This is a genomic window from Actinobacillus pleuropneumoniae, from assembly GCF_003290385.1.
In the GTDB taxonomy this organism is placed as follows: Bacteria; Pseudomonadota; Gammaproteobacteria; order Enterobacterales; family Pasteurellaceae; genus Actinobacillus; species Actinobacillus lignieresii.
The window spans coordinates 1,787,811-1,845,481 of sequence record NZ_CP030753.1; the positions used below are offsets into that span (position 1 = coordinate 1,787,811).

Sequence of the window (57,671 nt, forward strand, 5' to 3'; positions counted from 1 at the left end):
AAACCGGTCGGGTGATATTGCACGAATTCCATATCACGTAATGCTACGCCGTGACGATACGCCATTGATAAACCGTCACCGGTTACGATACCGCCGTTGGTATTGAAACGATAAGTACGGCAGCCGCCGCCCGTTGCGATAACCACCGCATTCGCATTGATTTGAACAAGCGTGCCTTCCATCATATTCATCGCCACACAACCTCGCGCTTCGCCGTTGTCGGTCAGAATATCTAACACGAAATGTTCGTCAAAACGGACAATGTTAGGATATTTGATAGAAGTTTGGAAAAGGGTGTGTAATAAGTGGAAACCGGTTTTATCCGCCGCAAACCACGTACGTTCGATTTTCATCCCGCCGAAACGACGCACGTTTACTTCACCGTCTTCGCGACGTGACCAAGGACAACCCCAACGTTCTAATTGGGTCATTTCAATCGGTGAATGTTCCACGAAATATTCTACGATATCTTGTTCGCATAACCAGTCGCCGCCGCCAACGGTATCGTTAAAGTGGTTATCGAAAGAGTCTGTATCTTTAATGACTGCCGCTGAACCGCCTTCTGCCGCCACGGTATGGCTACGCATCGGGTAAACTTTTGAAATTAAAGCAATTTTAAGATTTGGATTTGCTTCCGCTGCTGCGATAGCTGCACGTAAACCGCCGCCGCCAGCACCGATAATCGCGACATCAAAATTAACACTTTGCATAATGCACTCCAAAAATAATAGATATTAATCAATATAACTCACTTTTATTGTGCCACTATTTTTTATGCAAGATAAGCATATTTTGTATTTTTAAGGGGACAAAAATTTCGTTTTGTGATCTACCTCAAAAAAGGTAAACCGGCTTACCGTCGTATTGATAATTACTCGTAATTATAGATAAGAATATATCTCATTTAGCGGTTAAATTTGCTTAAAAATTAACAAACTATGCAACAAAAATTTTATGGAAAACGATATGAAATTTCTTGTAGCGAAAATTAGCTTTCGCAAAATAAAGCAAATCTCGTTAAAATAAATTTTTTATGTCTAAAAAGCATTTTTATGAACGAATTAACTTTGGAAAATATCGAGTGGAAACCGACCGCTTCCATTCAGAACCTGATCAAACGCAGCAAAATTATGGCGGAAATTCGCCAGTTTTTTAAAGATCGCGGCGTATTAGAAGTGGAAACCCCGGCATTAAGCGAGTTTTCCGTAACGGACGTGCATCTTTCTACCTTCAGCACCCAATTTCTCTCGCCATTTTCCAGCGAAGCGAAAACATTGCATCTGATGACTAGCCCCGAATACCATATGAAACGCTTATTGGCGGCGGGTAGCGGTGCAATTTTCCAATTATGTCGCGTATTTCGTAATGAAGAAGCCGGTAAACGTCATAATCCGGAATTTACTATGCTGGAATGGTATCGCCCGCACTTTGATATGTATCGTTTAATCAATGAAGTGGATGACTTATTACAGCAAATTTTGGATTGCGAACCGGCGGAATCTTATAGCTATCAGTTCGTGTTCCAAACTTACGTCGGTTTAGATCCGCTTTCGGCAACTCGAGCGCAATTGGTTGAAAAAGCCCGTAAACACGGCTTCCCGTGTGAAGATGACGAGAATCGAGATACTTTGTTGCAATTCCTGTTCAGTGAAATTGTGGAAGCGAATATCGGTAAAGAGCGCCCGACTGCGGTCTATCATTTCCCGTCGTCGCAAGCGGCACTGGCGCAAATCAGCTCGGAAGATCACCGTGTTGCGGAACGCTTCGAGGTTTATTACCAAGGCTTAGAGTTGGCAAACGGTTTTCATGAACTTAGTGATACGAAAGAGCAAATGCGCCGTTTTGAGCAAGACAACGTACAGCGTGCGCAAATGGGCTTACCGGCGCAACAGTTGGACTCTCGTTTTCTTGCCGCATTAAAAGCGGGCATTCCGAATTGTTCCGGCGTGGCGTTAGGTGTAGATCGCTTAATGATGATTGCGATGAATGCCGAGAAAATCGATGAAGTAATGGCATTCGGTGTGGAAAACGCTTAGGGGCGATTAGCCATAAATAACAAGCGGTCAAATTCTTGCAAAATTTTGCAGAAATTTGACCGCTTACTTTTAGCTAAAAACTTAAAGTTTAATAAACCCGTCATAAATATGAGTCGCATCGCCGGTCATATATAACGGATGCCCAACACCCTCCCACTCAATTTGGAGCGAACCGCCGGGCAAATCTACCTGTACATTGTTGTCTAATACGCCTTGCATAATGCCTACCGCCACCGCACCGCACGCACCGCTACCGCATGCCTGCGTTTCACCGGCACCGCGCTCAAATACGCGTAATTTGATATGGTTGCGATTCACCACTTGCATAAAACCGATATTTGCGCGCTCGGGGAATCGTTCGTGATTCTCTAATAAAGGCCCGAGTTCATTTACCGGTGTAAGATTAATATCTTCAACTTGCAACACGCAATGCGGATTACCCATGGAAACCACGCCGCATAACACCGTTTGCAAATCGGTTCTTAAAATATAGTTTTTTTCAAATTTATTTGCCGTAAACGGAACCTGTGCCGGCTCCCAAATCGGCTCGCCCATATTCACGCGAACTTTTTCTTCATCTTTTAAAGTTAATACCATTTTACCTTTAGCGGTACTCACGTGAATATCTTGCTTATTGGTTAAACCTTTAAGCGTAACAAAGCGAGCAAAACAGCGTGCGCCGTTACCGCATTGCGCCACTTCACTACCGTCCGCATTAAAGATACGATAATGGAAATCAAGCTCCGGATCATAAGGCGGCTCAACCAATAACAGCTGATCAAAGCCGACGCCACGATGACGATCAGCGAGTTTACGAATCACCTCTTCGGTTAAATAGACGTTCTGAGTAACACCGTCAATCACCATAAAATCATTGCCAAGTCCGTGCATTTTTGAAAATTGCATATTATTTCCTATCATAAAAAAATTTAATTCTGAAATCTTATAGAGATTAGTTTTATTTATTGCTATATTACAGTTCCTTTTCAAAGCATTCGTTCCGCTTGAGAAGGTTTCTAATTTCTGAAAAGGTTTTGCCTCAAGTATGATGGCTTTTTTGATGAATTACAATGGAGTAATTAAATTATGTCCGCAATGTTTCTTTTGCAATTTGCCATAGTTTTACTATGTATTTTAATCGGTGCCCGGGTGGGTGGTATCGGTTTGGGTGTATTCGGTGGTTTAGGTCTTGCAATTCTTTCTTTCGGCTTCGGTTTAAAACCGGCGGGTCTGCCGATCGACGTAATGTTTATGATTATGGCGGTCGTATCTGCAGCGGCGGCAATGCAAGCTGCCGGCGGTTTAGACTATATGATTAAAATCGCTACTAACATTTTACGTCGTAATCCGAAATATATTACTTTTATCGCTCCGCTCGTTACTTGGACATTCACCGTGTTAGCCGGTACCGGTCACGTAGCATACTCGGTATTACCGGTTATCGCTGAAGTAAGCCGTCACAACGGCATTCGTCCTGAACGTCCGCTTTCAATGGCGGTAATCGCTTCACAATTCGCTATCGTTGCCAGCCCTATCGCCGCAGCGGTGGTTGCAGTAGTAGCCTTCTTAGAACCGCAAGGCATTACATTAGGTAACGTACTTTCGGTCACCATGCCTGCGACATTACTCGGTTTAATGCTTGCCTGCGTATTCGTTAATAAAATGGGTAAAGAATTAAAAGACGATCCGCATTACCAAAAATTATTACAAGATCCGGAATATGTAAAAGCAAATAACACAAATACCAATCTTGCGGATATCGTAATCAAACCGACGGCAAAACTTTCCGTTAGCTTATTCTTATTCGGTGCATTGTTAGTCGTATTAATGGGTGCGGTGCCTTCATTACGCCCGGTATTCGACGGAAAACCGATGGGTATGGCGCATACGATTGAAATCGTTATGCTTACAATCGGTGCGTTAATCATCTTCTTCTGTAAACCGGACGGTAACGAGATTACAAAAGGTTCGGTATTCCATGCCGGTATGCGTGCGGTAATCGCCATCTTCGGTATCGCATGGTTAGGCGATACCTTAATGCAAGGTCATATGACAGAAGTGAAAGGTATGGTATCAGGTTTAGTAGAAACTGCGCCATGGGCATTTGCTTTCGCACTGTTTATTCTATCCGTATTAGTAAACAGCCAAGGGGCAACCGTAGCGACACTTTTCCCATTAGCTATCGCATTACAAATCGATCCGACAGTACTTATTGCGGTATTCGTAGCAGTAAACGGTTATTTCTTTATTCCTAACTATGGTCCGATTATCGCTTCAATCGACTTCGATACGACCGGTACCACTCGAATCGGTAAATATATCTTTAACCACAGCTTTATGTTACCGGGCTTATTAAGCATGGCGTTTAGTATTGCCTTCGGTTTATTATTAGCCAATATTCTACTTTAATTCGCTGATGATTTAAGAAAATACAAATGCCCTCCAACGTTAAGTTGCGAGGGCATTTTTTTGCAAAAAATTTAGGAAATCCGACCGCTTGTAAAAAGGCGTACTAACAAGATTCCCATCACCGTACATAAGATTCCGCCGATTAAATGCAAGCCGATTACGCTCAATGCTTGCCAATACTTCTCCGCCAATAACTTTTCACTTACTTCTAACGAAAAACTCGAAAAAGTGGTAAAACTGCCTAAAAAACCGGTAATAAACAGCAACTTCTGCCCGTCATTCAAATGCAATCCGATGGCAATCCCAATTAAGAAGCAGCCGAGCAAATTGGCTAATAATGTACCAAAGGCAAACTGGCTGAGAAAACCGTTAAACCATACGCCTAATTGCCAGCGAGAAATTGCGCCTAACACCGCACCGAGAGAAATCCAAAGAATAGTCATAGCTACACCAAAAACAAATGAGGAATTAAATTCATCACCACTACCGTCGCAATCGAAAGCAACAGACGTGATGCACCGAAAATAAAGCCTCGATTGGCACCGTTATCAAATTTCACTAACAAATTCGCCATTGCCGTCAGCGCATACACTTCAATCACAGTAAAAATCACTAAATAGGCATAAGCACTAAACAGCGAAATATAATGCAAGGTAATAAACCACGGCACAATGATACCAATCGCTAACAGCGGTGCGACCCACAAGGTTTGCTTCGCAGTGAGATTAATTTTGCGCGAGAAGTAACTTTGTAGCGATACCGTCATCAAGCCGTTCACAAATAATGCAATCGGACTATGTTCCGGTGCGGCTAATTTGTTATCAAATAAAAACGGAAAAATCACAAAAAACGAAGTGGCAAGTGAGAGCGGAATAAACAGCATCAGATGCACAAATAAAAATTCTTTGGTAATAATTTTTCGAATTTGCCCGAAGCGGAATTTCACCAAACTTTGTAACGTTTGAATCTGATAAAACGGCTTGACCATCAGCGCAAATAGCACCGCCTCCATCGCAAAACAAACCCAAATTAATAACTCAATTTGCTCAAATTTAATAAACGGAATCACCAATAACGGCGCAAACATTGAAGACATACTGGTCACTTTCAGATACTTGCCCTGCAAACGGGTTTTCTCGCTATATTCATCGCCCGCCAATGCTAATAAACACGCCTTCGCATTGGTACCAAACAAACAACTCCCCAACCCGAAGCAAGTGGTGGCTAACAATAATAGTCCGTAATTATCTGCTGAGAGGAAAAAAATATAAGCCAAAACATCTAGCAGACAGCCCAACAACATCATCTTTGCCAAACCGTAACGATCGCCCCAAATACCGGCTAAAATCGCTAACGCTTGGTTACAAAAGAATAATAAGGACAACGAAAAAGCGATTTCGCTATTGCTTAAACCTTTTTTCTGTAAATAAATAAAAAACACGGTTTGCATTGAGAAAAATGCAAGAGTGGAGAAAAATCGTCGAATCAATAAAAGTTTTTGAAGGTTCATAAAGCGATAAATTTGTAAAAATCAGCCGAGATCTTACCGCTTTTATGCCGGATATTCGATATAATTCAACAAATTTTCCTTTTATCTCACTTTTATGACTAAAAACCTCTACCTCGGCGTGATGTCCGGCACCAGCCTTGACGGCGTGGATTTATGTGTGATGGATTTTGCAAAAAATCCGCCAAAATTGACCGCTTGCGGCTTTACCCCAATGCCGGAAGATTTACGCACCGATTTATCGCACTTACTCAAAAGCAGAGAAACTTCCTTACAAAAGTTAGGTGAAATCGATCACCGTTTAGGCCTGCTGTATGCCGAAAGTATCAAGCGCTTTTTAGCCGAACATCATCTCACTGCAAGTGATATTCAAGCTATCGGTTGTCACGGACAAACTGTATGGCATTCTCCAAACGGCAACTTCCCGTTTACTATGCAAATCGGCGATATGAATTTGGTTGCCGCTCATACCGGCATTACTACTATTGCGGATTTCCGTCGCAAAGATATGGCGGTCGGCGGACAAGGCGCACCATTAGTGCCTGCTTTTCACGAAGGGATTTTTGCCTCGCAGGAACGCTTAACCGTAGTGCTGAACATCGGCGGTATTTCCAATATTTCGGTACTTGCGCCACAGCAGCCGACAATCGGCTACGATGTCAGTGTCGGTAATGCACTGATGGATTCGTGGATAGAGCTGCACCAAGCTAAACGCTATGACAAAAATGCCGAATGGGCAAAAACCGGAACACTGATTCCGGCATTGCTCGACAGTCTGCTTGACGAGCCTTTTTTCAAATTACCTGCCCCGAAAAGCACCGGACGAGAATTATTTAATCTCGAATGGCTTGCAAAAAAATCGGCAAATTTAACCGCTTATCGTCCTGAAGACGTACAGCGTACATTGGCGGAATTTACCGTACAAAGTGTAGTAAACGAACTAAAAACCTTAGAAAGTGAAAAGCAATGCTTGTTACTTGCTTGTGGTGGTGGCGCACGCAACCCATTGTTAATGCAGAGATTTTCAGAATTACTGCCAAAATGGCAGGTGGCTACCACCGATGAGTACGGATTGGATATTGATTATGTCGAAGCAGCTGCTTTTGCCTGGCTGGCTTATCAACGAGTGCATAATTTAACGAACAACTTACCAAGCGTAACCGGAGCAAAAGAGCCGGTGAGTTTAGGGGTAATTTATCCTAAGTAATCACTTCCTCACTTGTATAACACACCGAAAGTAAAAGGTGGTTGGAGATAAAAATGTCAGAAAAAAATTTATTAACCGCGTTGTCAAAAATGATTACCGAACAACGCAATCCTAACTCAATGAATATCGATCAACTCTCTGCACTTGAGCTAGTGAAAGTGATCAATCAAGAGGATAAACAAGTCCCGCTTGCGGTGGAAAAATGTTTAGCGCGAATCGCTCAAGCGGTCGAAAAAATCGTGCAAGCGTTCCAAAACGGCGGACGTTTAGTCTATATCGGTGCCGGTACGAGTGGGCGCTTAGGCGTATTAGATGCTTCGGAATGTCCACCGACTTATGGCGTTCCGCCGGAGATAGTGGTCGGCATTATTGCCGGCGGTGAACGGGCGTTACGCCACCCGATTGAAGGAGCGGAAGATAATACGGAACGAGGCAAAGCCGATTTACAAGCGGTCAATTTTTCACAAAAAGACGTATTGGTCGGCATTGCAGCAAGCGGACGTACCCCTTATGTCATCGGTGCGTTAGAATATGCTAAATCTTTAGGGGCAACCACCGTTTCAATTGCCAGCAACCCAAATTCGGCGATGGCACAAATTGCAGAGATTGCAATTGATACGGTTGTAGGGCCGGAAGTACTAACTGGCTCAAGCCGTATGAAATCCGGCACGGCACAAAAGCTGGTGTTGAATATGCTGACCACCGCTTCCATGGTGATGATCGGCAAATGTTATTCCAATTTAATGGTTGATGTACAAGCGAGCAACGAAAAACTTAAAGCTCGTGCGATAAAAATCGTGATGGAAGCCACCGAATGTGATCGAACGGTTGCCGAGAATACGCTAAAAATTGCCGAAAACAACGCCAAATTAGCGATTATGATGATATTAAGCGATTCGGATAAAACCACTGCCGAACAGTTACTTTCCAAACATCATGGAAAACTACGTCAAGCTCTCGTAAACTAGGGCATAAAAAAGCGGTCGGATTTTGCAAATTTTCTACAAAATCCGACCGCTTTTTATTACGTTAAACTATTTCTTCACGCCGGTAATACGACACCACTCTTCTTTTTCTACCACCGGATCAAGATTGAAGTCCGGTGCATAGGCTTCGCAAACCGATTCCGCTTGCGTTGCTAAAATACCGGATAAACCTAAATCGCCTTGCGGTTTCACCAACGTAATAATATTTGGTGCAAGCTCTTTCAGTGGACCGGCAAGAATATTCGCCACCACTACATCGGCTTGTAGATCTTGCGGTTGATCTTTCGCTAAGAATAACTGTAAACGATCCGCCACACCGTTAGCTTCCGCATTATTACCCGAAGCTAAAATCGCCTGTGGGTCGATATCAATCCCGATCGCTTGTTTTGCACCGAGTTTAAGTGCTGCAATCGCCAAAATACCGGAGCCGCAACCGAAATCGATTACCGTTTTACCGGTTAAATCTAAGCTATCCAACCATTGCAAACAAAGTGCGGTCGTCGGGTGCGTACCGGTACCGAAAGCAAGACCAGGGTCAAGCATCACGTTCACCGCATTCGAATCCGGCACTTCACGCCAGCTTGGGCAAATCCATAAGCGTTTACCGAATTGCATCGGGTGGAAGTTATCCATCCATTCACGTTCCCAGTCTTTATCTTCAATTTGCTCAATCTTATGTGCAAAATCCGCTTCGACTAAACGGCTGGCAATTAATGCTTCAACAATCGTTTTCATATCGGTTTCCGCATCAAATAAACCCACTACGTCCGTATTACCCCATAAACGGGTTTCTCCCGGTAACGGCTCAAAAATCGGCGTATCCTGACTGTCCATAAAAGTTACCGACACCGCCCCAATTTCTTCTAAAAAATCACTGATTTGCTCAGCCTGTTTATCCGTACTATTTAAACGAATTTGTACCCATGCCATATTATTTTTTCCTTGTTTTTATCCGCTTTCCTCAAACGAAAACCGATAATTTGTAAAATATCAGTCAAAAACGACCGCTTGTTTAGAGTTTTAACATTAATACCATCTCATCAATGGGTGAACATGAAAAACCATACTTTAAATAAAATTGTTTTGCTTGCGGGTTTAACGCATGAACAAGCAATGCTTTTATCCCGATTTGGTTCGCCACCGTCTTCGATTTTAAGACCGCATCTTTTAACATTGATACGCCTAACTGCTTACCCTGTGCCGAACAATCGACCGCTAATCTACCTAAAATAATCACGGGAATCGGATCGGGCATATTACGTCTTAAGGCACCTGCAACAAACTGATGGCTCACCGAACCGGCAGATAAACAATAAAATCCCATCACCTGTTTATTTTCATCACACACAACAAAGGTTTTACTGGCATTATTTTGCTGATTTTTCAATGCAGTACGTTGTAGCCATTGGTCTAGCACGACCTCACCACATTGAAAATATCGCACAATATGTTGCTCGGAAAGCAGTTCCGGTGCGTGCATTTTCTACTCCCACACCGCTTTGGTATTTAACAGTTTATCTAACCCCGGATTATCTGCTGTTGGCTGTTCTAGCAATCGGTTAAATTGCTCGAAAGCCTGCTCATTTAATTGGAAAACGGTACGATCTAAAATCACATTTTGGGCAGCTTGGCAGGCGGTTTCTAACATAAAGTCAGAACGTGTTTTACCTAAAATGCTTGCCGCATAATCAATTAAATCACGCTGATCAGGCATCGCTCGTAAATTAATTGGCGCAGTTCTCATGCTTCCTCCTCTTCTACAGATACACAATAGATATACATCTTAAAAGATTTAACGAAGTAAGGCAATCACAATCGCTTTAGTATAAAAAACAGCAAGATTGTTGAATCTTACCGCCTTTATTTACCCTCGTCCGCCAACCGTAATCTTATCTAACTTCACGGTAGGCTGACCTACACCGACTGGGACGGATTGTCCTTCTTTACCGCAAGTGCCGATACCTGGGTCGAGTTCCATTTTCTTACCGACCATTGAAACCTGCTGCATAGCGTCAATACCGCTGCCGATTAAGGTTGCGCCGGTAACCGGTTTGGTGATTTTACCTTTTTCGATTAAATAAGCTTCTGCAGTTGAGAACACAAATTTACCCGAAGTAATATCCACCTGACCGCCGCTGAAATGCGGTGCGTAAATACCGTAATCAACTGATTCAATCATTTCCTCAAAACTGTGCGAGCCTTCTGTTAAATAGGTATTGGTCATACGAGGCATTGGTAGATGTGCATAAGACTCACGGCGACCGTTGCCAGTTGGAGCAACTCCCATTAAACGGGCGTTAAGTTTATCTTGCATATAGCCTTTTAAAATCCCGTTTTCGATCAATACGTTACGTTGCGAAGGTACCCCCTCGTCATCTACCGTAATCGAGCCTCGAACATTTGGCACCGTGCCATCATCAACAATAGTACAAAGCGGCGAAGTGACTAACTCCCCAATTTTGCCGGTAAATAGCGAAGATTCTTTACGATTAAAGTCGCCCTCTAACCCGTGCCCAACCGCTTCATGAAGTAAAATACCCGGCCAACCCGCACCCAATACAATCGGCATTGTGCCGGCTGGTGCAGGCATTGCACTTAGATTGACTAATGCCATACGTACCGCTTCTTTCGCCAGATAAACCGCTCGAGTATCGCCGGTCATTTCCCCATTAACCACCTGCGGCTCAAAGAACCAGTTTAAGCCGAAACGTCCACCGGCACCGGCAGAACCACACTCACGTTTACTATTTTCTTCTACCAATACCGAAACTGATAAACGCACCAACGGGCGAATATCCGCCGCAAGCGTGCCATCCGTCGCTGCTACTAACATTTCTTCATAAACTGCTGAAAGCCCTGCATTAACTTGAATCACTCGAGGATCTTCCGCACGTGCAACTTTATCGACTAAATGGAGTAGCTCAACTTTTTGCTCACGGCTTAACGTATCCAACGGATTGACCGACGCATAACGTTTGATTGCATTCGTTTGTTTGAAACTTTTTACCGATAATTGACCGCTTGCATTAGTAATCGAACGGGCTGCGGTTGCACATTGTTCAAGCTGGCTCAAGCCGATTTGGTCTGCATACGCAAAACCGGTTTTCTCGCCTGATACCGCACGCACACCGAAACCACGGTCAATATAAAAACCGCCCTCTTTGATAATCGAATCTTCTAACGACCAACTCTCGTCTTGGCTTAACTGAAAATAGAGATCCGCATAATCAATTTGGCGATTCGCAAAATGATTAAGCACTTTACTCAAGTGCGATAACTCAAGCCCACTTGGCGCAAGCAAGCTTTCTGAAACTTGATTTAACATTGTTTTTCTCTTCTTAATAAAATTCTTTAAATTTTAACATATTAAATCCGGCTCTCACTGCTCTTTTTCAAAAAGGGGCGCGGAATAATGATAGAATGAAGAAAATGACCGACACAGATAAGGCGCAATATGTTACTGGATACACTTCAAACACAGTTTAGGCACTATTTCCCGACTCAGCGAAATTTTGTGCTTGGCTTAAGCGGTGGGATTGATTCGATTGTGTTATTGCACCTGTTAGCCGAATTACAGCTCAACCTAAGAGCGGTACATATTCACCATGGGCTTAGTCCTAATGCCGACAGTTGGGCAGCTTTTTGTGAACAAGTTTGCAAGCGGTTAAAAATTCCGTTTATTTTGCAAAAAGTTACCGTGGATCGCAGTGAAGGTATCGAAGCCGGCGCCAGAGCGGCACGTTATCAAGCAATCGGTGAAATTATTCAGCCTAACGAAGTGTTAGTGACCGCTCATCATCTTGATGATCAAACAGAAACTTTCTTGCTTGCCTTGAAACGTGGCAGTGGAATCAAAGGGTTGTCAGCGATGCAAGCTGTCGGATTTTGGCAAAATTTTACCATTTTTAGACCGCTTCTTAACGTGAGCAAAGCGCAAATCGAACAATATGCGCTGCAACAACAATTCACTTGGATTGAAGACGAAAGTAATCACGACAGCCATTACGACCGTAATTTTTTACGCAATGAGGTGTTACCGATCGTGAATCAACGCTGGCAGCATTTCAGTCAAATGGTAGCCCGTTCTGCGCAACATTGTGCCGAACAACAAATGCTATTGGAAGAATTGCTTGCTCAAGAATTGCAACGCTATGCGGATTTTTCGGAAAAGCGTTTAAATATCGAAGCTTTTCCTCAATTTTCTTTGGCGAAACAACAACAATTGATCCGTTTATGGCTGGAAAAATGCGGCGCACAAATGCCAAGTACGGCACAGCTAATGCAAATAATTCAACAAACAATTTATACGGACGTCGATAAAAATCCGCAGCTTAAATTAGCCGATTTTTGGTTGCGCCGTTATCAACATCATCTCTATTTAACCGGTGAATTGCTTGAACCGGATGATTTTTGCCAGCCGCTCTTTGCCCAACAATCGCTAACGCTACCGGACGGAATCGGTGAGCTACAACATTTAGGCGACAGCATTATTTACCAAAAATCTGGCAAAATTGACCGCTTGTTATTACCGAAAGCGTTAGTAAATGCTCCGTTGCAAGTAAAGTTGACGCATCAAGGTAAAGTCAAACAGTATGGCAAACCGATGCGAGAAGAAATGAAGAAACGCTACCAACAAGCGCAAGTTCCGGTTTGGCTACGCAAACGCACACCGCTTATTTTTTTCCACGATCAGTTAGTTTTTATATGCCATTAAAAAACCTGCTTTCGCAGGTTTATAAATTATAAAGATTGGATGATATACCCCAGTAAAGCATAAAATCCGATAAAAGAAAGCATCAATAAGCCTCTGGCTAATACTTTTTGTGATTGATGTAACTTATATAGCACTAACGCAATCACAAATAAGACAAGCGGATAAATCCAAAAAGTTATCGAGAACCAATTAACTTGCGCTGGGCTTAACCCTAAATCGGAGAATTTCGGTGAAACCAGTAGCGCAAGCGGCCATAATGCACAAGGTAAGCAAAGTAATGCTAATGCCCAATTAAATTTAGATGATGATTTCTGCATATTATCCCCGCGGATGAAATTGTTGATGTAGTGATTTTAAACGTGCTTTCGCGACATGCGTATAAATTTGCGTCGTAGAGAGATCACTATGCCCTAATAACATTTGAACTACCCTTAAATCGGCACCGTGATTAACCAAATGCGTGGCAAAAGCATGACGCAATACATGTGGAGATAGTTTCTCACTATCAATACCGGCCAAAACGGCGTAATGTTTTATTCTATGCCAAAATGTTTGGCGAGTCATTTGCTGTCCTCGGCGACTTGGAAAAACAACATCTGATTGTAGATTATTTAATAATATTGCACGCCCATACCGAAAGAATTCTTGAATCCAATAACCGGCTTCTTCACCTATCGGTACTAATCTCTCTTTATCGCCTTTCCCCACAACACGTACCACACCTTGGCGTAAGCTTAGATTATCTATGCTAAGCGATACCAATTCGCTAACACGTAACCCCGTTGCATACAGTAATTCTAACATTGCTTTATCGCGTAATTCGATAGGATCTAACGTATTCGGACTATCCAATAAATCCATTACTTGCTCTTCACTTAAAGATTTAGGCAAATGCGCCGGCTTACGCGGAGAAGTTAAAGTGAGAGTAGGATCGTCTTGACGATAATTTTCCGTATATAAAAAACGGAAAAATTTACGCAAGCAACTAAGCATTCTAGCTGAACTGGTTGCCTTATAGCCCAGTTCCAATCTTCCTCCCAAGAATGCTTGCAGGTCAAAATGATCTAAAGTAAGAAATGCTTTAGGCGTAGGTAACCATTCGGAGAAGGATTCCAAGTCTAAACGGTATGCAGCCGACGTATTTTCAGATAATCCGTGTTCTTGCCATAACGTATCTAAAAACTGTTCGATAATAGGATCTAAATTTTTCATGAAGCTACTTTTATTCCTAGATATTCTATTATTCTAACAGAATAACTTCACTTTAGAGAAAAGTACAAATATGCAAAAAGCCGACTAGCATAAACTAATCGGCTTCTTAAATATGGCAGGGGCGGAGAGGCTCGAACTCCCAACACCCGGTTTTGGAGACCGGTGCTCTACCAATTGAACTACGCCCCTATTGGTATCATATATAGATAAAGCGAGTAATAACTCGCTTTCAGATAAGTGGCGGAACGGACGGGACTCGAACCCGCGACCCCCTGCGTGACAGGCAGGTATTCTAACCAGCTGAACTACCGCTCCGCAAATTTAGTAGATTAACAGTGCCCTACTCTCACATGGGGAAACCCCACACTACCATCGGCGTTACCGCGTTTTACTTCTGAGTTCGGAATGGAGTCAGGTAGAGCCACGGCACTATGGCTGTTAATCAAATTCTGTGCTTATTAACTTAACTCACTTAGTTAAAATAAGCTAAGGTAATAAAACCCGACGATGCTCTACTCTCACATGGGGAAGCCCCACACTACCATCGACGTAACGGCTTTTCACTTCTGAGTTCGGGATGGATTCAGGTGGGACAACCGCACTATTGTCGTCGGGAAATTCGGTTTAAATTCGAAACAAGCCGTCACTGATTTTTTCGTTTTTTGTCTTCTTTAGTTCTTGTTAGCATTTAACTTCGCTTCACGCCCAAAAACACTTGAGCGTTGTATAGTTAAGCCTCTCGGGCAATTAGTATGTGTTAGCTCAACGTATCACTACGCTTACACACCACACCTATCTACGTCGTAGTCTCCAACAACCCTTACAGTCTTATAGACTGGGAGAACTCATCTTAAGGCAAGTTTCGTGCTTAGATGCTTTCAGCACTTATCTCTTCCGCATGTAGCTACCCAGCAGTGCCTCTGGCGAGACAACTGGTACACCAGTGATGCGTCCACTCCGGTCCTCTCGTACTAGGAGCAGCCCCTCTCAATTCTCCAACGCCCACGGCAGATAGGGACCGAACTGTCTCACGACGTTCTAAACCCAGCTCGCGTACCACTTTAAATGGCGAACAGCCATACCCTTGGGACCTACTTCAGCCCCAGGATGTGATGAGCCGACATCGAGGTGCCAAACACCGCCGTCGATATGAACTCTTGGGCGGTATCAGCCTGTTATCCCCGGAGTACCTTTTATCCGTTGAGCGATGGCCCTTCCATTCAGAACCACCGGATCACTATGACCTGCTTTCGCACCTGCTCGACTTGTCCGTCTCGCAGTTAAGCTTGCTTATACCATTGCACTAACCTCACGATGTCCGACCGTGATTAGCAAACCTTCGTGCTCCTCCGTTACGCTTTGGGAGGAGACCGCCCCAGTCAAACTACCCACCAGACACTGTCCGAGACCGCGTTCCGCAATCTTCGTTAGAACATCAAACGTTAAAGGGTGGTATTTCAAGGACGCCTCCAACAACACTGGCGTGTCATCTTCAAAGGCTCCCACCTATCCTACACATCAAAATTCAATGTTCAGTGTCAAGCTATAGTAAAGGTTCACGGGGTCTTTCCGTCTAGCCGCGGGTACACCGCATCTTCACGGCGATTTCAATTTCACTGAGTCTCGGGTGGAGACAGCCTGGCCATCATTATGCCATTCGTGCAGGTCGGAACTTACCCGACAAGGAATTTCGCTACCTTAGGACCGTTATAGTTACGGCCGCCGTTTACTGGGGCTTCGATCAGGAGCTTCTCTTTCGATAACACCATCAATTAACCTTCCAGCACCGGGCAGGCATCACACCCTATACGTCCACTTTCGTGTTTGCAGAGTGCTGTGTTTTTAATAAACAGTTGCAGCCAGCTGGTATCTTCGACCGGTTCAACCTTCGTGAGTAAATCACTACAATCTACGCCGGCGCACCTTCTCCCGAAGTTACGGTGCTATTTTGCCTAGTTCCTTCACCCGAGTTCTCTCAAGCGCCTGAGTATTCTCTACCTGACCACCTGTGTCGGTTTATAGTACGGTTTAGTATAACCTGAAGCTTAGTGGCTTTTCCTGGAAGCGTGGTATCGGTTACTTCAGTTCCGTAGAACCTCGTCATCACTTCTCGGTGTTGAATGGTGTTCCGGATTTGCCTAAAACACCCACCTACCGGCTTAAACGCACATCCAACAGTGCGATAACCTAACCTTCTCCGTCCCCACATCGCAGTTATACCAAGTACGGGAATATTAACCCGTTTCCCATCGACTACGCTTTTCAGCCTCGCCTTAGGGGCCGACTCACCCTGCCCCGATTAACGTTGGACAGGAACCCTTGGTCTTCCGGCGAACGAGTTTTTCACTCGTTTTATCGTTACTTATGTCAGCATTCGCACTTCTGATACGTCCAGCAAACCTCTCGATTCACCTTCGTCCGCTTACAGAACGCTCCCCTACCCAACAATGTTTCCATTGATGCCGCAGCTTCGGTGACTAGTTTTAGCCCCGTTACATCTTCCGCGCAGGCCGACTCGACTAGTGAGCTATTACGCTTTCTTTAAATGATGGCTGCTTCTAAGCCAACATCCTAGCTGTCTAAGCCTTCCCACTTCGTTTCCCACTTAACTAGTACTTTGGGACCTTAGCTGGCGGTCTGGGTTGTTTCCCTCTCCACGACGGACGTTAGCACCCGCCGTGTGTCTCCTGAGTATCACTCTTCGGTATTCGCAGTTTGCATCGGGTTGGTAATCCGGGATGGACCCCTAGCCGAAACAGTGCTCTACCCCCGAAGGTGTCCGCTCAAGGCTCTACCTAAATAGATTTCGGGGAGAACCAGCTATCTCCCGGTTTGATTGGCCTTTCACCCCCAGCCACAAGTCATCCGCTAATTTTTCAACATTAGTCGGTTCGGTCCTCCAATTAGTGTTACCCAATCTTCAACCTGCCCATGGCTAGATCACCGGGTTTCGGGTCTATACCTTGCAACTCAATCGCCCAGTTAAGACTCGGTTTCCCTTCGGCTCCCTTATTCAGTTAACCTCGCTACAAAATATAAGTCGCTGACCCATTATACAAAAGGTACGCAGTCACAAGATTTCTCTTGCTCCCACTGCTTGTACGTACACGGTTTCAGGTTCTATTTCACTCCCCTCACTGGGGTTCTTTTCGCCTTTCCTTCACAGTACTGGTTCACTATCGGTCAATCAGGAGTATTTAGCCTTGGAGGATGGTCCCCCCATCTTCAAACAGGATTTCTCGTGTCCCGCCCTACTTGTCGTTAGCTTAGTACCATAATAATGTTTTCGGATACGGGATTATCACCCTCTACGATTGAGCTTCCCAGCTCATTCTCCTAACAAAACCATTATCACTAACAGGCTCTTCCGCTTTCGCTCGCCGCTACTTACAGAATCTCGGTTGATTTCTTTTCCTCGGGGTACTTAGATGTTTCAGTTCTCCCGGTTTGCCTTATTAAGCTATGTATTCACTTAATAATAGTAGATTCTTCATCTACTGGGTTTCCCCATTCGGATATCTTGGATTAAACGCTTCTTATCAACTCATCCAAGCTTTTCGCAGATTAGCACGTCCTTCTTCGCCTCTGATTGCCAAGGCATCCACCGTGTACGCTTAGTCACTTAACTATACAACCTCAAATGTTTTCAAATATTTTCAAATTTTATTTGAACGCATTCAACGCGATACTTTATTCAACTAAACACTTAGCTGCTTTTGTTCAGCTAAGATTTTCAAGATAATTACTTATCTTTTACTACTCAGACTTTCTTTCGAAAATCTCTCAGTTTTCAGCTTGTTTCCAATTTTTTAAAGAACAATTTAAGACAATAATTTGACTTATCATCATGACTAAATAAACAAATCTTTCACTTATTCACTTAGTCATGATGATTGGTGGAGATAAGCGGGATCGAACCGCTGACCTCCTGCGTGCAAGGCAGGCGCTCTCCCAGCTGAGCTATATCCCCATACATCATAACTCAATATAATCACACCTTTCAGCTTTCACTCGTTTTGAGTGGTGGGTCTGAGTGGACTTGAACCACCGACCTCACCCTTATCAGGGGTGCGCTCTAACCACCTGAGCTACAGACCCAAAAGGATGCCGGATTATATCCGTTTTCGTCTTCTTTCTATCAAACAATCTGTGTGAACACTCGCTGTCGCTCAATTTCTGGTAAGGAGGTGATCCAACCGCAGGTTCCCCTACGGTTACCTTGTTACGACTTCACCCCAGTCATGAATCATACCGTGGTAAACGCCCCCCTTTCGGTTAAGCTATCTACTTCTGGTACAACCCACTCCCATGGTGTGACGGGCGGTGTGTACAAGGCCCGGGAACGTATTCACCGCAACATTCTGATTTGCGATTACTAGCGATTCCGACTTCATGGAGTCGAGTTGCAGACTCCAATCCGGACTTAGACGTACTTTGTGAGATTTGCTCCATGTCGCCATCTTGCTTCCCTCTGTATACGCCATTGTAGCACGTGTGTAGCCCTACTCGTAAGGGCCATGATGACTTGACGTCATCCCCACCTTCCTCCGGTTTATCACCGGCAGTCTCCTTTGAGTTCCCGACCTAATCGCTGGCAACAAAGGATAAGGGTTGCGCTCGTTGCGGGACTTAACCCAACATTTCACAACACGAGCTGACGACAGCCATGCAGCACCTGTCTCATGGTTCCCGAAGGCACTCTCGTATCTCTATAAGATTCCATGGATGTCAAGAGTAGGTAAGGTTCTTCGCGTTGCATCGAATTAAACCACATGCTCCACCGCTTGTGCGGGCCCCCGTCAATTCATTTGAGTTTTAACCTTGCGGCCGTACTCCCCAGGCGGTCGATTTATCACGTTAGCTTCGGGCACCAGACTTAAAGCCCAATCCCCAAATCGACAGCGTTTACAGCGTGGACTACCAGGGTATCTAATCCTGTTTGCTCCCCACGCTTTCGCACATGAGCGTCAGTACATTCCCAAGGGGCTGCCTTCGCCTTCGGTATTCCTCCACATCTCTACGCATTTCACCGCTACACGTGGAATTCTACCCCTCCCTAAAGTACTCTAGTTGACCAGTATGAAATGCAATTCCCAGGTTAAGCCCGGGGCTTTCACATCTCACTTAATCAACCGCCTGCGTGCCCTTTACGCCCAGTTATTCCGATTAACGCTCGCACCCTCCGTATTACCGCGGCTGCTGGCACGGAGTTAGCCGGTGCTTCTTCTGTAGTTAACGTCAATTACCAAATCTATTAAATTTGATACCTTCCTCGCTACCGAAAGAACTTTACAACCCGAAGGCCTTCTTCATTCACGCGGCATGGCTGCATCAGGGTTCCCCCCATTGTGCAATATTCCCCACTGCTGCCTCCCGTAGGAGTCTGGACCGTGTCTCAGTTCCAGTGTGGCTGGTCATCCTCTCAGACCAGCTAGAGATCGTCGGCTTGGTCAGCCTTTACCTAACCAACTACCTAATCCCACTTGGGCTCATCTTATGGCAGGTGGCCCGAAAGTCCCACCCTTTAATCCATAGATATTACGCGGTATTAGCTACAGTTTCCCGTAGTTATCCCCCTCCATAAGCCAGATTCCCAAGCATTACTCACCCGTCCGCCACTCGTCGGCAAAGAAAGCAAGCTCCCTTCCCGTTACCGTTCGACTTGCATGTGTTAAGCCTGCCGCCAGCGTTCAATCTGAGCCATGATCAAACTCTTCAATTCAAAAAGTTTAATCGCTCAATATTCTGCTTAGCTAAGTTCACTTCGCTTTCCTAACTCAACGTTAAGAAAACTGAAAAATATGAATTTCTAGTTTAAGCACTTATTAAGACTTCAAAATTAAAAATATTTTTTAAATCAAGTCAATCAACAAGTGCCCACACAGATTGTCTGATAAGTTGTTAAAGAACAAAAATAAAGTGGTCGGCGAGATAGGATTTGAACCTACGACCCACTGGTCCCAAACCAGTTGCGCTACCAAGCTGCGCTACTCGCCGTCAGTTACTCATAAGAGTATATTTTAAATGGGGTGGCTAATGAGACTCGAACTCACGACAACCGGAATCACAATCCGGGGCTCTACCAACTGAGCTATAGCCACCATTGCCGATTGAATATTGCTTTTGACCACTGGCGCGCTCGACAAGATTCGAACTTGCGACCTTTGGCTCCGGAGGCCAACGCTCTATCCAACTGAGCTACGAACGCTTATGATTTTCATCATTTTGTTTAGTGCGTCGCAACGAGGGCGTATATTATAGATTTCCCTTTTTGTTGTCTAGCACTTTTTGCAAAAAAGTTTAAAAAAATCATTCATTTGTTTTTAATTTATTCAAAATGAATAATAATTGTCATAATCGTTGATTTTTAAAGCTGTTTTGTGCAGTAGTAATATAGAAAACGTAGCAAATTAACTTGTCGTCGCCAACGGGTCGGCTGACTTAATAAGCGATATAACCATTCCAAACCGAGATCCTGCCAAATTTTCGGCGCGCGTTTCACTTTACCGATAAATACGTCATAAGTTCCGCCGACTCCCATATATAAGCAGTCGGGGTATTCTCGTGCGGCATCCGCAATAAACTTTTCTTGTTTCGGCGATCCCATTGCAACCGTCACAAGCTTTGCACCGCTTCGTTTTATACGTTCTATAACGGCTCGTTGTTCCTTATTATCAAAATATCCACCCTGCAGACCGACAATATCCACATTCCAAGCGGTCAATTTTTGCTGAGTTTTTGCAAGGGTATCCGCCGTACTGCCGATTAAAAATACCGGAATGCCGAGTTCTCCCGATTTTTGCATTAACGCTTCCCATAAATCCGCACCGGCAATCCGTTCCATTTGTTTAATATGCGGATATTTGCGTTTTACCGAACGAACGATACTAATACCGTCCGCATAGTTATATTCCGCTTGCTTAAGTAATTGTCGAATTTCAGGATCTTTCTCGCTCATCACCAGTTTTTCGGCATTCATTGCAATTAATTTGCCTGTTTTGAGTTGCCCTTTATCCGTTAAGAAATCGACAAACTCGGTCTTAGTTTTTGCCGTCAGGATATTAATCCCTCGAATTTCAACCGTTTCTATCATTTTTATCTACCTTTTCCATCGATAATAGCGGCTCAAAATTAAGCGCGATCAATTTGGCAACGCACCAACACAATAAGAAAATCACGCTAAAGAAAATCCACCGAGAAACAAAGGCGTCCATCCCCTCTCGTACCAATACGACTAAGTTAAACAGATTCGCCAGACAATACGCTTGAATAATAGCGGAATGACTTTTGTCCTGATGATATGTTGCATAACTAAATAAACGATCGAAACTTTGAATAATCCCGCCGACAAATGCCATACCGAGAGTTATCATCGGCAATCCGCCCATAATATAGAAAGAGCCGAGTAGCGTCGGTGAAATCGCTAATCCCGAGAAATTGCCTAACATCTCCCGTGTGAAATAATTTGCCGTATTGACGATATAAGGAGGTTTTACCTGCCACAACCAATCCGGAATATAAACATAGAAATCTCGAACAATCGGCATTAAGCCTTGAAATTCAACCGGATAGTCTAAAATTTTGGCGAAGTTTTCCCATGGGGAAAACGTATCTCGTGTCAGATATAAAAAAGTAAACCATGCTTCCGAGCCGCTTACCTTTAATCCGTAACGCGCTAACGCCAATAAAAACATGGCGCCGACCATTGCACAACCGGCGATCAATAGCACCTTAAACGATAGATAATCTTTATAAAGCCCTAATAGGAAAAACAATAGCACCGCCATCGCTAAATTCGCTCGTGTACCGCCCACCGCAATATAGTGCAAACCGCCGAGCAAAACGCCTAATATAAGAAAAAGCCCCCATACTCTTTTATTTTGATATAGGAAAAATAAAATTAATAATGCCGGCAGAAAGAAATAGAAGAAGCGTTTCAACCAGACGTGTTGAATCGTCGTCGAGAAAATTTGACTGTATTTTTCCAATTCAAACAATAACCAGCCGTTAAGAGAAACAAACCAAACCAAACTACCAGCCGCAATTAATAATAAGAAACAAGCGGTCAAATTCGCTTCTGTTTTTGCAAAATTTTTTATATTTTCAACCGCTTGAGGTTTCTGAAAACTGACTGTTCCTGCAAAAAAACGGTAACTCAGCCAATAAATCAAATAACCCGCCAACATCACAAAAAGGGTTAGAAAGAGCGTTTCGGGTTCGGCTAACGGACTATCAAAGCCTAATGCCATTGCCATTGAAAACGGAAAGCCCAGATAAAAAATCACCAGATACATCAGGCTAAACAATAAATGGAATGAAAACCTCTGCTTTTGGTAATCGTTATAAACGTAAATCGCTATCAGCCATACCGAGAGCAGATAAAAACCGGTTAATAAAGTATATTCAATCATCATGATTTACTGAGTTCCGTTAATAAGGTCAGCCATTGTTCGTTATAATGGGGAGCAAAAAATCCTATATTATTTTTATCGCAATTTTGCAGCTGTTGTTTTACTTGCCGAACTTTCGCTATGGTTAATTCATCACTATATAAAAACGGTACGTTTTCCGCTTGCATATCTATACAAAACGGATTTTCTTTAGTTAATGCCAGTGAAACATTTTGTTGAATCAATAGGCAGATCGTACCGATAGCTTGTTGCCGATTGAAATAAAAATAGCCTAAATCACACTGTGCCAATAATTGTTGATATTGGGTAAAATCCAATTTTTCCGTCAGCACCTCAACGGTATGTTTAGGGAATAATTCGACCGCTTGCCGTTTAACCTGCTCGATATAAGTCTGATTGTTTGACGGATAACCCATCGGGATAATAATCCGCACGTCTTCAGCAAGGCTTTGTTTCAGCTGCGCTAATGCCGCTAAATGACGATTGGACGGATCTCCGGAATTACCGAGCAAAATCGTAAATTGCTTATTTTCTCTTGTATCTTGCATAACCGCTCGGCTCCCCATTTTAGTTGGGAAATACAGCACACGATCTTGAGTATCAGTGCGATTTAAGTGCCTTTTTGCAAATGTAAGATCGCCGCGAGTCGCCCATAATACCGGTAACTTTTGCTGCGCTAAACGGCGGATAAAGTAAAATAATTTGAATTTCCAACCGCTTGCTTCTTCATACAGATCCGCACCCCAAATATGCCAGATACAGCGACAAGCGGGCAAATAACCGAACAAAACGGCAATCCATAACCAAACGTTATACTGACCGTGTAGAACAAACTTTGCTGTTTTCACTTGCTTAGCTGTCCGTACCACCGCTCGTGTAATCGCCTGACGAGAACAAAAAACCTGTAAATTCAATTCCGGATATTGTGTAAGCAAAGTTTGCTGTCCGACAACATAAAAATAATGCTGTTGCTCGGTTAATTTAGGCAATAATTGATCACGGAAAAAATTCAATACCGTTCGGTTATGATGCGGAATATCCGAACCTAAAATATGATAAATAGGGCGCATAACTTCTTTTAAAATTTGTTTAGCTTGTTTTATTATAAGCGGGAAACATCAAACAAGCGGTCAAAAACCGCTAAAATCCTACCAATAAAATTAACAATAATTCTCACTAAAATCCACATATACCCTATTCTAAGTAGAGAACTACGACTAGATCAAATTTCTTGCATTTTTCAAAATTTTCTTCTTTTTATCCGTTTTTGTTCTCGCTATGATTTAGCACATTAATTCCTACTATTTTAGTAGGTTATTCATTTTTTTATTAGTTTGGAGTGATTTTATGTACTGCGTTCAATGTGAACAAACCATGGTAACCCCGATGGGGAACGGTTGTAGTTTCGGTCAAGGTATGTGTGGTAAAACGGCGGAAACCTCAGATTTACAAGACTTATTAATCGCCTGCTTACACAGCCTTTCCGCGTGGGCGTTAAAAGCACGTGAACACGGCATTATCAACCACGATGCGGACAACTTTGCCCCTCGTGCCTTCTTTGCCACCTTAACCAACGTAAACTTTGATTCAAACCGTATCGTTGGCTATGCGCAACAAGCGATTATTTACCGTAACGAATTAATTAAAGCAATTAGCGAAGTTGAGCCGAACCCAGAACTTAACCACCCATTAGCCCATATTGAGCTTAAAGGCATTTCGATTGATCAACTTGCCGAGCAAGCCAAAGAATTTGCGTTAGATACCGACCGTGCGGAAATCGGTGAAGAAGTTCACGGTGTACGTTTATTAGCGCTTTACGGCTTAAAAGGTGCGGCGGCTTATTTAGAACACGCTTACGTATTAGGTAAATTCGATAACGATTTGTATGTGGAATACCACGGTTTTATGGCTTGGTTAGGCACAAAACCAAGCGATTTAAACGAATTACTCGAAAAATCACTCGCTATCGGCTCAATGAACTTTAAAGTGATGGCGATGTTAGATGCCGGCGAAACCGAAACCTTCGGTAATCCTGTGCCGGCTACGGTAAATATCCGTCCGGTGAAAGGTAAATGTATCCTGATTTCAGGCCACGACTTAAAAGACCTAAAAGAATTATTAGAACAAACCGAAGGCAAAGGTATTAATGTTTATACTCACGGCGAAATGTTGCCTGCGCACGGTTATCCGGAACTGAAAAAATACAAACATTTAGTCGGTAACTACGGTTCAGGCTGGCAAAACCAACAAAAAGAATTTGCACGCTTCCCGGGAGCGATCGTGATGACCTCAAACTGTTTAATCGATCCGAATGTAGGCGATTATGCTGACCGTATCTTCACTTGTAACATCGTAGGCTGGCCGGGCGTGGTGCATTTAGAAAAACACAATTTTGCACCGGTTATCGAAAAAGCGTTGGAATGTGACGGCTTCCCGTACACCGAATTAGAACACTACATTACTGTCGGTTTCGGTCGTAAAACCTTAATTGACGCATCTGATGCGGTAATTGATTTAGTCAAAGCGGGCAAATTAAGCCACGTATTCGTGATCGGCGGTTGTGACGGCGATAAAGAAGAACGCCACTATTACACTGATCTAGCTTACGCATTACCGAAAGATACCGCAGTGCTTACGCTCGGTTGCGGTAAATATCGTTTCAATAAATTGGATTTCGGTACGATTGACGGCGGCTTACCTCGCTTATTAGACGCAGGTCAATGTAACGACACCTATTCGGCTATTATGTTAGCGGTAACGCTTTCTCAAAAATTAGGGATCGGCTTAAACGAATTGCCACTTTCGATTGTACTTTCTTGGTTCGAACAAAAAGCGATTATCGTGTTATTAACGCTATTAGCACTTGGCGTGAAAAATGTTTATTCAGGCCCTAGCAAGCCAGCGTTCTTAAATGACAATGTGATGAATTTATTACACGAAAAATTCGGTTTAAGCGGTTTAACCACTCCTGAACAAGATTTCGGTCATATCATTAATAAATAATCGGCTAACTAAAAAAGAGCGGTCAAATTTCGCAAAATTTTTGCAAATTTCTCAGCAATTTTGACCGCTTGTTGAATGTAGGGACACATTGCATCCCTACACATATCGAAAGGAACAACAAAATGGCAAATACCAATAAAAACCCTTTATGTATTAACGAATTACAGGTTTATTCAATCGTACAAGAAGCACCTCATGTAAAAACGATTAACTTTATCGCACAGGATTTCTACCCATATCAAGCGGGGCAATATGCGTTAGTTAGCATTAAAAATACGCCGCATATTACTCGTGCTTACTCACTGTCTTCTACCCCGGGCGAAAGCCGTTTCGTATCGATTACCGTGCGTGAAATTGAAGGCGGCGTCGGTTCGACTTGGCTGAACAATGACGTAAAAGTCGGTGACCAAGTGTGGTTCTCCAACCCAATGGGCGAGTTCTCTTGCCAACACGTATTGGCGGATAATTACTTATTAGTCGGTGCGGGAAGCGGCGTTACCCCGATTATGTCAATGGCTCGTTGGTTATTAGCAAACCGCCCTAAAGTGAACTTAACCGTTATCCATTCGGTGCATTCGCCGGAAGATGTGATTTTCAAATCGGAATGGCAAGAATTAAAAGCCAAATATCCGCAACTCAACTTAGTAATGAACGCTTCGGTCGGGGCAACCGAAGGCTTTGCAAGCGGTCGAATTTCAGCGGAAATTATCAAAAATGCCGTGCCGAATGTGAGCGATTACACCGTGATGACCTGCGGCCCTGAAGCCTATATGGCGGCATTAAAAAATATCGTGCTTGAATTAGGTGTTAGCGAAGATCGTTTCTTTACCGAAGCCTTCTTTAATACCTCCTTAGCCGGAGAAATCAGTTCGGATAAGAAAACCACCCTAACTATTAACGCTGCAAAACAAATTAAAGCGGAAGTGCCGGTCGGTATGACCTTATTAGCCGCTTTAGAAGCGCAAGAACAACCGGTGGTTTCCGGCTGCCGCACCGGTTTATGCGGTTTATGCAAAACCAAAGTAACGGGTGGGGAATATGAAGTAGTCGGTACCGGCGATTTAACCGAAGAGGAAATCGCACAAGGCTATGTACTGGCGTGTAGCTGCCGTGTAAAAGAAAACGTATCGGTTTCTTTATAAATTTTATAAACAAAAAAACCTCAAAGGAAATCTTTGAGGTTTTAATTTTTTAGGTAGCGACGAAACGCAAATAAGCAGATAAAGAAATAACAAAAATAAGTCAATAAATAGGTTTGTACCGCACCTTCCGCACCATTTAACGGAATCAACCAATGCCCGATAGTAATCAATAACGTTAATTGACAAACTTCCGCCAACACATACAGCTTTAACGAGGCTTTCGCCACGACTAAATAGCCGAATACGTAAGCAACCACTTTAAAAACATCTCCGATTAATTGCCAAATAAACAATGATTCCATCGGTAAAAATTGTTCGGAATATAAGGTCAGAATGATTTCACGCTTTAAAACAAATACCGATAAACCGGTAGCGATTGCAAGAATTCCGACAAATTTAACCGCTTTAATCAACTCGCGTTTAATTTCAGATTTTTGGGTTAATTTGGCAAACGTCGGTAATAAATATACCGAGAAAACCGCCGTAATCAGTTGCAAATACGCATCGGAAATTTTACTTACCCCTTGCCATAAGCCGACCTGCTCAAGCGAATGAGATTCCATCAGTAAATCGCGCAACAAAATATAAGCGAGCGGTAACGTGATTGCCGTTGCGAATACCATACCGCTGAACTTAAATAAATTTCGCGCATATTGCCAATCAAACTCGCCTTTCTCCCTAAAACGAAATACGGAACCTTTCGGTTTTAGAAAATAACCGGCGGGTAACCAAGCTAACGCCGATATAGCCGCCAGCCCGATTAACGCCCCCGAATAATCGCACACATATAATCCGATTATAAAAACGCTAACCGCAAGAAATATACCGATACTCTGACTTATCGCATTGGCTTTCGCTTGTCGGTACCCCCTTAAAATAGCCAATAGATAGTTACTGCTCGCAATGCCGAATTGGATAATCCCCGTCGCAATAATTACCGTTTGATAATCTACGGAATAGAAAATCCATTCGCTGATTTTTGCGGAAAAGAAGATAAAAACGACCGCCAGTACGGCGGAAAAGCTCAGTACAATCCGACTCGCCGTGACAAATAATCTGTGTAATTTTTGCGGTTCGTGCTCAAATTCCGCTACGTATTTCGTTACTCCATTAAAAATGCCGCCGCCGGCAAATGCGCCCAGCACGGTAATCAGCGTCATAAAATTCGCCGCTTGCCCTAAGCCTTCCAACCCGAATTGCAAGGCAAACAGCTTTACCAGTATTAAACTAATAGCGATTTTAAATGCGGTGGCGCTTGCCGTCCAAACGGCCGTTTTGCTCAATGATTGCATTGATGTAGAAATTCCAATATAACCCGAATAATTTTATCCGATTCTTGCGGTTGTAAATTATAAAATAGCGGTAAACGCACCAAGCGTTCGCTTTCCGAAGTAGTAAAACGGTCTTCGCCGATAAACGAGCCGAACCGCTGACCGGCAGGGCTGCTATGTAACGGCACATAATGAAAGACCGCTAAAATTCCGTGTTGTTTTAGCCGTTCGATAAAGTCATTACGTTCATCCGAATTGCGCCATTTCAGATAAAACAGATGGCCGTTTTGTTCACATTCGGGCGGGCAAGTCGGTAACTCAAGACGACCTTGTTCGGCAAACGGACGTAAGACTTCAAAATAACGTTGCCAAACGGCTAAACGAGTCTGCTTGATGTGTTGTGCGACTTCCAATTGCGCATATAAATAGGCCGCTTGTAATTCCGACATTAAAAAACTGGATCCGAGATCTCGCCAAGTATATTTATCCGTTTCTCCACGAAAGAATTGGCTACGATTTGTGCCTTTTTCTCGGATCACTTCCGCTCGGGCAATAAATCGATCATCATTAATCAGTAATGCGCCGCCTTCTCCGCCGGCACTATAATTCTTAGTTTCGTGAAAACTATAACAGCCGAAATGCCCGATCGTGCCTAATGCTTTGCCTTTATAAAAAGACATTACCGCTTGCGCCGCATCTTCGATCACATACAACCGATATTTTTCGGCTATTGCCATAATCGTATCCATTTCACAGGCGATACCGGCGTAATGTACCGGCACAATCGCTTTGGTTTTCGGTGTAATCGCCGCTTCAATTTTCGTTTCATCAATATTCATCGTATCGGGACGAATATCGACAAACACAATCTTTGCTCCACGCAACACAAATGCGTTAGCGGTCGAAACAAAGGTATAACTCGGCATAATCACTTCATCGCCGGCTTGAATATCGATTAATATCGCCGCCATTTCCAATGCAGCGGTACAAGACGGCGTAAGCAATGCTTTTGCCGTACCGAATTGATTTTCCAGCCACCGCTCGCAACGCCGGCTATAAAAGCCGTCGCCGGATAATTTCCCGCTTGCCATCGCTTGTTGCATATAACCGAGTTCCGTACCGACAATCGGCGGTTTATTAAAAGGAATTTGCATACATTATTATTTCCGATAAAACCAATAAGCCGTCGCTAATATGCTCGCACCCTGCGTTAAATAGAGATTCATCGCAGGCAAGTTACCGATTTGAGTCGAAACTAAAAGCGAATTGGCTCCCTGTCTTTTCGCCCAATTTTGCGCCGCTTGTAACAATATGCTTGCAACACCTTGTCGTTGGAATGCAGGCGAGACCGCTAATAAACCGACCTTCGCTTGTTCGCCGGCTAAACGCAAGCTGATTCCGCCCTGAATTTGACCGCTTGTTGTTTTTAAAACCAAACAAAGCTGATCAAATTCGCCTCGTACCGCACGGGCAATCCAAGTTCGGTACAAACGTTGATTTTCCGCTGCTGAAAACCAAGGTTCTCGAAAGCGACTTGTCGGAAAGGCTTGCCCGAATAACGTTTCCAATTGCTTAATATCTTCAACCGTTGCCGCTTCGCAAGCGGTTATTTTTTCTTGATAGTTTACAAGGTCAAAACCGAACTCGATTTCGCCTTCAACAAATTGAAAGCCTTGTGCCTGTAGCTGCTGAATTTTTGGATAATCTTGAGCAGTGACCTTCGCTTGTATAATCGGACGGGCGAAGAAATCCGACAGCCACGGATCCGGGGTAAAACATTGCATTATAATTGACTCCATATCCCTTTCGTATCAATTAACCACGGTACGCTCATCGTGTCGGGCGATAGGTTTTTAAATGCGGTATGATCAACTAATAACAGTAAAATATCCGCTTTCTTAATCGCCTGTTCAAAACCGACCAGCTCGACTTTACCTCTCAACGATGGTGGCAATGCACTAATATGCGGTTCCACCGCTAACACCACCCCTCTATGCCAATCGGCAAGATATTGGGTAATTGCCAATGCCGGACTGCCTCTTAAATCATCAATATCCGCTTTAAAGCTTAGCCCTAAACAAGCGATTGTCACATCACCGGCTAAACAATTTCGGCGATTCACACAATCGGCTAATGCCTGTTTCACTTTCTCTATCACCCATTGCGGCTTACTGTCGTTTACTTCTCGTGCGGTACGAATTAAACGGGATTGGTCTGGCGTTTGTGCCGCAATAAACCACGGATCGACCGCAATACAATGTCCACCGACACCGGCTCCCGGTTGCAGAATATTTACACGCGGATGACGATTCGCCAATCGGATCAGCTCCCATACATTTATGTTGAGTTTATCGCAAATCATTGATAATTCGTTGGCAAACGCCAGATTCACGTCACGGAAGCTATTCTCGGTTAATTTGCACATTTCCGCCGTACGTGCATCGGTGGCGATACACTCGCCTTTGACAAAAATTCGGTATAAATCGACCGCTTGTCGGGTTGATTCGGCAGTCAGTCCGCCGATAACCCGATCATTTTCAAACAATTCAATCATCACTCTGCCCGGTAGCACGCGTTCCGGACAATAAGCAATATAAATATCAGCATTGTCGTTACCTTGAGTCGGAAAACTCAGATCAGGACGAAGTTTTTGCAACCATTTTGCCAATTTTTCTGTTGTCCCAACCGGAGAAGTCGATTCCAATACAATCAAATTTCCTTTGACTAAATAGGGAGAGATTGCTTTCACCGCTTGCTTAATATACTGAAGATCAGGCTGGTGGTTATATGTGAGAGGCGTTGGCACGGCGATCACAAATACATCGGCAGGATCGGGAATCTGCGTTGCAAAAAGTAAGCCGTTTTCGACCGCTTGTTTAACCGCCTCTTCAAGCTGCGGCTCAACAAAATGAATCCGACCTTGATTAATTTTTGTAACGACATCGGGATTAATATCCACACCCAAAACGGACTTACCGCATCTGGCGAAAGCAACCGCTGCCGGCAGCCCGATATAACCCAGTCCGATAATCGCAATTCGATTAAACGTATTCATATGATATTTCTCGTTTGGCTTTAAGTTCGTCCGTAACAAAAAACAGGCTTTGTCTTTTCCAAGAACAAAGCCTGCCGACTAATTCAATATTTGTTTAAGTACGTCAATAATATATCGGCAAGCATTCTCCTTTGCATAAGGATTCTTTGCTTGTGCCATCGTTCGATAAATCCGCTTATCGGTTAAAAGCAAGCTCACCTCTTGCACAATGCTTTTAGCTTCGGTTCCAACCAGACGAACCGTTCCCGCCGCAACCGCTTCCGGACGTTCGGTTGCGTTACGCATTACCAACACCGGTTTATTTAATGCGGGAGCTTCTTCTTGAATACCGCCGGAATCGGTCAAAATCAAATAAGCACGTTCCATTAAATAGACGAAGGACAAATACTCTTGCGGCTCGATTAAGAAGATATTTTCCACTCCGCTAAGTAAACGGCTGACCGGTTCGCGTACGCAAGGATTAAGATGTACCGGATAAACAATCTGCACATCGGTATGCCGTTTGGCAAGCGTGACCAACGCTTCGCAAATATGTTCTAAGCCTGCGCCGAAACTTTCTCGGCGGTGTCCGGTAACCAAAATGAGTTTTTTCCGCTCGTCTAAAAATTGATAATGTCGATTCAAGTTTTTAACCAAACTTTTATCTCGTCGGATTCGGGAGGATACGCAATGTAACGCATCAAGCACCGTATTGCCGGTTACCCAAATCTTATCGGGCGCTTTATGTTCTTGTAATAAATTTAGACGTGCTTGCTCGGTCGGTGCGAAGTGATAGTCGGCTAATACGCCGGTCAGGCAACGATTACCTTCTTCCGGAAACGGCGCATAACGATCGCCGCTGCGTAAGCCCGCTTCGATATGTCCGACCGGAATTTGATGATAATAGCAGGCGAGTGCGGCGGCAAAAGTAGTAGTGGTATCGCCGTGTACCAATACCATATCAGGACGATAGCGTGCAAACAGATCTTTCAGCGATTGCAAAATTCGTACGCTGATGTCGGTTAGATCTTGCCCGACTTGCATAATATTTAAATCAAAATCGGGCCGAATTTCGAAAAGGTTCAAAACTTGATCCAGCATCTCGCGATGCTGACCGGTTACGCAGACCTTTGCCTCAAAACTCGCATCCTCCGCCAACATTTTTGCCAGCGGAGCCATCTTGATCGCTTCCGGTCGCGTACCGAATACGCTGAGGATTTTAATTTTGTTCGGCATCTGCTGGTTTTTTTCGTAATAATCCCATTGTTGAAACAATGACCATACCGAGTAATAAGCCGGCTAAAGCACCGATCATCATCCATAACGTTGGATTCGGCGTGTCGGGGGTTAAAGGCACGCTTGGCGTTTTTACAAATCTGAATGCGGTTAATTGATCGTCTAACGGCTGCACGGAACGCATTAAATTTAACTTACCGTTCCAATCTTGGGGCGCAATCTGGTTACCTTGTTGTATTGCGCCAAGTTTAATATCCGCCGCACTTTTTATTTGTTGAAACAGATTTTTCCACTTCGCAACCAGTTCGGCATTTAAAGTTTGCTTGGTTTGCTGATTGGCAAACGCAATAAAATCGTTTAATAACTTATACGCTTCTTCCGGATTAGCGGAACGTACGCTTAAGCTGTCAAAAGGTTGCGTTTTGGTCGCCGCTTGAAATACGAATTGTTCCGCAAGACTTTGTGCCGTCATAACGATAGGTTGATGAGTCAATTGCGCTTTTAACTTAACCGTTTCGGTCTGAGTAAGAAATTCGACTAATACGTCCGTAGAAATTAAATTACGTTTAAACTCGTTATAACTACCGAGCGTTGCCGAATCCTCCGCTTTACGACCGATTTCCGGCGCAAGAGAAAGAGAACCTTTATCGTCCGCGATAACATTGTAACTCACCCCATCACCGCCGTTTAAAAAAGTATAGGTAGAGAATAAAGTATAATAATTACCCAGTGTAGATACTTTCGGCGGCTCAAATTCTGCCGTCGCCTTCCAAGTTTGCGTGTCAAGCGAACTTAATCCGAATCCGCCCGCCACACCGACGGCAGTACTTATAATTAACGTGAACAAATAACGTAATAGCATAAATAATCCTAAAAATTCGACTGTTTACTCTCAGTTACTCACTACCGATTTTGAGCTTTCTTTTCGCTCTGCGTTTCATACGACGAATAAAGCGTGTCACTCGCCACGCATGCGTAATCGAATAGGCATAGATAAAGAATAAACCGATAAAGCCGATCGTCATCAACCATTGATTCCAATAGTAGTATTCGCCTAATACGCCGATGGTAGAGCAAATCGCCGCCCCGAAGGTAATGACTGCCAGTGCTTGGCGAGAAGTTAAACCGGCGCGCATCATTAAATGGTGTAAGTGTAAACGGTCCGGTCTGAACGGACTTTTGCCCTTTTTCAAACGGCGAATAATGACCGCCACCATATCGATTAGCGGCACGGCAATCAGCCATAAACCGGTAATCGGACTAATCGTATGCCCTTGACCTTGGGTGCTAAGCAACAGAATCCAAATAATCGTAAACCCAATCAGGGTACTGCCCGAATCGCCCATAAAAACTTTCCAGTTGGCGCCGAATACGCTGAGGTTAAACATCGCATACGGAATCAAGACGACAATAATCGCAAAACACCAATAGGCTAACGTGTATTGCTCGTCCAGCCACATCAGCACGCCGATACCGGCAAAACTGGCGCTGGAAAGGCCGGCTAATAAGCCGTCGATACCGTCCACCATATTAAACGCATTAATCACGCCGATCGTGACAAACACGGTAAAAATAATGCCGAGAATCCCAAGCTCGATACTAAACGGCGCAATCACTTGCCCTAAGCTATCTAAAGACAGTCCGTTATAAATCATGAGACCGGCTAACCCGGCTTGAATGCCGGCGCGTAAAAACGGGCTTACGTCAAAACGGTCGTCCAACACCCCGATAACCAATAGAATAGTCACCGCCGCAAGATACAACCAAGGTAAACGCATATCTTGCCATTCCATAAAATAGAAGGTCAGATTACCTAAAAATAGGGCTATCCCGCCGATTAACGGAATTAAGCCTTGGTGACGTTTACGAAAGTTCGGTTTATCGACCAAACCGATTTTTTCCGCAACCGGTCTCATAAAAATCAGACTGGCGAACGACACCACAAAAACAGCAAGAAAAGTAAGCCACATAAGGGGTTAGCTCCCTCAAAATCAATATAAAAAAGTGTGTAAAGAATATCACAAAGGCGAGGACTCTCAAATTTTTTTAGGTTATTTGGGCTTTTTTTTATAAAATGGATAAATATAAAGTTTGCTTTATTTCGTTTAAGAATAACTTTAGAAAATCCATGACATACTTTCTCTATTACTGTTCTTTGCTTCGCCAAAGAAAAGTAACCAAAACAAGCGGTTATTTTTAAACTATTTTTTGTAAAGCGAAACCTTGTCGATCAACGCTATTCAGAATTTCAATTTAAGGAATCATTTATGTCTAAATCAGAACAACTGTTTGAAAAAGCTCAAAAAGTTATCCCGGGCGGGGTCAATTCACCGGTGCGTGCGTTTAAAGGGGTAGGCGGTACGCCGGTATTTATCCAAAAAGCGGAAGGTGCGTATATTACCGATTCGGACGGTAAAAAATATATCGATTACGTCGGTTCTTGGGGACCGATGGTATTAGGTCATAATCATCCGGCAATTATTGATGCGGTATTGAAAGCGGTACCGAACGGTTTAAGTTTCGGTGCGCCGACCGAAAGCGAAATCACTCTCGCTGAATTGGTCACCAAATTAGTCCCTTCTATCGAATTAGTCCGTATGGTCAGCTCGGGTACCGAAGCGACCATGTCGGCAATTCGTTTAGCACGTGGTTATACCGGTCGTGACAAAATTATCAAATTTGAAGGCTGTTACCACGGACATTCCGATTCGCTATTAGTAAAAGCCGGTTCTGGTGCATTAACCCTAGGTCAGCCGAGCGGTCCGGGTGTACCGGCTGATTTTGCGAAGCACACGCTCACTTGTACTTACAACGATTTAGATTCGGTAAAAACCGCTTTCGAACAATATCCGAATGAAATTGCGTGTTTAATCGTTGAGCCGGTTGCCGGCAATATGAACTGTATTCCGCCGAAAAATGATTTCTTAAAAGGTTTACGTGCTTTATGTGATCAATACGGTGCGGTGTTTATTATCGATGAAGTGATGACCGGTTTCCGTGTCGCATTAGGCGGTGCGCAAGCCTATTACGATGTTAAACCGGATTTAACCACACTCGGTAAAATTATCGGCGGCGGTATGCCGGTTGGTGCGTTTGGCGGTAAAAAAGAGATTATGGAATACATTGCACCGACAGGGCCGGTATATCAGGCGGGTACGCTTTCAGGTAACCCGATTGCGATGGCGGCCGGTTTAGCTTGTTTAACCGAACTCTCCAAAGCGGGCAATGAAGAGAAACTTGCCGCACAAACCAAAACATTGGCGGAAGGTTTTAAAGCATTAGCGGATAAACATAACGTACCCTTTACCGCACAATATGTCGGCGGTATGTTCGGTTTATTCTTTACCGAGCAGGCGGAAATCACGAATTTCCAAGAGGTAATGAAATGCGATGCGGCGAAATTCAACCGCTTCTTCCATTTAATGTTGGAACAAGGCGTGTATCTTGCGCCAAGCGCATTTGAAGCGGGCTTTATGTCGCTTGCCCATAGCGATGAAGATATTCAAGCGACTCTAGCAGCGGCGGACAAAGCCTTTGCTCAATTATAATTAACACCTTTATCCGCCCTCAAGCGACGATTCGTGTTGAGGGCGGATTGCCATTTAAACTAAAAAGATATACGGCAAAATATTCATAATAGCGGCGGTAGTTATCGCTAGAATCAATTTGGATAAACCGAACATCAGCCCCTGATTCTCGCCTCTATCCAGTTTCACTAACATATTGGCGAGTGCCGTATTTGCAAATAACCCGACCAACGCAAAAATAACCAAATATAAAAACGCCGTCGCCTCGGACAAATATTCCAGTGTGTAAAACCACGGCACAATCAATAATGCAATCAAAATCGGCGCAATATAATTCAGTTTTACCACCCCGAAATTAATATGACGTGAAAAACCGGTTTGTAGCAGTACCGCAATTAAATTATTGATAAAAAACGCAATCGGTACCAATTCTTGTCTATCCAACAATTCGGTAAAAATATACGGAAAAATCACATAAAACGCCGAGCCCATTCCTAACGGAATAAATAGCAATAAATGGACGAAAATAAACCGCTTGTTAATTACCTCTTTAAACTGCGCAAAGCGGAAAGGCGCAAAACGAAAATCGCATTTCCTTCTCGGCATCATTCGCCACATAAAAAGTAACATAACGACTTCAATCGCACAGCAACACCAAATAAGCCATTCCGCTTTTTGATAATGAATAAACGGAATGGAAATTAACGGAGCGACCATAGACGCCATACTGGAGATTTTAAGGAATTTACCTTGCGCCTTGGTCTTAGACGCATAACCGTCGTCGGCATTGGAAAGCAGAAAGGCGCGCGCATTCGTACTAAATAGCGTACTGCCTAACCCGAAACAAAATGTTGCCAGCAGTAATAAACCGTAGTGGTTTGTGGTAAGCAATAAAATATAGCCCAACGCATCCAGTAAACAACCTAACATCATCACCGGCGTTCGTCCGTAACGATCTCCCCACGAGCCGGCAAACAGAGAAAAAGCCTGACTGGCAAACACCAATAAAGAAAATGCGCTGGCGATTTGTGCCGTATCAAAGCCTTTGTGTTTCATTAAATAAATAAAAAACACACTTTGCATCGCCGTATAAGCGAGTCCGGAAAAAAAGCGTCTCCATAAAATAATATTCTGCACGTTCATACGTTATATCCTTTTTCTTTTATGCAGATCGAAAATCTCTCTTACGAATACCCAATACAAATAGCGAACTAAAATACACGATCGCCGCCAGTACGATTAACCAACCTAACCAATATACTTTTAACCAAATATTCATCGCATACCAGCTTTCGATATTTGGCGAAAAATAAGCGACCGATGCGCCCATTAAACAAGCGGAAATCGCGACTTTTAAGACGAATATGCCCGTTTTCGCCGTTACTTTATACACTCCGGATTGAGCAAGCCCGCGATAAAGTAGCGACGCATTAACCGCCGCCGAAAGCGCCGATGCCATTGCCAAGCCCAAATAGCCGAACGGGATTGCCAATACGCCGAAACAGATATTACAAACGGTAGCGATCATACCGATCTTGACCGGTGTTTTGGTATTTTGGCGGGCATAGAAGCCGTTTGCTAAAATATTGATAAGCATATAACTGTTTAATCCCAAGCACATAATCCATAAGGCATGGGAAGTAGCAATCACATCGGATAAACCGAATTTGCCGCGCATAAAGATGGTCATCATTAACGGCTGGGCTAATACCGCGATACCAATCATTGCCGGAATACCGAGTAATAACACCATTCTTACGCCCCAGTCCATCGTGCCTTGGAACTCTACCGCACGTTGTACTTCGTCAATCTCTTTCTTTTTCGCAATACGAGATAAACTCGGTAATACCACTGTAGAAATGGCAATGCCGAATAACCCGAGCGGAAACTCGATTAAGCGATCGGAATAATATAACCAAGTAATCGAACCGGTGACTAAAAAGCTGGCAATCACTTGGTTAATTAACAAATTAAGCTGGGTTACCGAAACCCCGAATAATGCCGGAATCATTAAATTTCGGACTTTAGTCACCCCTTCGTCTTTCCACGCCCATTTCGGTTTAACCAGTAAACCTTCTTTTTTCATAAACGGGATTTGGAATAAGAATTGCAACAATCCGCCGAGGAAAATACCCCAAGCTAAGGCGACATCAGGTTGTTCAAAATAATCCGCACCGAATAACGCCATACCGATCATCGCAATATTTAGCAATACCGGCGAAAACGCCATCACGCCAAACTTACCAATGGTATTTAAAACCGCTCCGGACAACGCAACGAAAGTAATAAACCACAAGTAAGGAAAAGTGATTTTCAGCAGTAATGAGGCTTGAGTGAATTTTTGTGCGTCAGGGCCGTCGTTTACCCAATCCATAAACCAACCGGTACCGAATAAAGCGGCAACCACCGGCGAACCAATCATTGCCACTAAAGTGACAACCGTGACTAAACCGCCTAAGGTTCCCGACACTTTGGCGACAAACTCACGGGTTTTATCCAAATCGTTGTCGGCGTTATATTCGGCAAGCACCGGTACGAACGCCTTTGAAAAAGCGCCTTCCGCAAAGAGGCGGCGTAGAAAATTCGGAATACGGTTGGCAAACAGAAAGACGTCCGACATTGCGCCGGCACCGAGTAAGCCGGCGATCACCACATCACGCACGAGTCCGAGAACTCGAGAAATCAAGGTCATTGAACTGACAATCATGCCCGACTTTAAAAGTTTTTTGCTCATAAGCGTTATAAATTCATATCAAAATTAAAGGATAGCAGTTTAACAAAAGGGCTTTGAATACGTTATCGGAAACGCCGCATAAGTTAAACTTTTCTTGATCTTAATCGCGGTTTGTTACAAGCGGTTCGTTTTTATCCATTTTTTACAAAAATCTCTCAAGATCCGACCGCTTATCCTAAGAACCCCATAGAAATTGCACGGAATTTTATCAGTTTGTTGTAGGAAAATCAGAAAAAAACTGATAAAATCTCCGCCTATCGTTTTCTATCAGTAAAACGGTGTTATTTTCAAGCACGTGTCTCGTTGAAAATGAATTTAAACTATCGATAGCTAAACATAAACCAACGTTTATGTTTTTTAATTTTTACACAGATATTTTAGGAGTTTGACCTTGGCTAATATCAAGTCAGCAAAAAAACGTGCGGTTCAATCTGAAAAACGCCGCCAACACAACGCAAGCCAACGCTCAATGATGCGTACATTCATCAAGAAAGTATACGCGGCAGTAGCGGCAGGCGATAAAGCAGCTTCACAAGCGGCTTTCGTTGAAATGCAAAAAGTAGTGGACCGTATGGCATCTAAAGGCTTAATCCACGCTAACAAAGCAGCTAACCACAAAGCGAAATTAGCAGCTCAAATCAAAAAATTAGCGTAATTGCTTTTTGTATAAAAGAACCGACCGAAGGGTCGGTTTTTTTACGTCTGTTTGCTCTATAAGAAAAATGTGCCTAATTGGAATAATTTCTCAATTTCACCCACTTGTTTTTTATCGTTTACAAAGATAATCACGCTGTCGTTTTCTTCAATTTCCGTCGATTTATGCGCAATTAACACTTCATCGCGACGCACTATCGCACCGACAACCGCTCCCTGCGGCAATTTTAATTCTCGTATCGTTCTGCCGACTACCTTGGACGATTCCTGATCGCCGTGCGCAATCACTTCGATACATTCCGCCTGCCCCTGTTTTAGCGAAGCCACTTGCACGATATCGCCTTTACGTACGTGACTGGATAAGGCGGAAATGGTCGCTTGTTTCGGTGAAAGCGCAATATCGATCGTACCGCCTTGAATCAGATGCAAATATGCCGTACGCTGTACTAATACAATCGCTTTCTGCGCACCTAAACGTTTTGCCAGTAATGCCGACATAATATTAGCTTCATCATCACCGCTTAACGCAAGGAATAAATCAATATTTTCAATATGCTCTTCAAACAATAATTCTTGATCCGACGCATCGCCACACAATACCAACGTTTTTTCTAATTTCTCCGCCAGCTTTTCCGCACGCTTCGGATCTCGTTCGATCATTTTCACACTATATTGTTCTTCAAGATCTTTTGCCAGTCCCATACCGATACTACCGCCGCCGACGATCATGACTCGCTTATGCGGCTTATCCAAGCGTTGCATTTCGCTCATCACTGCTTTTATATTATGAGTCACGCAGATAAAGAACACTTCATCGCCCGCTTCAATAATGGTCGAGCCTTGCGGCAAAATCGCTCGTTCTTGACGGAAAATCGCAACGACACGCGCTTCGATATAAGGCAAATGATCACGTAAAGCGGAAATCGGATAACCGACTAACGGACCGCCGTAATAGGCTTTTACGCTGACCAAACTCACCAATTCATTGGCGAAATGCGCCACTTGTAACGCACCGGGGTAATTAATCAGACGTAAGATTTCTTTTTTTACCAACACTTCCGGTGCGATAATATGGTCGATCGGCAACGCCGCGTCATTAAACAGCTGATCTTTTTCTCGTACGTAATCGGAATTACGAATACGGGCGATTTTGGTCGGAATATGGAACAAGGTATGCGCAATTTGGCAGGCTATCATATTGGTTTCGTCGCTTTCGGTAACCGCCACCAATAAATCCGCATCACCCGCTCCCGCATCACGTAAAATGCGCGGTGATGCGCCGTTGCCTTTTAATACTTGCAAATCGTGCTTATCTTGCAACGTGTTCAAACGACTTTGGTCGTCATCGATCAAGGTAATATCGTTATCTTCACTCACTAAGTTTTCCGCAAGGGTCGAACCGACCTGACCCGCACCTAAAATAATAATTTTCATCTTAAAATCCAATCACTGAAAGATAAATACATCTTTATCTTACGGTAATTTATTGTTTGATTAATTTCGCATAAAAGAAACCGTCACCGCCCTGTTCTTGCGGGAAAAACTGTTTCATTGCGGTTTTTTCGCCGTTAAAATCCATTTCTACCCATTCGGCATCCGAATGGCTTGCGACAAAACGGGTAATCTGCTCGCCGTTTTCTTCCGGTAGAACCGAACAAGTCGCATAAACCAATACGCCGTTCGGTTTTAATCTGCCCCATAATGCTTCAAGAATTTTCGCCTGTAACGCGACTAATTCGGCAATATCGTTTTCTTTACGTAACCATTTAATATCCGGATGACGGCGAATTACGCCGGTGGCGGAACAAGGCGCATCGAGCAAAATACGGTCAAACATCACACCGTCGTCCAACCATTCCGCCGGTTTAGACGCATCGCCGCAAATCACCGTTGCCGTCTGTCCAAGACGAGCTAAATTCTCACGTACACGTTTTAGACGGCTTTCTTCAATATCTAACGCAATTACCTTCGCTTGCGGTGCCGCTTCCAAAATATGCGTAGTTTTGCCGCCCGGTGCTGCACAAGCGTCTAAAATTAATTCGCCGTTTTGTGCTTCCAACAAAGCTGCCGACCACTGAGCGTGAGCATCTTGTACCGTCGCCCAACCTTGTTCAAAATTCATCAATTTATTAACCGGTACCGGATTGGCTAATAAAATTGCCGATTCAGGCGCGCAAGCGGTCGTATTTTCCGAATTTTTTGCAACCAGATCGCCTAACAAGACACGGTAATCTTGCGGTTTAATCCGCTGAATATTGCTACGAATCCACATCGGCGGACGTTGATTGTTCGCATCGATAATTTCTCGCCAATTCGGATAGGCTTTTTTCAGTTTATTCACAAACCATTCGGGGTGAAGCGTTTGCCAATTTTTATCAAACTTAGCTAACAGCGAATCTTTTTCACGTAAAAAACGGCGTAACACGCCATTGATAAGTGCTTTAAAATTATCCAATTTTAGCGATCTTGCCGCATTGACCACTTCATCAACCGCCGCAAATTCCGGCACTCGCATATAAAGCAACTGATAAAGCCCAACTAATAACAAGCAATGCACCAAGCGAGTTTTGCCTTTTAACGGTTTTTCCACCGCTTGTGCGATGACCGCTTCAAGACGAGGTAAGGTTCGGCACACGCCAAAGGTAATCTCTTGCACCAGCGGTAAGTCTTTCGCCTCTAATTTTGCCTGAGCTTCAGGAATCAAAGTGGCAAGCGATTTACCTTGATCCAACACTTGTAAAATAATTTGTGCGGCAACCGCACGTGCGTTTTGTTTCTTCATTAATGTATTCTTATTAGAAGGTATCTTGATCACGTAATAAATGAATATTACCTTTTCGTCTTAAAAAGCCCGAACGGTCAAAATATTCAATCAGCTGAACGGTCAATTTACGTCCCCACTGAATCTCATCACGCAACTGATTTACCGATACCGAACCGTTTTGTTCCACAATCTCTTTTACTAATTGAGCCAATTCAGTCATTCTCTCGCTTAATAAGAAGCGATCTTTCACAATCGGGATTAAGTAGCCTAATTTTCCGGCTTTATATAATAAGTTTCGCATTTCGGTTTCGTCGCAACATAATTCCGTGGCAATATCACGAACCCAAAGCGCTTCGCTTTTGCTTTCGAATAGCGGTCGAATTTGTTGCCAAAGTTGCAATTCCTCTGCCGAAAATTCGATACGATGATTCGGTAAATGAATCCAACCTCGGGTTTGTACCAGTTGTTTACTTTCGATTAAGTCGTCAATAAATTGATAAGCCAGCGGTTCCGGCTGATCTAACACGACGATACGATATAATCTCGCTTTGGTTACGCCTAATTGATCATTATGATTTTGATGATATTCACTGAGTTTTTCGATAATTCTTTGTTGAATTTGTTGCTTAAAGTCTGCGGTAAAAATCCATTTCGACTGCACGTCGAAACCCTGTTCAGCCAACTCTTGTGCAAAACATTGCTCACGCCATAACAACGAATCCAGCTGTTCCGCACGATTTTTTAAGTAAAGCGAAATGCGTTGCGAACAAGCGGTCGTTTTTGCCAAATTTTTTACCAAAGCAAGGCGTTCTTCCGTTCGTTTGTGGCGTTTCGGCGAATGAATTTCCAAGACTTCCGCCCCTGCCAATGTTTGGCTGTCATCCCCGCTACGAATAATCAGTTTATCCGTTACTGTGATCGCCAACGGCTCGTCTAAAATAATTTCTGCAAAAGTTTCGCTGTTTTTAACCGCTTGTTTTTCGGTTAAGAGATTCAACTTGCCGGTCACGTGCGAAGCAAAATGGTATAAATGCACAATATGATTTTCTTTTAGGTTTTGTGCAGTATGCATTTTAACGGTAATTCTATCGGTAAACTGCGGCATCAACTCAGTAATCCAATCACCGCGCTGTATCTGCTCTTTTTCCGCATTGGCAAGATTCAAAGCTAAACGTTGCCCTGCCGTACCGATTTCCGCCGGCTGATTTTGTGCGTGAATTTGCTTAATTCTAACTTTTTGACCGCTTGATAAATAAAACTCGTCACCGATTTTAACTTTACCCGCTACCGCCGTTCCGGTTACAACTAAACCGGCACCTTTGATATTAAATACTCGGTCAATCGCATATCGAAACGGTTTTTCAAGATGAGCCTGTTGTCGGCTTAATTGAATTAACTGATTTCTTAATGCCTCAATACCCTGACCGGTTACGGCAGAAGTGAGGAAAAACGGTGCATCGGAAAGAAACGGATAAGTCGCTTTAATTTTCGTCATAAGTTGTTCGGCTTGCTCCGCCGCCACGCGATCCGCTTTCGTCAAAATCACTAAGATATTGGTAAAATTCAATAAACGCAGAATCTCTAAATGTTCCGCCGTTTGCGGCTTAATCCCTTCTTCCGCCGACACAATCAATAACGCATTTTGTACACCGCCCAGTCCGGCAAGCATATTTGACAGGAATTTTTGGTGTCCCGGTACGTCGATAAAACCGAGAATATCCTCTTCAATCGGCAAATAGGCATAACCTAAATCTATCGTTAAACCACGCTTTTTTTCTTCCGGTAAATGTGCCGTATCGGTACCTGTTAAGGCTTGTAATAGGGTCGTTTTACCATGGTCCACGTGTCCGCTGGTAACAAAAATCATGCTTCCTCCAACATATTTAACAACTGTTCAAACTGTGCCGCCGAACGCACGTCCAACCAAAATTTTTGCTGAGCAAATCGCCCGATTATCGGACTTGGCAAGGCTTTAAATCTTTTTTCTAATTCAAGTAAATCGCTCTGTTTCTCGGCAAAAACCGTGACCGCAACCGAAGCTAAGGTTTCGGTCGGTAACGAGCCGCTCCCGATCTGAGCAAGACTCGGTTCCACTTGCAAAATATAGCGAGAATCCAACCGCTTGTTCAGCACCGCTTTTAAACGTTCCGCTTTGTTCTGCAAAGTTTCAATTGATTGAGTTAAAAGCTGAAACGTCGGCACTTCATCGGTTAATTTTTCCGGGAAAAGATAATGGCGAAGTGTCGCTTCCAACCCCGATAAAATCACTTTATCGCAACGCAATACCCGCTTGAGCGGATGCGATTGAAGTGCATCAATCAATACCTTTTTGCCGACAATAATACCCGCTTGCGGCCCGCCCAATAGTTTATCGCAAGAAAACGAAACCAAATCGACGCCCGCCGCCACTTTCTGTTGTACCATCGGTTCGGCCGGCAAGCCGAGTACCGCCATATCCGTCAGCGAACCGCTACCCAAATCACTGATAACCGGCAAATCAAATTCTTTCGCTAATTCCACCAATTCTTCTTCCGAAACCGATTTGGTAAAACCTTGAATATGGTAATTACTGGTATGCACTTTCATTAAGAAAGCGGTATTTTCATTAATGGCGTTGCGATAATCCCGTAAATGGGTTCGATTGGTCGTGCCGACTTCAACTAATTTACAGCCGGCTTGCGCCATAATATCCGGAATACGAAACGCACCGCCGATTTCCACCAGCTCGCCGCGAGAAACAATTACTTCTTTGCCTTGTGCAAAAGTCGCCAACATCAACAATACCGCCGCAGCATTATTATTGACAATACAGGCCGCTTCCGCACCGGTAAGCTGTTGAATTAACTGAGAAATATAAATATCTCGATGGCTGCGTTTCCCTTCGTCAATATCAAATTCCAACGCAACGTTATTTCTCATCGCATTGGTGGCGGCGGTAATCGCATTTTCCGACCACAATCCACGCCCTAAATTGGTATGTAACACCGTACCGGTCAGATTAAACACGGTTTTGCTAGATACCATACGCTTTTTTTGCAGATTTTGTTCAATCAAGCTAAAAATGGCAGACTGTTCGTTCATAAACGCAGGTAAACATTGCTGTTTAATAATCTGTTCACGTGCGTTTTCTATCAATGCACGCGCTTCTTGAACAAAGGCTTGATGTCCGAATCTTTCAATTAAATCAACACCTTGAGGACTCTTGATTAATTTATAGATCGCAGGAATGGTACGAAATAATTTTTGCATAGTAAAAAATGTTAAGAACTTTTGGACAATTCTAATAAATAAAGTAGAATACCGCTACTCTTTAAAGGAAGCGAGTCACCTCCGGTGAGGTGGCAGGACTTCAAATCCTGTTGAGGACGCCAGCGTTCTTGGGTGGGTTCGACTCCCATTCGCTTCCGCCAATTATTTCCAATTCTATGACCAAATCTATTTGTATCATCACAGGCAGTACCCTCGGCGGAGCGGAATATGTTGCCGATCATCTCGAAAGTTGTTTAAAAGCGCAAGATTTTACCGTCGAATTATTTAATCAAGCGACCTTAGCGGATATTCAACATCAAGCCTATTTAATTGTGGTAACTTCAACCCATGGCGCAGGCGAATTGCCGGATAATATCAAACCGTTATTTGACGAGTTGGCGGCAAGCGATTTGGATCTCAGCGGTATGAAATTCGGTGTGGTCGGTTTAGGCAGCACCGATTACGATACTTTCTGTCATTCGGTGGATATTGTTGAAAACGGTCTAACTGCCAAAGGTGCGAAACAGGTATGTGAATCGGTTCGTATTGATGTGGCAAATAATTTTGACCACGACGGCACCGCAGAAGCATGGTTGCCAAGTTTTGTTGAGAAACTTTAAAACTCCTTCCAAAACAAAGAGTTAGTAACAATCATTACTAGCTCTTTTTTTAACAAGCCTATCAAATCTTTCTGATACTGGCTAATAATTGCTCTCATTCAGCCATTATTTTTCTATATAAATCATAAATAACATTTGGTTTTTCTTACCATTTCCTTGCAAAGATACTTTTACGGAAAATATAATATCTTTACAAAATATAAGTAATATATTAACTTAAACCTTTTAAATAGTAATGGATTTCATTTTTGTTTGATGAGATTTATATGATTGAGAACTATATCATATACTTTAGGTTTGCTATTTATATTTAACGATTTCAAAGGGAAGAACAGTGGAAAGTTTTCTACAAAAGATGAAGAATATTATAAAGATGTTCTTATTTTATATATTGATCTATTTTGTATCCTTAATATTATCATCTATTTTTAATATACATGTAGCTTATGTTTATTTTAGTCTATTAATTTTAAGCTATCTTCTTAATCAGCATAAACAAAATTTATTTAAACATTAGAGAGTAGTATGAAAGAGTTTATTATTTTGATTTCTATAATTATAATTCCAGTCATTATTGTTAAGTTATTAGATTTATCCATATTTATAAGAATATCTAAAAATAAAAAACAAAACGAACTATATCAAATAATATGTTACATAACTATTATATTAATGATAACCATATACAAAAATAAATTTTAATTATATAGGAAACATATATGAAAGACTTAAATATTATTAGACATATTTATTATCAACCATTTTTTCTATTACACCGTTCAGCAAAAAGGTCGGAATTTGTAAAAAATTTGCAGATTCCGACCGCTTTTTTACGCTTAAAGCATCGCTTTTAACGCTTCGGTGAGTTGTTGATAACGCTGATATTTTTGTTGGTAAGCGGCAAAATTTGCCGGATTCGGTTGTACTTTTAACATTTCTGTTTTCAGTGCTTGTACTTGTGAAATCTCTGCGCCGGTACCTTGCATTGCCATTAATGCCGCGCCTAAACAGCCGGTTTCTTCCACTTGCGGAATTTCCAATTGCATACCGGTTAAATCGGCAAGCATTTGTAGCCAAATCGGAGATTTGGTCGGTCCGCCGGTCACACGTAATACGTTTGCATTCGGGAAACGTTGCTTCATACGGTTGAGGTGGTGCATAAGGCTAAACAGCACGCCTTCATAAATCGCCTGTAATAAATGCGCTTGACTATGATGCGCTTGCAAGCCGTAGAAGCCCGCTTGCATACCTAAGCCGGCATTCGAGCCGTATAAAAACGGCACAAATAACACGGAACCGGCTGCCGGCGGTAAGCTCGCCACTTGTTGATTAATTTCCGCATAATCCAATTTCCATTGCTTCACAAACCATTCCAAATTGCCGGCGGAAGTCGGGCTGGCCTCGTGGACAATAAATTTGCCTTCATCCGTATAACGACCATAGACAAACGGCAGGGTTTGAGTCGGGTCGATGTTGTCGGTAATGCCGCTGACAACCGACCATGTGCCTAATACCGCATTCAGTTTGCTTTCGCCATCTAAGTCGGCACAACGTGCAGTGGAAACTACATCAAATAAACCGCCGACCACCGGCGTTCCCACCGCTAATCCGGTTAGTTTGGCTGCCGCTTCGGTAACATAGCCGGCAATTTGATTCGGCTTAATTACAGGCGGTAGCTTTTCTAAAATATTTTGTAAACCGAGTAAATCGGCAAGCGTCTGGTCGTATTCGCCGGTTGCCATATTGTAGAGATTACTTTCGGAAATATTGGTTTCTTCGGCAAATAATTCGCCGGTTAGACAGAATCGTAAATAGTCGTGCGACATCAGGACCGAGCCGATTTGCGCATAACGTTCCGGCTCGTTGTCTTGTACCCAACGTAAAATCGAAACAGGATGTCCGGTCCATAACGTCTGGCGGGTAATCGGATAAAGTTTTTCCGGAATACCGTCCGCCTGCCACTGTTTCACAATTGCAAGAGAACGTTGATCGGAAGACAGAATCGCTCTGCCGAGCGGTTGGTTTTGCTGATCAAGTAAAAACGCGCCTTTACCTTGTGCCGAAATTCCTACCCCTTTGATAGCGGTCGGATTTACTCCGCTTTTTGCAATGGTTTGGCGTACTACCTCGGCACACACCTGCCAGAGTTGTTGCATATCACGCTCAGCATAGCCTGCGGTTTCGCTGATTACCGATACATTTTCTCGATGTAACGCCTTAATATTGCCTTGATTATCAAAAAGTGCGGCTTTAATAAAAGTGCCACCGCAGTCAATGCCAAGAGTATAGTTCATTTTATTTCCCATAATTATGAGGACGAAGTTCGTCCGTTTTTGTAAAAAATTTCGAAAAAATAACCGCTTGTAGGACGAAATGGTTTGCCTTCGTTGTCGGACAAAATGCCGTACGGCGGATCGGTAAACCAGATTGTGCCGTCCGATTTGACGGCCACATCATTCGGCGAGTTAAGCCGGTTACCGTGCTCGCAGGTAATCAGGTTGTCGTTGGCATCAAAGGCATTGCCGTTGGAAAAGTGCGACGGCTGGCGGAAAATTTGCGTGCCGGTTTCGGCTGTCCAGCGGTACATCGTGCAGCCTTTCACATCGCTGAAATAGAGTGCCTGTTGAGCCTTGCTCCAAGCTGGGCTTTCTGCCCAGATGGCTTTATCAAAAAGTTCTTCGATTTCAAAAGTGTTGCCGACCAACTCTGCAAAACGTGGGTCGGAGATTTAGGGGATAAATTTCTTGCTCATTTTTTATACTGAACTCCGTTTTTGATTCTGCCAAATCGAAGAAATTATTTCATTTTTCATTACAAGCGGTCAGATCTTGCAAAAAATTGCAGTATTATGTAGCAATTGCACAAAACCCAAAATGCAATCTTAACCGCAGTAAAATTTTTGATGCTCTTAACTCTAAAAACAGAGCTAAATCGTTATTGGCGACATTACAAAAGAAATCCTAATTGCAAATAATCAACCGAATACCCCAGTAAATCGGACTTATGTCAAGAATGTTCATGCTGCAATGGATAGGCTACTCAAGAAAGGTATTGTAGAACGACAATCAGATAAAGCACATAAAGAGGCTTTATGGCGATTAAAAACCGAAAAATAGTGGCTATGCTCTACGCAACAATCTCTTTTAAGCGCCACTGAATTACCTTAACTAACGGTTTTTCTTGCAATTTCTGCCACTCAACAATTCCTTTCCCTTGCAACCGTCTTAATGCATGTGAAAAGCCAGTCGCAATCGAATGATGTTGAGATTTATGTGCAATTCTCCCTTCAATTTCAAATGCCTTAAACATTATCTCTTTTACAGACATCCATTGATTTGGGTAATGCTTAGCCTTTTTCGCGAAGTATGTTCAATGCGAGTTTATAATAGAGGTCTTTTTCTGTTTTGATGACACGGTGATAAACGACTTTTTAGATAGGTTTGTTGTAAAAGAATAAATTCAGCTTTAGGGGATTTTTTAATATAACATTGAATAGTTCTGATTGAAAATTGACATTTTTCAGCTAATTGTTTATAGGTTTGTTTTCCTATTGTGTAATCAATTCAAATATTTATTGGATTTAATTTCTTTGTGGAAGAAAAGGTTTTATTGCAGGGCGAACAAAGGTATCTCTGAATATTATTTTTCTTTCCATGCTTTTAGATATTGCTCTTAAAGCAAAAAGGACAGTTTTTTGTGCATATTTCAAAAAGCGGGCTTAAAGCCTTGTGCCATAAGGCTCTAGCTCACTTTTTACAACACTTTTGTCTACTATGCCTTTTAGAAACTAAGGTACTCTAAATTAGAATTTCATTTCGAATGAAACAACATAATTTCTACCGGGCGCTGCATACCTTGCATAGTCTTTTACGTTAGTATGCTGATGAATTGCATTAAGCGAAGATTGACGTACGGATTCCCAAGTGGTGTAACGATAATTCATCAGGTTATATACGCCAGCTCGTACCGTTGTATGTTTCCAAGGGGTGATATATCCCGTTAAGTCAAAGGTATGCCAAGAACGTGTTCTTTTCTTCGTGGCAGTTCGCTCATAATTGGCAAAACCGACTTGTTCATTACCTCTTAACTCATTTGGATTTTTTCCACTGGAGTGTGTCATTGTTAGATTCACGCCCCATTTTTCATCTGGCTGATCGTACCCCACTCCTACAACATAGCGAGCAGGCTGAATGGTATCTAACAATGGAGAACGAATATTCATATACCCTTGATAGTTTTTCACCTCTTTTACTCGCATTTTGCTATAAGCCAATGTTGTGTAAATGCCCTCAGGAATTTTATCAAATACCCCATTCCAATCTAGCTTACCAATAAGATTAATGCCGTCCAATTTAATATCTTGCACATTAAAATAGTTAATCATTGATTGAGTTTGATGCATTCTTTCTGCTGGAGCAATTAACTGCTTATAGTCATTTTTGAAATAACTGACTTCAACGACACCAAAATCACCTTTGAAAGTCGCAGCAACCTCTTGGTTTAAGGATTTTTCAGGAGATAACTTCTCTGTTTTTTGGTAAGCATCGCTGGAGCCTTTCATTGCACCATCATAACGTAAGCCAAATAGCTCTTGGAAACTTGGCACTCTAAAGCCAGATGATGCTCGATAAGAGAGCGATAGGAATGACGTTGGTTTTGCGACTATGCCAATATTCCACGCACTGTTTTTATAATCGCCTTGATTTGCCCAGCGATGAGTGCTACGGAATTTATGCTTATCGAAACGGTAACCCAAACCAATATCCAAATACTTGGTTATGGCAAAATTATCTCTCAGAGCGATGTAGTGATTATGCCCTTTGATTTTACTTGTAGCACAATCAGCCCTACCTGCAATAGTGCCACTATAATCACATTCATTTTTACTATAAATTGCCTGATCTTTTAGCTCATAGATGTAAGGTGTATCTTTATAACCGTTACCTCTGATACGATGCCAAGTTCCCACAGAAAATTCACTCAAAATTTCGTGGCGTTTTAAGGTGGAATTGAAACGGTCTGAACCTAATAACATATTTAATTGATGTTTACCCAATCCCGTTTGTACGGTTTTATCTAACGAGAGCTGAATAGTGTCGTGTTTTTCTTCATAAGAACTTTGCTCATTTTTAGTTGAAGACCAAAGTTTATCAAGAGTTGCACGGCAATTCTTATCTATGGTTGGATATTCGGAACAGTTGTTCTCTCTCAAGCGGGTAGATAAATTAATTTTTTGCTGATCGAAACTCAAGGATAGTCTATCAATCAGACGATTTCCATCTTGATTGGTATAACGATATAAAGCACCTAAGCGATCACGAGTGTGCCACTCGTCAATAAAACGAGCTTTTGCCCAACGTAAACCTTTTGATGATTTCACACCATCTTCCGTAAAGTAGTCAATAGCAACACCATCTAAAGCATTATCACGATATAATCCTTTAGCATTATTCATTGGATACCAATTTCTACCAGTTCTAAGTAAATCCGATGGTTGCCAATAAGCGGTATAGGTCATATCTCGGGTGTCGTAACGCTGTTTGCTATGTTCATAAGTACCAGCGACATAATGTTTCGGAGAGAATGTGTATCCTAATTTAACCAGCCAAGAATCAGATTTATATTTAAGCGGATCAGGTAAAGCTCTATATTCACCAGTGTAATCCTGAGCATTTAGACGCTCTGTAATATGTTTTTGGTTCTCATAAGCCTGTTTTTCCTCAGGAGTATATTCAGGGTAAGAACGGAAAGATGGCGTATCTTTTGTCACCCTAGCCATCTGTTTCGGCGTACAATCTAACGTTGGACATTCATCTTTAATCAAAAACCAGCCATAAGTATGTTGATTATTCGTCGTCGCAGTATATCTATTTGAGGTATCAAGCTCGTTGGTTTCCACTCCTACTCGGGTGATATTCTGAGAACGACTCTCTGCATCTTTATGAGCTTTCGTTTCCTTACCATCACGGTGAGTGTAAATCACAAGAGCATCAAAGCCATTGTGAGTACCCGCAAAAGCAAGTGAGTTTAACCATTGTTGATTTTTGCTACTGTAGGCACTTTTGGTATCTAATCCCCAAGATTGCCCTGGCTTAATAATGTCGCTTACCTCTTTGGTACGGAATTGCACCGAACCGCCTAGTGAGCCACTACCAAACTCAGAAGAACTAGCCCCTTTACTAATTTGGATCGAACGCAGATTTTCGTATTCTATTTCATTAATGGCACCGCTTGAGGAACGTGAATATTGGCTTACATAGGATTGAATCTGTGGCAAACCGTCTAATGCCAAGCCCACACGATTACGATCTACCCCGCGAATTGAGTAGCCTGTAGTCGCACCTCTCCCTTGTTCTACGACAGAAATACCGGGGTCGTAACGAGTCAGATCTCGTATTCCTAACACTTGCTCCTTACTAAGAGTATCTGGTGTTTTAACTACTTTCCCTAAGCCTGTGACTTCGTTCTCTTTTTTATGTGCTTTCTTTTTGGTACCTGTGACATAAACATCATTTAATTGTACCGCTTGTTCTGCATAGCTTTGTACGGCAAATAGGCTAAGAAGAGCAAGGCTAATCAGATTTAATTTATTTTTCATAGCAAATTCCTTATTATTTTTCTATTTGTCGTTTTGCACCAAAGACAGCGCCAACACTGCCATTGTCTGATTTATGATGGAATTGTCCGCCAAGTTCTCCAGCGGTTGGACCATAGAAGCCACCATTGACTTTTATATCACTAAATACCGCATTTCCGTGTTGGCTAGAGCCTGCATCTAAAGCAAAGCCACTATCAGAGGTTTTCGCACTGCCGATAAAGCCATTACCATTAATTGTCGCATCTACGGTAAATACAGGATTTACACCGCCTTTATCAAATAACTTACCGTTTACTTTTTTATCACTAAAATTAACATCAAATTCAGTGCGATAGCCCGATTCTCGATTATTATCTGCTTCCGCTATCCAGTTCGTCCCTTTAGATACGAGTGCATCCCAAGTTCCAACATACTTATAGTTACCTCCTGCGGGCATTTTATCCGTTGCAGTACGTTCACCTTGTAGGAATAAACTATTATCTTTAACTTGTTGTTTGCCCTCTTTTTGCCACAATTGACCAAATTTCATATATTCCAGATTACTACAGCAAGCTACGGCTACCATTGTTTTGCCGTTGATTTCAACCGTTTTACTATTTTTAAAATTGACACCTGCTAGATCTATTTTTTGTCCATCAATAATTAAAACAGAGGCATCACCAAAATTGTTGAGTTCTTTAGCATTAAATTGGGTTAAATCAATTTTAGTTGCATCAATGATTCGTTCTGTGGTCGTCTCGCCGTTTTCACTTTTAGCTGCAAATACTGCAAAGAGAGATTTATTATTTGTGAAAAACTTCCCTGCCATTTCTTCAGCTTTAGGACCATAGAATCCCCCTTCAAGATAATTTGAATCAGTAAAGATCGGATCACCTGCTTTTTCTGCTTTGGCTTTTCCCCTAAAACGGTTGCCTGCAATATCAGCTTCAATGCTATAGCGTTTCGTTACTTCTTGCGCTTTATTTCTGTTGATATAACCATTACGATATAAACTACCTGTCAATTTTTTGTTATCAAAATCTACTGCAAATTCACTAGAATGAGCTACCCCTTTAACTTCATTATCACCTAGTTTTTCACCAACTTTATGATCTCGATTGACAGTTTCTGTAATAGATGTTGCAGATACATTTTTACCATCACCTGAAGTGTCGAATCCATCTATTTCACGATCTAAATTGATGTTACTTACAAAATCCCAAGTACCTTTATAACTTATGACTTTTCCTTTTGGTAACTCTTTTGATGGAGTAACTCCAAGGTAATAGACATAGCCATCTATACCCTGTTTAAAAACATGGAATCCTGAGTCATTTCGTCGTATTTCATTGAAAGACCCATCATAAACATAACCTGAACGAACATATTTGAGATCTCTATTCTTATCAAGCCTTTTACTATCGTGAGAATGATAAACATCATTGCTCGTTGTTTTTCCATTTAGCTCATCTAAATGAGGGATTATTTCTACACTCTCTTGGTATAATTTCGTAATTTTATCTTCGGATAACTCAACAACTCTCTCATTCCTTTTCTCTCCTGTTTCTGTTTTAGGAGCCTTATTTCGCCGTAAAATTTGAGTTTCATACCCCAAAGCAGGCTCCATCAACTTATCTAATTCTTCCTTTGTCTTTTTCTTCGTTTCCTCATCTTGATAAGAGGTTGTTGCTTTTTCTGCTTTTGCAGTTTGATTTGGCCGGACATCTTCTAAATCAAAACTTCCTTTTCCGCCAGAACAAGCGACAAGAAACAGCGAAGTAAACGCTAACGCATAGGGATTAAGTTTAAAATGCATATTGCCTCCAATATAAAATTTCTGCTTTTATTTACTAGGTTGAGTCACAAAGCCTATTTTCGTTAGCCCGACGTTTTGAGCTAATTCAAGGACTTTCACGATATGTTGATATTCCACGGAAATATCCGCAGAAATAGCAATAACGGTATTTTTATTTTCCTGAAATTTTGTCAGAAAAGATTGTTTTAATTCTTCTTCATTCACTAGCTTCTCGCCTAAATAAATGCCCGTAGGATTAATCGCCACTCTGAAGATATCTTTTGGCTCATCTTTTTTCTCAATACTGGAGGTTGGTAATTCAAGTGGAATAGATTGGGTTAATATTGGCATTGTGATCATAAAAACAATTAATAACACCAACATTACATCAACTAATGGCGTAACATTAATTTCTGACATTACCGAATTTTCATTTTTATCAAAACTTCCAAATGCCATTATTTATTTTCTCCATAGTGATGTAATAAATAGATAAATAACTCGTTTGCGTAATGATCTAAATCTTGAGAAAGATTACGGTTAAGGCGAGCAATTAAGTTATAAGCAAGTACTGCCGGAATTGCGACAAATAGTCCCATTGCTGTTGCAACTAATGCTTCTCCTATAGGTGCAGATACAGTTGCGATACTGACTTGTCCTTGCTGACTGATGTCCATAAGTGCATTAAAAATTCCCCAGACCGTTCCAAATAACCCAATGAACGGTGCAACCGCACCAATAGAAGCAAGTGCAACTAAACCACCATCATATTTACGAAGGGACTGTGTTATTGCATTTCGTAAATGTAAGGTTAAAAAATCTTTAAAAGGAAGTTGATGAGATAAATTATATTTCCCATTTAATTGATAAAGTTCGCATTGTTTAAAAGCGGTTTGCAAAATTTCAGAAATATCAGACCGCTTATTTTGAGTGTATTTCTTTGCTTGATTCATATTTTCATCAGATTTAATACGATTAAATGTTACCTGATTGTTTTTCTTTACTCCGATTATTTTAATTAATCTTATTAAAATAATACTCCAAGATAAAATACTCATAAAAACTAATATGAAGAAAGATACCGAGAGTACAATATCTTGTTGTTTGATAAGTTCTGTTAAATTCATAAATTAATTTCCTCAAATAATTTAGGCTGCTGCACCACATTTAAAATGAATATTGAAAGTTACACTGCCTACAATAGTATTCCCATTAATTTTTGCCGGTTGATACGTATGTCCTGTTGCCATTCTGCTAGCTTGGTTATCTAGGCGCTTGATGCCTGAAGAAGATAAAATTTCAACATTGATTGCTTTGCCGTTTGCTCCAATAGTAACTTTCAATTTCACACTACCGACATCATCAGATTCATCTGAAATATCAGAGCAACGCCCTCGCATTGCATTGCCATAACCAGCACCAAGGGAGGCATCGACTTTGGCATTTCCATAGGTTGATTTGCTTCCATTTATACCATTTGGATTTCCTTGTTGGATCGGCTGCTGAGTACGACTGCTTTTGTTTGTTGGAGAAACATCTTTCTTTGTCTCATGTTTTTTCATGATCTTTTCAGGCGCTTTTTTTACTTCCTTTGAGGGAGGCTTTTTTTTAGGAACTGCTAATTTGGGGGCTAAGTTTGACTGAGTCACATCTTTTACTGTAGTATTTAAAAATTCTTCAGGTGGTTCTGCTATTTTAGGTTTTAAGGGTGTATTTACCGTAAGGGACTCTTCAACACCTAAATTAACTTCTATCATGTGTAAATTTTTTAGTCCTCCAAAGAGAGCAAGATTTTTGTCCCAGGAAAATCGTGAGATTGAATATGCTACTCCTAGATGGATCAGACTTACAGCCAAGATGATAAAAAAATGATAAAAACTTCTTTTCATATCTCTATTTTATTTTTACTTGCATCTTAAGTTAATGAAAATCATTATCGTTTATTTTAAATTGAAAATTGTAAGATTTGCAAATGTTTTTTACTTTTTATGTAAATAATGTTTGTTCGGGCTAGATTTGAGGTACTGTGAGCTGTGTGATTAATGGCTATAGCGAAGAGTATCAGTTAGGTTAGTTAGGGTTTTATGATCTAATTACGTTAGCGTAAGATTCAATAAACAGTCTGTTTTTGTAAAATTTCCACAAAAACAGATCGCTTGAGCGTATTTGTTATGTTAATCCAATAAAAAATGCTAATAAAATTGGCACGACTAAGTTGATGATAAAGCCAAAGCTGATGGCTAATGGCACAACTTGAATACTACCTGACTTTTGGATAATCGGCAACGTTGCATCTAATGCGGTTGCGCCACCGAGTCCAACAGCGGTCGATGGAAAGTAGCGCATAAAAAATGGGATGGCAAATAAACAGAAAATTTCACGAGACAGTTCGTTAAAAAATGCAATGCTGCCGTACATTGGTCCTCAGGCATCATAAACTAATACGCTTGAAAGAGAGTACCAACCAAAGCCAGAGGCAAAGGTTTTAATTATCGACAAATCTAATACACAAGCACAAACGTTGTCCCCCATACGAGCCATGTGGGGTTTACGCATTCCTCAGAGGCTCCGCCTCTGTCCTAAATTATAGCGACTGTAATTTCGCCCATACGGTGTCATCTACCGGAATACCATTTGCTTTGTTATCCGCCAGAATTTGGGTAAATTCGTGACCCGGTAAACGTACAGCCACTTCTGGGTCTGCACGCTCTGCGGTGCGAACGTAATCCATAATACGGTTAAGTTTTTCGTCTTTGGTTTTGCCGTCAATCAGTCTATCGACTTCAATTGCAATAAACACCTGGGAAACGCAGTATTCGTCATCTTTATCTTCGGTAACCGCAGCAGTGGATTCACCGTTAGAAAGCAGGGTTGCGATCATATCTAACACAATCGATAAGCCCGAACCTTTCCAGAAGCCCATTGGCATTAAGCGGCGGTTTTTCTCCACGGTTGCCGGATCACGAGTTGGGTTACCGTCATCATCAAAACCCGCATCAACAAAGGTTTGGCGACCGGCTAAGCGGTGCACTTCGAGCATTCCGTAGGAGTACATTGAGCAAGACATATCGACCATGGTAATTGGCGTAGTTGGCACTGCAACAATTAACGGGTTAGTTCCGATACGGTACTCTTTCTCCCCCCAAGGTGGCATAACGGCTAAAGCGTTTGTCCAACAGATACCGATATAGCCTTTTTCCGCTGCTTGCCAGCCGTAAGAACCACCACGCATCCAGTGGTTTGCATTACGCAACGCCACCACACCGATACCGTTTTGTGAAGCGAGTTCCATCGCTCTGTCCATCATTTTTTTCGCAGTGAGGTTACCGATGGCTTGATGAGCGTCCCATTGTTCGATTGCGCCCAATGAAAGCACTTTAGTTGGTACTGCTTCAGGCACAATGTCGCCATTTTCTAGCTGCTGAATAAAACGCGGGAAACGGTTTACCCCGTGAGAATAAGCACCGGCTTGAGTCGTATCAGCAAATACGGTTGCACACTCTTCAGCAATTTCTTCACGCACATTACGGGAAAGTAAAACGCGTTTAAACTGTGCTTTTAAATCTTGATAAGAAACTCTCAT

At 42.6% G+C, this 57,671-nt stretch carries 45 protein-coding genes, 8 tRNA genes, 4 rRNA genes and 2 pseudogenes (1 of these 59 only partly in view); 11 read left to right on the forward strand and 48 right to left on the reverse strand.

Annotation, left to right across the window (positions count from 1 at the left end; all coding sequences use genetic code 11):
- A protein-coding gene (gene frdA / locus DRF63_RS08360) for a fumarate reductase (quinol) flavoprotein subunit (protein WP_005598820.1) crosses the window boundary here: on the reverse strand, positions 1-710 show its start. 1,090 nt of this gene lie to the left of the window's left edge; only the first 710 of its 1,800 coding nucleotides appear in the window; the start codon lies at positions 708-710; its stop codon lies off the left edge, out of view.
- A gap of 342 nt (positions 711-1,052) precedes the next feature.
- On the opposite strand from frdA, the gene epmA reads away from it, so the two are divergent.
- A complete protein-coding gene (gene epmA, locus DRF63_RS08365) occupies positions 1,053-2,036 on the forward strand; it encodes an elongation factor P--(R)-beta-lysine ligase (protein ID WP_005598822.1) in 984 nt (327 codons plus the stop codon).
- A gap of 81 nt (positions 2,037-2,117) precedes the next feature.
- On the opposite strand, the gene dapF is transcribed toward epmA, so the two are convergent.
- Entirely contained in the window at positions 2,118-2,942 is an 825-nt protein-coding gene (gene dapF / locus DRF63_RS08370; protein WP_005598826.1) for a diaminopimelate epimerase, read from the reverse strand.
- A gap of 180 nt (positions 2,943-3,122) precedes the next feature.
- On the opposite strand from dapF, the gene DRF63_RS08375 reads away from it, so the two are divergent.
- A complete protein-coding gene (locus DRF63_RS08375; RefSeq protein WP_009875241.1) occupies positions 3,123-4,445 on the forward strand; it encodes an anaerobic C4-dicarboxylate transporter in 1,323 nt (440 codons plus the stop codon).
- 71 nt (positions 4,446-4,516) lie between these two features.
- On the opposite strand, the gene DRF63_RS08380 is transcribed toward DRF63_RS08375, so the two are convergent.
- Together DRF63_RS08380 and DRF63_RS08385 are read right to left on the reverse strand one after the other, a co-directional pair.
- Positions 4,517-4,888, reverse strand: coding sequence for a fluoride efflux transporter FluC (locus DRF63_RS08380; protein WP_005598830.1), 372 nt, complete (start codon positions 4,886-4,888; stop codon positions 4,517-4,519).
- A gap of 2 nt (positions 4,889-4,890) precedes the next feature.
- Positions 4,891-5,955: an MFS transporter gene (locus DRF63_RS08385; RefSeq protein WP_043991897.1), complete on the reverse strand. Its 1,065-nt coding sequence runs from the start codon at positions 5,953-5,955 to the stop codon at positions 4,891-4,893.
- Between the two features lie 94 nt (positions 5,956-6,049).
- Between DRF63_RS08385 and DRF63_RS08390 the strand changes: the two genes are divergently transcribed.
- Both DRF63_RS08390 and murQ read left to right on the forward strand, forming a co-directional pair.
- Complete coding sequence (locus DRF63_RS08390; protein WP_005598834.1) at positions 6,050-7,159, forward strand: anhydro-N-acetylmuramic acid kinase; 1,110 nt, start codon at positions 6,050-6,052, stop codon at positions 7,157-7,159.
- Between the two features lie 53 nt (positions 7,160-7,212).
- Complete coding sequence (murQ, locus tag DRF63_RS08395) at positions 7,213-8,127, forward strand: N-acetylmuramic acid 6-phosphate etherase (protein WP_005598836.1); 915 nt, start codon at positions 7,213-7,215, stop codon at positions 8,125-8,127.
- 66 nt (positions 8,128-8,193) lie between these two features.
- On the opposite strand, the gene prmA is transcribed toward murQ, so the two are convergent.
- From prmA to tldD, 4 genes are all read right to left on the reverse strand, one after another.
- Positions 8,194-9,075, reverse strand: a complete 882-nt coding sequence (prmA, locus tag DRF63_RS08400; RefSeq protein WP_005598838.1) for a 50S ribosomal protein L11 methyltransferase — start codon at positions 9,073-9,075, stop codon at positions 8,194-8,196.
- 82 nt (positions 9,076-9,157) lie between these two features.
- Complete coding sequence (locus DRF63_RS08405) at positions 9,158-9,625, reverse strand: GNAT family N-acetyltransferase (protein WP_005598840.1); 468 nt, start codon at positions 9,623-9,625, stop codon at positions 9,158-9,160.
- A gap of 3 nt (positions 9,626-9,628) precedes the next feature.
- Positions 9,629-9,889 carry a type II toxin-antitoxin system TacA family antitoxin gene (locus tag DRF63_RS08410; protein WP_005619269.1) on the reverse strand — a complete coding sequence of 87 codons (261 nt, stop codon included), beginning with the start codon at positions 9,887-9,889 and terminating at the stop codon, positions 9,629-9,631.
- 120 nt (positions 9,890-10,009) lie between these two features.
- Positions 10,010-11,470 (reverse strand): metalloprotease TldD, encoded by a 1,461-nt coding sequence (gene tldD / locus DRF63_RS08415; protein WP_005598844.1) that lies wholly within the window; start codon positions 11,468-11,470, stop codon positions 10,010-10,012.
- A 129-nt stretch (positions 11,471-11,599) separates the two neighbouring features.
- On the opposite strand from tldD, the gene tilS reads away from it, so the two are divergent.
- Positions 11,600-12,859: a tRNA lysidine(34) synthetase TilS gene (gene tilS / locus DRF63_RS08420; RefSeq protein WP_005598846.1), complete on the forward strand. Its 1,260-nt coding sequence runs from the start codon at positions 11,600-11,602 to the stop codon at positions 12,857-12,859.
- Positions 12,860-12,885: 26 nt separating this feature from the next.
- Here the strand turns inward: tilS and DRF63_RS08425 are convergent, their stop codons facing one another.
- The 16 genes from DRF63_RS08425 to DRF63_RS08500 all read right to left on the reverse strand — a co-directional run bounded on the left by DRF63_RS08425 (position 12,886) and on the right by DRF63_RS08500 (position 23,552).
- On the reverse strand, positions 12,886-13,176 hold the full coding sequence (locus DRF63_RS08425) for a DUF5389 family protein (RefSeq protein ID WP_005598848.1): 291 nt from the start codon (positions 13,174-13,176) through the stop codon (positions 12,886-12,888).
- 1 nt (position 13,177) lies between these two features.
- Complete coding sequence (xerD, locus tag DRF63_RS08430; protein WP_005598850.1) at positions 13,178-14,071, reverse strand: site-specific tyrosine recombinase XerD; 894 nt, start codon at positions 14,069-14,071, stop codon at positions 13,178-13,180.
- Positions 14,072-14,184: 113 nt separating this feature from the next.
- Positions 14,185-14,260 (reverse strand) — tRNA-Trp (locus tag DRF63_RS08435).
- Between the two features lie 49 nt (positions 14,261-14,309).
- Positions 14,310-14,386: transfer RNA gene (locus DRF63_RS08440), tRNA-Asp, on the reverse strand.
- A gap of 12 nt (positions 14,387-14,398) precedes the next feature.
- Positions 14,399-14,514 (reverse strand): 5S ribosomal RNA (rrf, locus tag DRF63_RS08445).
- A 56-nt stretch (positions 14,515-14,570) separates the two neighbouring features.
- Positions 14,571-14,686: ribosomal RNA gene (gene rrf / locus DRF63_RS08450) — 5S ribosomal RNA — on the reverse strand.
- A 111-nt stretch (positions 14,687-14,797) separates the two neighbouring features.
- Positions 14,798-17,699 (reverse strand): 23S ribosomal RNA (locus DRF63_RS08455).
- 266 nt (positions 17,700-17,965) lie between these two features.
- A tRNA-Ala gene (locus tag DRF63_RS08460) sits at positions 17,966-18,041 on the reverse strand.
- Between the two features lie 51 nt (positions 18,042-18,092).
- A tRNA-Ile gene (locus tag DRF63_RS08465) sits at positions 18,093-18,169 on the reverse strand.
- 82 nt (positions 18,170-18,251) lie between these two features.
- Positions 18,252-19,793 (reverse strand): 16S ribosomal RNA (locus DRF63_RS08470).
- Together the 16S, 23S and 5S rRNA genes with 7 tRNA genes alongside form the textbook arrangement of a ribosomal RNA operon.
- Before the next feature lie 198 nt (positions 19,794-19,991).
- Positions 19,992-20,068 (reverse strand) — tRNA-Pro (locus tag DRF63_RS08475).
- A gap of 28 nt (positions 20,069-20,096) precedes the next feature.
- Positions 20,097-20,172, reverse strand: a tRNA-His gene (locus DRF63_RS08480).
- 30 nt (positions 20,173-20,202) lie between these two features.
- Positions 20,203-20,279, reverse strand: a tRNA-Arg gene (locus DRF63_RS08485).
- Positions 20,280-20,438: 159 nt separating this feature from the next.
- A complete protein-coding gene (gene wecG / locus DRF63_RS08490; RefSeq protein WP_005598858.1) occupies positions 20,439-21,164 on the reverse strand; it encodes a lipopolysaccharide N-acetylmannosaminouronosyltransferase in 726 nt (241 codons plus the stop codon).
- The gene (gene wzyE / locus DRF63_RS08495; protein WP_005598860.1) at positions 21,148-22,485 is read right to left on the reverse strand and encodes an ECA oligosaccharide polymerase; all 1,338 of its coding nucleotides are present in this window, start codon (positions 22,483-22,485) and stop codon (positions 21,148-21,150) included. The genes wecG and wzyE overlap by 17 nt, the downstream gene beginning before the upstream one ends.
- Positions 22,482-23,552: a TDP-N-acetylfucosamine:lipid II N-acetylfucosaminyltransferase gene (locus DRF63_RS08500; protein WP_005598862.1), complete on the reverse strand. Its 1,071-nt coding sequence runs from the start codon at positions 23,550-23,552 to the stop codon at positions 22,482-22,484. The genes wzyE and DRF63_RS08500 overlap by 4 nt, the downstream gene beginning before the upstream one ends.
- 277 nt (positions 23,553-23,829) lie before the next feature.
- Here DRF63_RS08500 and hcp point away from each other — a divergent pair, with 277 nt between their 5' ends.
- A complete protein-coding gene (gene hcp, locus DRF63_RS08505; RefSeq protein WP_009874559.1) occupies positions 23,830-25,485 on the forward strand; it encodes a hydroxylamine reductase in 1,656 nt (551 codons plus the stop codon).
- Positions 25,486-25,607: 122 nt separating this feature from the next.
- Positions 25,608-26,627 carry an NADH oxidoreductase gene (hcr, locus tag DRF63_RS08510; protein ID WP_005598866.1) on the forward strand — a complete coding sequence of 340 codons (1,020 nt, stop codon included), beginning with the start codon at positions 25,608-25,610 and terminating at the stop codon, positions 26,625-26,627.
- 41 nt (positions 26,628-26,668) lie between these two features.
- Here hcr and wzxE read toward each other — a convergent pair whose 3' ends face one another.
- From wzxE to wecA, 7 genes are all read right to left on the reverse strand, one after another.
- Complete coding sequence (wzxE, locus tag DRF63_RS08515) at positions 26,669-27,919, reverse strand: lipid III flippase WzxE (RefSeq protein WP_005598868.1); 1,251 nt, start codon at positions 27,917-27,919, stop codon at positions 26,669-26,671.
- Positions 27,907-29,052 (reverse strand): dTDP-4-amino-4,6-dideoxygalactose transaminase, encoded by a 1,146-nt coding sequence (rffA, locus tag DRF63_RS08520; protein ID WP_005598869.1) that lies wholly within the window; start codon positions 29,050-29,052, stop codon positions 27,907-27,909. The genes wzxE and rffA overlap by 13 nt, the downstream gene beginning before the upstream one ends.
- A 6-nt stretch (positions 29,053-29,058) precedes the next feature.
- Positions 29,059-29,682 (reverse strand): dTDP-4-amino-4,6-dideoxy-D-galactose acyltransferase, encoded by a 624-nt coding sequence (gene rffC, locus DRF63_RS08525; protein WP_005598871.1) that lies wholly within the window; start codon positions 29,680-29,682, stop codon positions 29,059-29,061.
- Complete coding sequence (wecC, locus tag DRF63_RS08530) at positions 29,682-30,953, reverse strand: UDP-N-acetyl-D-mannosamine dehydrogenase (RefSeq protein ID WP_005598873.1); 1,272 nt, start codon at positions 30,951-30,953, stop codon at positions 29,682-29,684. Before wecC ends, rffC begins: the two co-directional genes overlap by 1 nt.
- Positions 30,954-31,031: 78 nt before the next feature.
- Positions 31,032-32,168, reverse strand: coding sequence for a non-hydrolyzing UDP-N-acetylglucosamine 2-epimerase (gene wecB / locus DRF63_RS08535; protein ID WP_005598875.1), 1,137 nt, complete (start codon positions 32,166-32,168; stop codon positions 31,032-31,034).
- Complete coding sequence (locus DRF63_RS08540; protein WP_043991900.1) at positions 32,152-33,030, reverse strand: transporter; 879 nt, start codon at positions 33,028-33,030, stop codon at positions 32,152-32,154. The genes wecB and DRF63_RS08540 overlap by 17 nt, the downstream gene beginning before the upstream one ends.
- 34 nt (positions 33,031-33,064) lie before the next feature.
- Positions 33,065-34,138 carry a UDP-N-acetylglucosamine--undecaprenyl-phosphate N-acetylglucosaminephosphotransferase gene (gene wecA, locus DRF63_RS08545; RefSeq protein WP_005598877.1) on the reverse strand — a complete coding sequence of 358 codons (1,074 nt, stop codon included), beginning with the start codon at positions 34,136-34,138 and terminating at the stop codon, positions 33,065-33,067.
- A gap of 297 nt (positions 34,139-34,435) precedes the next feature.
- Here wecA and hemL point away from each other — a divergent pair, with 297 nt between their 5' ends.
- Positions 34,436-35,716, forward strand: coding sequence for a glutamate-1-semialdehyde 2,1-aminomutase (hemL, locus tag DRF63_RS08550; RefSeq protein ID WP_005598878.1), 1,281 nt, complete (start codon positions 34,436-34,438; stop codon positions 35,714-35,716).
- Between the two features lie 54 nt (positions 35,717-35,770).
- Here hemL and DRF63_RS08555 read toward each other — a convergent pair whose 3' ends face one another.
- Together DRF63_RS08555 and murJ are read right to left on the reverse strand one after the other, a co-directional pair.
- On the reverse strand, positions 35,771-36,838 hold the full coding sequence (locus DRF63_RS08555) for an MFS transporter (protein ID WP_005598879.1): 1,068 nt from the start codon (positions 36,836-36,838) through the stop codon (positions 35,771-35,773).
- 19 nt (positions 36,839-36,857) lie between these two features.
- On the reverse strand, positions 36,858-38,429 hold the full coding sequence (gene murJ, locus DRF63_RS08560) for a murein biosynthesis integral membrane protein MurJ (RefSeq protein ID WP_005619150.1): 1,572 nt from the start codon (positions 38,427-38,429) through the stop codon (positions 36,858-36,860).
- 391 nt (positions 38,430-38,820) lie between these two features.
- Between murJ and rpsT the strand changes: the two genes are divergently transcribed.
- A complete protein-coding gene (gene rpsT, locus DRF63_RS08565) occupies positions 38,821-39,084 on the forward strand; it encodes a 30S ribosomal protein S20 (RefSeq protein WP_005619152.1) in 264 nt (87 codons plus the stop codon).
- 56 nt (positions 39,085-39,140) lie between these two features.
- On the opposite strand, the gene trkA is transcribed toward rpsT, so the two are convergent.
- Genes trkA through selA form a run of 4 tightly spaced genes read right to left on the reverse strand, consistent with a single transcriptional unit; the run spans position 39,141 to position 45,096 of the window.
- Positions 39,141-40,517, reverse strand: a complete 1,377-nt coding sequence (gene trkA, locus DRF63_RS08570; protein WP_005598882.1) for a Trk system potassium transporter TrkA — start codon at positions 40,515-40,517, stop codon at positions 39,141-39,143.
- Positions 40,518-40,566: 49 nt separating this feature from the next.
- A complete protein-coding gene (rsmB, locus tag DRF63_RS08575; protein ID WP_005598883.1) occupies positions 40,567-41,865 on the reverse strand; it encodes a 16S rRNA (cytosine(967)-C(5))-methyltransferase RsmB in 1,299 nt (432 codons plus the stop codon).
- 13 nt (positions 41,866-41,878) lie between these two features.
- Positions 41,879-43,714, reverse strand: a complete 1,836-nt coding sequence (gene selB, locus DRF63_RS08580; RefSeq protein ID WP_005598885.1) for a selenocysteine-specific translation elongation factor — start codon at positions 43,712-43,714, stop codon at positions 41,879-41,881.
- The gene (gene selA, locus DRF63_RS08585; RefSeq protein WP_005598886.1) at positions 43,711-45,096 is read right to left on the reverse strand and encodes an L-seryl-tRNA(Sec) selenium transferase; all 1,386 of its coding nucleotides are present in this window, start codon (positions 45,094-45,096) and stop codon (positions 43,711-43,713) included. Before selA ends, selB begins: the two co-directional genes overlap by 4 nt.
- A 66-nt stretch (positions 45,097-45,162) precedes the next feature.
- Between selA and DRF63_RS08590 the strand changes: the two genes are divergently transcribed.
- Both DRF63_RS08590 and mioC read left to right on the forward strand, forming a co-directional pair.
- Positions 45,163-45,257, forward strand: a tRNA-Sec gene (locus tag DRF63_RS08590).
- Between the two features lie 15 nt (positions 45,258-45,272).
- Entirely contained in the window at positions 45,273-45,716 is a 444-nt protein-coding gene (gene mioC, locus DRF63_RS08595; RefSeq protein WP_005598889.1) for an FMN-binding protein MioC, read from the forward strand.
- Between the two features lie 836 nt (positions 45,717-46,552).
- Here the strand turns inward: mioC and DRF63_RS08605 are convergent.
- The 11 genes and pseudogenes from DRF63_RS08605 to yiaK form a co-directional block, all read right to left on the reverse strand.
- Positions 46,553-48,010, reverse strand: a complete 1,458-nt coding sequence (locus DRF63_RS08605; protein ID WP_043991901.1) for an FGGY-family carbohydrate kinase — start codon at positions 48,008-48,010, stop codon at positions 46,553-46,555.
- Positions 48,011-48,093: 83 nt separating this feature from the next.
- A pseudogene (locus tag DRF63_RS08610) lies at positions 48,094-48,444 on the reverse strand (SMP-30/gluconolactonase/LRE family protein); the annotation flags it as partial.
- Between the two features lie 398 nt (positions 48,445-48,842).
- The gene (locus DRF63_RS08615) at positions 48,843-49,025 is read right to left on the reverse strand and encodes a hypothetical protein (protein ID WP_005598897.1); all 183 of its coding nucleotides are present in this window, start codon (positions 49,023-49,025) and stop codon (positions 48,843-48,845) included.
- Positions 49,026-49,279: 254 nt separating this feature from the next.
- Positions 49,280-49,354: a hypothetical protein gene (locus DRF63_RS11460; RefSeq protein WP_414973569.1), complete on the reverse strand. Its 75-nt coding sequence runs from the start codon at positions 49,352-49,354 to the stop codon at positions 49,280-49,282.
- A gap of 164 nt (positions 49,355-49,518) precedes the next feature.
- Positions 49,519-52,314 carry a lactoferrin/transferrin family TonB-dependent receptor gene (locus DRF63_RS08620; RefSeq protein WP_005598899.1) on the reverse strand — a complete coding sequence of 932 codons (2,796 nt, stop codon included), beginning with the start codon at positions 52,312-52,314 and terminating at the stop codon, positions 49,519-49,521.
- 13 nt (positions 52,315-52,327) lie between these two features.
- Positions 52,328-54,109 carry a transferrin-binding protein-like solute binding protein gene (locus DRF63_RS08625; RefSeq protein WP_005598902.1) on the reverse strand — a complete coding sequence of 594 codons (1,782 nt, stop codon included), beginning with the start codon at positions 54,107-54,109 and terminating at the stop codon, positions 52,328-52,330.
- Between the two features lie 27 nt (positions 54,110-54,136).
- Positions 54,137-54,547, reverse strand: a complete 411-nt coding sequence (locus tag DRF63_RS08630; RefSeq protein ID WP_005598906.1) for an ExbD/TolR family protein — start codon at positions 54,545-54,547, stop codon at positions 54,137-54,139.
- The gene (locus DRF63_RS08635; RefSeq protein ID WP_005598908.1) at positions 54,547-55,215 is read right to left on the reverse strand and encodes a MotA/TolQ/ExbB proton channel family protein; all 669 of its coding nucleotides are present in this window, start codon (positions 55,213-55,215) and stop codon (positions 54,547-54,549) included. Before DRF63_RS08635 ends, DRF63_RS08630 begins: the two co-directional genes overlap by 1 nt.
- A gap of 21 nt (positions 55,216-55,236) precedes the next feature.
- Positions 55,237-55,977, reverse strand: a complete 741-nt coding sequence (locus DRF63_RS08640) for an energy transducer TonB (RefSeq protein ID WP_005598910.1) — start codon at positions 55,975-55,977, stop codon at positions 55,237-55,239.
- A gap of 280 nt (positions 55,978-56,257) precedes the next feature.
- A pseudogene (locus tag DRF63_RS08645) lies at positions 56,258-56,602 on the reverse strand (LysO family transporter); the annotation flags it as partial.
- A 70-nt stretch (positions 56,603-56,672) separates the two neighbouring features.
- Positions 56,673-57,671 carry a 3-dehydro-L-gulonate 2-dehydrogenase gene (gene yiaK / locus DRF63_RS08655; RefSeq protein WP_005598913.1) on the reverse strand — a complete coding sequence of 333 codons (999 nt, stop codon included), beginning with the start codon at positions 57,669-57,671 and terminating at the stop codon, positions 56,673-56,675.

Coding starts and splice junctions, on each gene's coding strand:
- hemL (WP_005598878.1), top strand. CDS start 34,436: ATGTCTAAATCAGAACAACTGTTTGAAAAAGCTCAAAAAGTTATCCCG.
- epmA (WP_005598822.1), top strand. CDS start 1,053: ATGAACGAATTAACTTTGGAAAATATCGAGTGGAAACCGACCGCTTCC.
- hcp (WP_009874559.1), top strand. CDS start 23,830: ATGTACTGCGTTCAATGTGAACAAACCATGGTAACCCCGATGGGGAAC.
- murJ (WP_005619150.1), bottom strand. CDS start 38,429: ATGAGCAAAAAACTTTTAAAGTCGGGCATGATTGTCAGTTCAATGACC.
- wzxE (WP_005598868.1), bottom strand. CDS start 27,919: ATGCAATCATTGAGCAAAACGGCCGTTTGGACGGCAAGCGCCACCGCA.
- DRF63_RS08385 (WP_043991897.1), bottom strand. CDS start 5,955: ATGAACCTTCAAAAACTTTTATTGATTCGACGATTTTTCTCCACTCTT.
- yiaK (WP_005598913.1), bottom strand. CDS start 57,671: ATGAGAGTTTCTTATCAAGATTTAAAAGCACAGTTTAAACGCGTTTTA.
- wecG (WP_005598858.1), bottom strand. CDS start 21,164: ATGATAGAAACGGTTGAAATTCGAGGGATTAATATCCTGACGGCAAAA.
- tldD (WP_005598844.1), bottom strand. CDS start 11,470: ATGTTAAATCAAGTTTCAGAAAGCTTGCTTGCGCCAAGTGGGCTTGAG.
- murQ (WP_005598836.1), top strand. CDS start 7,213: ATGTCAGAAAAAAATTTATTAACCGCGTTGTCAAAAATGATTACCGAA.
- wecB (WP_005598875.1), bottom strand. CDS start 32,168: ATGCCGAACAAAATTAAAATCCTCAGCGTATTCGGTACGCGACCGGAA.
- DRF63_RS08375 (WP_009875241.1), top strand. CDS start 3,123: ATGTCCGCAATGTTTCTTTTGCAATTTGCCATAGTTTTACTATGTATT.
- wecA (WP_005598877.1), bottom strand. CDS start 34,138: ATGTGGCTTACTTTTCTTGCTGTTTTTGTGGTGTCGTTCGCCAGTCTG.
- DRF63_RS08615 (WP_005598897.1), bottom strand. CDS start 49,025: ATGTTTAAGGCATTTGAAATTGAAGGGAGAATTGCACATAAATCTCAA.
- wzyE (WP_005598860.1), bottom strand. CDS start 22,485: ATGATGATTGAATATACTTTATTAACCGGTTTTTATCTGCTCTCGGTA.
- DRF63_RS08425 (WP_005598848.1), bottom strand. CDS start 13,176: ATGCAGAAATCATCATCTAAATTTAATTGGGCATTAGCATTACTTTGC.
- xerD (WP_005598850.1), bottom strand. CDS start 14,071: ATGAAAAATTTAGATCCTATTATCGAACAGTTTTTAGATACGTTATGG.
- DRF63_RS08640 (WP_005598910.1), bottom strand. CDS start 55,977: ATGAAAAGAAGTTTTTATCATTTTTTTATCATCTTGGCTGTAAGTCTG.
- rsmB (WP_005598883.1), bottom strand. CDS start 41,865: ATGAAGAAACAAAACGCACGTGCGGTTGCCGCACAAATTATTTTACAA.
- wecC (WP_005598873.1), bottom strand. CDS start 30,953: ATGAATACGTTTAATCGAATTGCGATTATCGGACTGGGTTATATCGGG.
- DRF63_RS08540 (WP_043991900.1), bottom strand. CDS start 33,030: ATGCTATTACGTTATTTGTTCACGTTAATTATAAGTACTGCCGTCGGT.
- selA (WP_005598886.1), bottom strand. CDS start 45,096: ATGCAAAAATTATTTCGTACCATTCCTGCGATCTATAAATTAATCAAG.
- DRF63_RS08555 (WP_005598879.1), bottom strand. CDS start 36,838: ATGAACGTGCAGAATATTATTTTATGGAGACGCTTTTTTTCCGGACTC.
- DRF63_RS08630 (WP_005598906.1), bottom strand. CDS start 54,547: ATGGCATTTGGAAGTTTTGATAAAAATGAAAATTCGGTAATGTCAGAA.
- DRF63_RS08405 (WP_005598840.1), bottom strand. CDS start 9,625: ATGCACGCACCGGAACTGCTTTCCGAGCAACATATTGTGCGATATTTT.
- DRF63_RS08410 (WP_005619269.1), bottom strand. CDS start 9,889: ATGAGAACTGCGCCAATTAATTTACGAGCGATGCCTGATCAGCGTGAT.
- DRF63_RS08500 (WP_005598862.1), bottom strand. CDS start 23,552: ATGCGCCCTATTTATCATATTTTAGGTTCGGATATTCCGCATCATAAC.
- DRF63_RS08620 (WP_005598899.1), bottom strand. CDS start 52,314: ATGAAAAATAAATTAAATCTGATTAGCCTTGCTCTTCTTAGCCTATTT.
- DRF63_RS08625 (WP_005598902.1), bottom strand. CDS start 54,109: ATGCATTTTAAACTTAATCCCTATGCGTTAGCGTTTACTTCGCTGTTT.
- DRF63_RS08380 (WP_005598830.1), bottom strand. CDS start 4,888: ATGACTATTCTTTGGATTTCTCTCGGTGCGGTGTTAGGCGCAATTTCT.
- dapF (WP_005598826.1), bottom strand. CDS start 2,942: ATGCAATTTTCAAAAATGCACGGACTTGGCAATGATTTTATGGTGATT.
- prmA (WP_005598838.1), bottom strand. CDS start 9,075: ATGGCATGGGTACAAATTCGTTTAAATAGTACGGATAAACAGGCTGAG.
- DRF63_RS08635 (WP_005598908.1), bottom strand. CDS start 55,215: ATGAATTTAACAGAACTTATCAAACAACAAGATATTGTACTCTCGGTA.
- selB (WP_005598885.1), bottom strand. CDS start 43,714: ATGATTTTTGTTACCAGCGGACACGTGGACCATGGTAAAACGACCCTA.
- DRF63_RS08390 (WP_005598834.1), top strand. CDS start 6,050: ATGACTAAAAACCTCTACCTCGGCGTGATGTCCGGCACCAGCCTTGAC.
- rffA (WP_005598869.1), bottom strand. CDS start 29,052: ATGCAAATTCCTTTTAATAAACCGCCGATTGTCGGTACGGAACTCGGT.
- DRF63_RS08605 (WP_043991901.1), bottom strand. CDS start 48,010: ATGAACTATACTCTTGGCATTGACTGCGGTGGCACTTTTATTAAAGCC.
- hcr (WP_005598866.1), top strand. CDS start 25,608: ATGGCAAATACCAATAAAAACCCTTTATGTATTAACGAATTACAGGTT.
- rffC (WP_005598871.1), bottom strand. CDS start 29,682: ATGCAATGTTTTACCCCGGATCCGTGGCTGTCGGATTTCTTCGCCCGT.
- mioC (WP_005598889.1), top strand. CDS start 45,273: ATGACCAAATCTATTTGTATCATCACAGGCAGTACCCTCGGCGGAGCG.
- trkA (WP_005598882.1), bottom strand. CDS start 40,517: ATGAAAATTATTATTTTAGGTGCGGGTCAGGTCGGTTCGACCCTTGCG.
- tilS (WP_005598846.1), top strand. CDS start 11,600: ATGTTACTGGATACACTTCAAACACAGTTTAGGCACTATTTCCCGACT.